The following is a 55,588-nucleotide window of genomic DNA, read 5'->3' as shown; positions in this document are numbered from 1 at the left end:
TTTTGGGTATCTCATCCCCCGGCTGCGCCTTACGGAACGCACCGCTGTGCGCGGCCGCAAAGCTGCCCGCATTCACGCCCGCCACCACGGCGGCCAACAAAGCCAGCGCTGCCAGCCGCTCCCGCAGCTTTGGGAACGAGATCATCCAATCCAGCACCACGGCGATGACCATGATAACGACGGTCACTTTAAGCAGCGTCCCCAAAACGCCCAGCACAAAAACAGCCGCCAGCGGGCCCCGGCCCGGCCGCCCCTCCCGTCGGGCCGCGCGCAGGCGCAGCCAGCAGTACAATATGGCAATGGGAATGGGCGCGGTGACGGTATCCGTATAATAGACGGGTGCATACAGCAAAAACGGCTCTGTGGCCGCACCCAGCAGCAGCGCCAGCGCGCCGGCCCGACGGCCCAGCAGACGCGCGGCGCATAGGTACAGAAAGAACAGTGCAAGCTGCAGCAGCACCGCGCCGAAGCGCATGCCCCAAACCAGCAGCTCATACTCCTCCGTCACACCACAGGCCCGCAGCAGACGGAACAACCCTGCCAACAGCAGCATGAGCGGCTGGTTGTTGGGGAAATTGTTGAAATAAATACCGCCCTGCGCACCGTCTGCCGCAAAGTCCAGCGCGGCGCGCAGCACGATGCCGAAATCCCAGTCTCCGGTGGCACCCACCACCAGCGCCCTGCCCACATGGGCCTGCGCCAAAAAGCACAGCGTGAAAAACGCCGCCAGCAGCGTCCGGCGCAGCCTTTTGCCCGGGGCGGGCAGCAGGCGCAGCAGCCACGCGGCGCACAGCACACCCACAGCCAGCGCCAGCCCCCCGGCCAGCAGGCTCCGCGGGCTTTGCGTGCCGAACACGTTCTGGTTGCAGAAAACCGCACACAGCACGATGACGGCGAACAGCAGCGCAAACGCGCCTGTAAACGCCCGTTTGAGTTTTTCACCCGCTTCGTCCATGGCTTCCTCCTGCTTTCCAGCGTCCCTGTGGGCACACGCTCTTTCTTCGAAAAAGGCCTTTCAGCCTTCCCCTTCCGCCCGCCATCCCTTGCAGACATCCACCCATGCATCGAAACGGGAATACTGTTCCAGCTCCGAGATGGTCAGTTCAATGGCACTGTTGCTGCTGCCGCAGGCGGGGAACACTGTTTCAAACCGCCGCAGAGAAGCATCCAGATATATTTTTACGCCCGGGTTGACAGCAAAGGGGCATACGCCGCCCACAGCGTGGCCCACCATCGCCTCCACTTCGCCGGGGGTGAGCATCTTTGCCTTGGTGTGAAACTGCGCCTTGAAGCGTGGATTGTCCACCTTGGCGTCGCCCGCCGCCACCACCAGCGCACAACCGCCGTCCACCAGGAACGACAGCGTTTTTGCGATGCGCTCGGGTGCGCAGCCCAGCGCCTGCGCGGCCAATTCCACCGTGGCGCTGGATACATCAAATTCCCGGATGCGCGCAGCGGCGCCGAAACTTTCAAAATATTCCCGTACCTTTTCAATTGCCACGTTCCCTCTCCCCTTCTGTGCGGCAGAGCAGATCTTTTCCGCCGCAGCTATAAAACTGAACCCATTGTAACAAATAACCGTCAGAAATGCAAAAATTTGTTTGGTCGTCCCGGCTGCGGGCAGCCTGAAAAAGGGGTGGTGACTGCGCCCGCAGGCGCGTGCCGGAGCGGTGCGAAGCCTCCCTTGCGGACAACCGCGCTGAAAGCGCGGCTCTTAGCGCGCAGATGCCCCTTTTTTATTTAAAATAACCCCGCGACGTCCCGCAGGGCCAGTGCCGAGGCGTGTAGAGCGAAGCGACCGCCGAAAACCGCCGTGCGCGGCGAACGGGGCCAAAGGCCCTGTCCGCAGGCAGCTTGGCGGGAAAGCGCAGCTTTTTCGACAAGCCAAAAGGCGGCGCAGCAAAACTGAAGTGCCCCATTTGTTAGGCAGTATGGTAAACTACTAACGAATGGGGTGTTATTTTATGCCAAAAGGGGTTCCTAAATACGATGGAGCATTTAAGAAACAGATAGTAGAGGAAATGCGAGAGAAAGGATTAAGCTACCGAGAAATTGCACGACAGTACGAAATCAGGGGAGCTCACTCTGTAGCGGAGATGTTGGAAGACAAGGGCGTCCGGCAGAGCATGAGCCGGAAAGGCAACTGCTTGGACAATGCCGTGATGGAGAACTTCTTCGGCTTGCTCAAAACAGAACTGCTTTACCTTCAAGATTTCGACTCCCTGGAACACTTCAAAGCCGAGCTCATTGACTATCTCTACTACTACAATAACCGCAGAATCAAGCTAAAGCTAAAGGGCCTGACACCTGCTCAACACAGATACCAGACCCTTCAGGTCGCTTAATTACATATTTTCTCTAACTTTTGGGGGGCACTTCAAAACCGCTGCGCCGCCTTTTGGCGTTTCTATTCTGCTTTGCCGCCTGGTTCCGTGGCTGCTGTACCGTGCGCTTCGGCAGCGCACGCGGCCGAAGCGTCCCGGGGAGCGTGGACTTTCCTTACTTCTGCTTTGCAGCCAAGTCCGCCAGCGCGTCCTTGCGGGACAGATTGATGCGTCCCTGCTGGTCGATCTCGGTGACCTTTACCAGAAGCTCGTCGCCCACAGCCACGACATCTTCCACCTTCTCCACGCGCTTGGTGTCCAGCTTGGAGATATGCACCAGGCCCTCTTTGCCCGGGGCGATCTCTACGAACGCGCCGAACGTCATCAGGCGGGTGACCTTGCCCTTATAGATGGCGCCGATCTCCGGGTCCTCCACAATGGTCTTGATGGTGTGCATGGCGCGCTCCGCGTCCGCGATGTCGATGGCGGAGATGAATACGCTGCCGTCTTCCTCGATGTCGATCTTCGCGTTGCAGTTGGCGCAGATCTCCTGAATGACCTTGCCGCCCTTGCCGATGACGTCGCGGATCTTATCCACATCGATCTTCATGGACAGCATCTTGGGCGCGTACTTGGAAAGCTCCGCGCGCGGCTCGGCGATGACCGGGGCCATGATCTCGTCCAGGATATACAGGCGCGCCTTGCGGCATTTCTCAAAGGCTTCCTCGATGATTTCGTAAGTCAGCCCGTCTACCTTCATATCCATCTGGATGGCCGTAATGCCGTCGCGTGTGCCGCCCACCTTGAAGTCCATATCGCCGTGGAAGTCCTCCACACCCTGAATGTCCAGCATGGTCATCCAGCGGTCGCCCTCGGTGATGAGGCCGCAGGAGATGCCCGCGACGGGTTTTTTGATGGGAACACCCGCGTCCATCAGCGCCAGCGTGGAGCCGCAGATGGACGCCTGGCTGGTGGAGCCGTTGGAGCTGAGCACCTCGGACACGCCGCGGATGGCGTACGGGAACTCCTCAACACTGGGCAGCACGGGCAGCAGGGCGCGCTCGGCAAGAGCGCCGTGGCCGATCTCGCGGCGGCCCGGGCTGCGGGGCGCACGCGCCTCGCCCACGGAATAGGGCGGGAAATTATAGTGGTGCATATACCGCTTCGTGGGCTCCAGGGAAATGTCGTCCATGATCTGCGCGTCCCGCAGGCCGGACAGCGTGACAGCCGTCAGCACCTGCGTCTGGCCGCGGGTGAACATGCCGGAGCCGTGTACGCGGGGCAGCAAGCCCACTTCGGCGGCCAACGGGCGGATCTCGTTGATGCCGCGACCGTCCACGCGCTTACCCTCGTCCAGCAGCCAGCGGCGCACCACGAACTTCTGCATCTTGTACATCAGTTCCTCAATGGTCGCAGCGCCCCACTGCTCGGCGTATTTCTCCTCCAGCTCGTTGCGGATGGGGAGCAGCCGCGCGTCGCGCACGGTCTTGTCGTCGGTGTCCATGGCCGCCTTGAAAGCGTCCAGATAATCCCGCTTCACTTCCTCCAGCAGGTCGTGGTCCAGCTCCATGGACTGGAACTCGATTTTGGGTTTGCCGATCTCAGCCACGATGCCGTTGATGAAGGTGATGATCTTCTGGATCTCGGCGTCGCCGGTCTTGATGGCTTTCAGCATGGTGGCTTCGTCCACCTCGTTGGCGCCGGCCTCGATCATGACGATCTTTTCGGCGCTGGCGGCAACGGTAAGCTGCAGGTCGCTTGCTTCACGCTGCTTTTCGGTGGGGTTCACCACCAGCTCGCCGTCCACAAGGCCCATGAACACGCCCGCGATGGGTCCTTTCCAGGGAATGTCGGAGATGGAAAGCGCAATGGACGTGCCGATCATGCCCGCGATCTCGGGGCTGCAGTCCTGGTCCACGCTCATAACGGTCATCACCACAGAGACGTCGTTCCGCATGTCCTTGGGGAACAGCGGACGGATGGGACGGTCCACAACACGGCTCGTCAGCACGGCCTTTTCGCCGGGACGGCCCTCGCGGCGCATGAAGCTGCCGGGGATGCGGCCCACGGAATACAGCTTTTCTTCAAAGTCCACCGAAAGGGGGAAGAAGTCGATGCCGTCGCGGGGCTTGTCGCTCATGGTGACGTTGCACAGCACGGCGGTCTCGCCGTAGCGCACCAGGCAGCTGCCGTTGGAAAGGCCGCACATCTTGCCCGTCTCCACAACGAACGGGCGGCCTGCCAGCTCGGTTTCAAACACTTTGTACTTGGGGAACGTTTCTTTTTTGGATGCAAATTCGAGTGCCATTGTATACCTCCTGTTTTTTCACAGGACGGGCGGTGTTTTAGCAATAAAGCCAGTGCTCTCCCGGCGGGAAAGCCCTCGATTCATTGCTAACAACACGCGGATGCCGCCCTGCGGTTTTCTTTTGAAGTCCCCCGCGGGGGACGCGGTAAAAACACGGAAAGGCAGACGGCAAACGCCGCCTGCCTTTTCGGATTTTCTTACTTGCGCAGGCCCAGCTTGGCGATCAGGGCGCGGTAGCGCTCGATGTCCTTCTTCTGCAGATAAGCCAGCAGGTTACGGCGCTGGCCGACCATCTTCAGCAGACCGCGGTAGCTGTGCTTGTCGTTTTTATTGGCCTTCAGGTGTTCATTCAGGTGGTTGATGCGCGCGGTGAGCAGCGCGACCTGAACCTCGGGGGAACCCGTGTCCGTCTCGTGTACGCGGGCGGAAGCGATGATGTCCTGTTTGTTTTCCATGGTTTCTTTCTCCTCTTTTTTATGATTTGCCGCAGACGCAGTGTCGGTAGACCATCGAGGGATGCGCCGGACACCGGGCCTGGGTAGGCTTGCAGCCCATAATAAGGCAGCCTAAACAGTATAACACAACGCACACGCAAAAACAAGGCGTTTTGCCAAGTTTTGTGCGGCTTATAACAACGGAGGCTCATTTCTCCCGCCACTCCCGCGCGGCCTGCGCGGCGCGGCCCACCATGGCCGAAAGCTCCTCCAGCGTACCGAATTTCTGCGTAGGCCACAAAAAACGGCAGAAGCGCACCGGCACTCTGTCGCCGTAGATATCGCCGGAAAAATCCGGGATAAACGTCTCGCAGGTAACGCCGTCGCCGTTCACCGTGGGGCGCGTGCCCAAGCCCGTAGCACTGGGCCGCCACACGCCGTCCAGCAGGACCCGCGTTACATATACGCCCTGCCGGGGAAGCAGCATCCAATCGGGATAGATCTGGTTGATGGTGGGAAAGCCCAACGCAGTCCCCAGCCGCTTGCCGTGACGTACGGGAAGGTCGATGCAGTAAGGCTCCCCCAGCATGGCGCCCGCAGTTTCCACATCGCCCGCCTCCAGGCAGGCGCGGATGCGGGACGATGAAACAGGCGCGCCCTCCCGCTGTACCATGGGCACGATCTCCACCGAAATTCCCGCGGCCGCGCACAGACGGCGCAGCATGTCCACATTGCCCGCCTTGCGGCTGCCGAACGTGAAGTTATCCCCGCAGAAAACAGCCTTCGCGCCGAAACGCACAGCCAGCACGTCGTGGACGAACGCCTCCGGCGAAAGCGTGCAGAATTCCTCAAAGGGCGGACGCACATAATGCTCCACGCCCATGGCGGCAATGCGCCTCGCCTTTTCCTCCGGCGTAAGGATGGCCCTGCCTTTTACAGCCCGGTCCAGCGGCGGTGCAAAAGTGAACACGGCGGACGTGCAGCCCCGCTCCCGCGCAGCTTCCACCGTGCGCGCCAGCACACGGCGGTGCCCCAGGTGCACGCCGTCAAAATAGCCAAGGGCCACACAGGCGCCCGTGCCGCCCTCTATCGTCGCAAGAGTATCGTAGCAGTGCAAACGCACACCTCCCGTTTTTCAATGCGGGCCGTTCCCTGCTCGGGATAAAAGGCCCCAAAAGCGAACGCCGCGCGCAGCGGCCCCGGCGGGGCGCGTCACGCGCGTTCGCAAAACAGTTTTTCCACAGTCAGGATGTGCTTTTCCACCCGGCACACCCCCAGAAATTCCCCCGCGCACAGCGCGCGGTAGCGCCCGTCCCGGGCCGGGAACCGGTAAGTAGGCGCACCATTCAGCAGGCGGCGGCGCGTCTCCTCGTTCACCTCTACGGCGGGCAGACAGGTGAAAACGCTTTCCACGCTCAGCAGCAGGCTCTCCAGCGTACCGGCCTCCCGGGCGCGCTGCAGCTCATCCAGCGTATACGCCATTTCCAGCGTATAGGGGCCCGACGCCGTGCGGCGCAGCGCCGCCATGGTGGCGGGCACGCCCAACGCCCGGCCAATATCCTCCAGCAGCACGCGCACATAGGTGCCCTTGCTGCAGTGGATGTTTAAAATATACTCGTTGGGTGCGGGGCTGCCCGCCAGCATAATGCTGTGCAGCGTGACGGGGCGCGGCGTGCGCTCCACAGTCTTCCCCGCGCGGGCCGCCTTGTACAGCGGTTGTCCGTTTACTTTCACGGCGGAGTACATGGGGGGCACCTGCTGCTGCGTACCCGTGAAGCGCGGCAGCACCGCGGCCACGGCGTCCAGGCCGATGTCCGCTGGAACAGCCGCCTGCTCCAGCGTTTCGCCGGTAACGTCGCCGGTGTCGGTGCGCCGGCCCAGCAGCATCGTGGCCGTGTACATTTTGTCGGCACGCTCCTGCATATCCACGGCTTTGGCCGCGCCGCCCACAAAAACGGGCAGCACGCCCGTGGCCATCGGGTCCAGCGTTCCGCCGTGCCCAATGCGCCGCGTACCGCAGATGCCGCGCAGCTTTGCCACTACGTCAAAGGAGGTAAAGCCCTCCGGTTTGTCGACAACTAGGATTCCTTGCATAACGCTTTTTCCACCTCGGTCAGCAGGGCGGCCTTGGCGTTGTCCAGACTGCCCAGCAGTTCGCATCCGGCGGCCTGCTTGTGGCCTCCGCCGCCCAGATGGGCGCAGATGGCGGAAGCGTCCACGCCTGTCACGGTGCGCACGCTCACCTTATAGCTGCCCGTGGGCTGCTGGCGGATGGTGATGCCGACCTCCACGCCCTCGATCATGCGGGGCAGGCTGGTGATACCCTCCAAATCGGTGCCGTCGGCGCCGGTCTCGGCGATCTGCTCTTTTGTAAGGTAGACCGTGGCGCACCGGCCGCCAAAGCTGTATTCCAGGCTTTCCAGCGCCAGGCGCTCAATGGCCAGACGGCTGCGGGATTTGCTCTCGAACAGGATGTTGTTGAGCTTAACGAGGCTTGCGCCCGCGGTGATGAGCTTTGCCGCGATCTCGTGGGTGCGGGCCGTGGTATTGGCAAACTTGAAGCAGCCGGTATCCGTGGACAGACCCGTATACAGGCAGTCCGCGATGGTGGGCGTGATCTCGGTGCCGATGGCCGTCAGCAGCTCGTAAATGATCTCGGCTGTGGCGGCGGCGTCGCCGTCCAGCAGCATGCAGTCGGCATACCCTGAGTTGGAGGGATGGTGGTCGATGCACATGTCGATGCGGCGTGTATATTCCGCGATGGAATCGCCGAACAGCTGGATGCCCGCCACGTCCACGGCTACCGTGTAGCCGGGCGTGAACTGGCCTGTGTACAGGCCGATGTCCATATAATCATACCGGGACGGGATGGGGTCCGCGCACAGCACGGCCACTGTTTTGCCCAGGCCCTTCAGCGCCCAGTACAGCGCGGCGGCGCTGCCGATGGTGTCGCCGTCCGGGTTTTTATGACAGATCAGCAGCACGTTTTCCGCTTTCAGCAGCCTGCTCAGCGCTGCCGCGATGTCTAAAATCTCGCTCATAAACTCTCCTCATTCATCGCTTTTGGGGATAGCCCCGCCGAGCGCGTCAGCGCTCTTCCCGCTCCAGCCCCGCGATCAATTCATTGATGTGCGCCGCATACTTCGCGCCGTCGTCCGCCACGAAGCGGAATTCCGGTGCCTTGCGGATGTGCATGCGCTTTGCGATCTCGCTGCGCACATGGCCCGCGGCGCGGTTCAGCGCGCCCACGGCTTCGGCCGTTGCGTTTTCCTCGCCCATCTTGCTCACGTGCACCTTGGCCGTGGACAGATCCGGCGCGACCTCCACGCGCATCACCGTCAGGAAGCCCTGCACGCGGGGGTCTTTCATCCCCCCGATGATGGCGATCAGCTCGCGCTTCATGTCCTCGGACAGGCGCGCCATATTTTTGCTCTGCGGCATAGTGTCTCCTTTCAAACGGAACGTTCCGTTCAGTCGCGGTATTCCTCCATGATGAAGGCCTCGAAGATATCGCCCTCCTTGATGTCGGAGAACTTGTCAAGGCCGATACCGCACTCGTAGCCCTGGGCAACTTCCTTCACGTCGTCCTTGAAGCGGCGCAGGCTGTCGATCTCGTCCTCGGTGATGACGATGCCGTCGCGCACCAGCCGGATCTTCGCGGCACGCGTTACCTTGCCCTCCAGCACGTAGCAGCCGGCAATGGTGCCCGCGGAAGATATCTTGAACACGCTGCGCACCTCGGCGCGGCCCAGCTCCACCTCGCGGAACTTGGGCGCCAGCATGCCCTTCATGGCGTCGGTGACATCGTTGATGGCGTCGTAGATGACGCGGTACATGCGCAGCTCCACCTCGGCCTGGGCGGCTTCCTCCTTGGCAACGGGGTCCGGACGGACATTGAAGCCGATGATGATGGCATTGCCCGCGTTGGCAAGCATGACGTCGGATTTGTTGATGGCGCCTACGCCCGCATGGATGACACGCACGCGCACCTCGTCGTTGGAGATCTTTTCAAGGCTCTGTTTTACGGCCTCGGCGCTGCCCTGCACGTCGGCCTTGACAATGATGGCAAGCTCCTTGCGTTCGCCCTCGGCGATCTGGCTGAACAGGTTATCCAGCGTGACCTTCTTGTATGCGCTGAACTGCTGTTCCTTCTGCTCGGCAGCACGGCGGTCGGCCAGCTCACGGGCCAGCTTCTCGTCTTCTACGGCGTCGAACAGATCGCCCGCCGCAGGCACCTCCGTCAGGCCCGTGATCTCCACCGGCATGGAGGGACCGGCCTCCTTGAGGATGGCGCCCTGGTCGTCGCGCATGACGCGCACACGGCCCACGGACGTACCCGCGATGACCACATCGCCCTGATGCAGCGTGCCCTTCTGGACGAGGATCGTGGCCACGGGGCCCTGCCCCTTGTCCAGACGCGCCTCGATAACGGCGCCCTTGGCGCGGCGGTGGGGGTTCGCTTTCAGTTCTTTGACCTCGGCCACCAGGTTGATGCTTTCCAGCAGGTCCTCGATGCCCTGGCCCGTCAGCGCGGACACAGGCACGCAGATGGTGTCGCCGCCCCATTCCTCAGGCACCAGCTCATACTGCGTGAGCTGTTCCATTACATGGTTGGGGTTGGCCGTGGGTTTATCCATCTTGTTGATGGCCACGATGATGGTAGTATTCGCCGCTTTGGCGTGATTGATCGATTCGACGGTCTGCGGCATGATGCCGTCGTCCGCGGCCACCACCAGCACGGCGATGTCCGTCAGGTTCGCGCCGCGGGCGCGCATGGAGGTGAAAGCCTCATGGCCCGGGGTGTCCAGGAACGTAATGGGCTTGCCGTTCATCGTCACCTGATACGCGCCGATATGCTGCGTGATGCCGCCGGCCTCGCCCGCGGTAACACGCGTTTTGCGGATGGCGTCCAGGATGGAGGTCTTGCCGTGGTCGACGTGGCCCATGACCACGACGACAGGCGGGCGCTCTTCCAGATCCTCGTCCTTATCCTCATCCACCTCGAACAGGCGTTCCTCGATGGTAACATGCACCTCGTGCTCCACCTTCGCGCCCAGCTCCTCGGCCACCAGGCTGGCGGTGTCGAAATCGACGACCTCGGAGATGGCTGCCATGATGCCCAGGCCCATCAGCTTTTTGATGACCTGCGCCACGTTCACCTTCAGGCGGCTGGCAAGCTCACCCACCGTGATCTCGTCGGGAATGGATACCTTCAGCTGCGCCTTACGAGCCTTTTCCAGCTGGATGCGCTGCAGGCGCTCGGCCTCTGTCTCGCGCTTTTTCTGGAACGGCTGCTGGCGGCGGTTGTTGCGGCCCGAGAACTTTTGTTTGTTGCCCGCGGGCGTGGGCTTGCGGCGGTTCTCCACATTTTTCGTGGAAGCCAGCTCGGTGTATTTTTCGTTGAACTTATCCAGATTCACGTCCGTGATGCGGGTATCCACCGTGACGGTGACGACCTCCCGCTTCTCAGGCGCGGGCTTGTTCTCCTTCTCGGGCTTGGCGGGGCGGATGCGCTCTTTGCGCTTGGCCGGGCCGGCCGCCACAACGGTGCCGTCGGCCTTTTTCAGGATATCCTTTTCCGCCACCTTGGGCGCGGGCGCGCTGGCAAGGTACGCGTCGAGGCTTGCCTCGGAATTTTTCTGCGTGTAATGCTCGAACACATGGTTCAGCTCGGCTTCTGTAAGGGGCGAGGTATGCTTTTTCGACTCGCCCAGCGTCTGATACAGAAAATCGATGAGCTCCTTATTCTGGACATTGAGGTCCTTTGCTACATCGCTGAGTTTGTATTTGATGACTACTGACATGGACGTTCCTCCTTCTGGTTGGCCGCTTGGGCAGCAAGGTTTTTGCGGCAGAGCTTTGCAAGCTCGGGGTCTGTTACGGCGAATACGCCGGTGGGTTTTTTGCTGATCTGTGCGAGGGCGAACTGGGTTTCGGGCAGGTCCGCCACCTCCACCCAATCCTCACAGAAGGCGCCGACGCGGCGGCGCGTGCCCTCCGAAAGGTCTCCGGCGCACAGCACCAGTTGTGCCTTCCCTTTGCCGACGCTGTCTTTTACGGCGTCGAAGCCCATCACCAGGGCCCCCGCCTTGCGGCAAAGAGAAAGTGCGAACAGGATATTACCCGGCATGCGTCTCTCCTTTTTGCGCCCCGGCCTTCTCGATCTCGGCGGCCATGGCGTCGTAAATTTCTTCCGGGATGCTCACCTCCAGCGCGCGGGCGATGCGCCCGGCTTTGCGCGCTTTGGCAAGACATGCCGCGCTGGGGCACACGTATGCGCCGCGCCCGGGCTTTTTGCCCGTCAGGTCCAGCGAAACCGTGCCGTCCCCCGCACGCACCACGCGCACCAGTTCCTTTTTCGGTTTGCTTTCGCCGCAGCCGTTGCAGCGGCGAAGGGGTATCTTTTTTGGCGTCATACATGTCTCCTTTTCCAAGTCCCGTCCGGCCGTTATTCCTCGGCGGCGGGCTCCGGCGTTTTCTTCATGGGCGGCTCCTCGCCATAATAACCGCTCTCGGGGCGGATGTCGATGTTATAGCCCGTCAGGCGCGCGCACAGGCGCGCGTTCTGGCCCTTGTTGCCGATGGCCAGCGAAAGCTGGTGATCCGGCACGGTGACGCGGCAGGATTTGGTATCGCCCTCCAGCAGCTCCACGCCCACGACGGTGGCGGGGCTGAGCGCCGCGCTGATGAACTGGGCAGGGTCCTCGCTCCAGCGGACGATGTCGATCTTTTCACCGCCCAGCTCCTCGACGATGTTGGCCACGCGCTGGCCGCGGGGGCCGATGCACGCGCCCACGGGGTCCACGTTTTCATCCTTGCTCCAGACGGCCATTTTCGTGCGGGCGCCGGCCTCGCGGCTGATGGCCTTGATCTCGACGGTGCCGTCGAAGATCTCAGGCACCTCCATCTCGAACATGCGCTTGACAAGGCCGGGATGCGTGCGGCTGATCATCATGCGCGGGCCGCGCTCGGTCTCCATAACATCCACAACATATACCTTGACATGCTGGCCCTCGCGCAGCTCCTCACCGGCGACCTGCTCGTTGCGGGGCAGCGTGGCCACGCCGCCCTTGCCCAGCTCCAGCGTCACAATGCCCTTGACCGGTTCGATGTTGGTGACGACGGCGGAGATGATCTCATGGGCCTTGCTCTGCATCTCGGCGTACATCTGGCTGCGCTCGGCCTCCTTGAGGCCTTGGCGGATGACGTGCTTAGCCGTCTGCGCGGCGATGCGCCCGAAGTCCTTTGTCTTGAGAGGGATGGCGTATTCATCGCCCGCCTTGCAGCTTTTCTTTTTCTGCTGGGCCTCCTCCAGAGAGATCTCGGTAGCGGGGTCCTCCACTTCCTCGACGACGGTCTTAAGCAGCGAAACGCTGAATTTGCCCTGGTCCGGCTCGATGACGACGGACACGTTTTCATCCTCGACCTCGTAGTCCTTCTTCACGGCGATCACGATGGCGTTTTTGATTTTTTCCAGCAGGTAATCGGCGGGCAGGCCGCGTTCCTTTTCCAGCATGGCCAATGCTTCAAAAAATTCTGCGTTCATTTTTTCCAATCATCCATTCTATATAATATTTACATTCATCCTATGCGTCAAAATGCGTCAAAACGCGTCAAAACAGGTCTTCATCGTCGCACAATTTGAAGTAGCTCGCTTCTTTTTCCTCGATAACCGTCTCGGAGCCGTCGTCCAGCAGCAGCGTGACGCGCGCGCCGTCCTTGCCCTGCAGGCTGCCCGCCACGTCCTTTTCCCCCGCGGCCGTTGCGCGGATGAGATGCGCGGCCACCCTGCGGCCCCGCATTGCCTCAAAGTGGACGTCCCTGGTGAGTTTGCGGCCCAGGCCCGGGCTGCCCACCTCCATAAAATAGCTTTGGTCGATGGGGTCCGCCGCGTCGATGACGGGGTTGATGGCGCGCGTGGCTTCCTCACAGGCGTTGAGGTCCAGCGGCTCATCTCTGTCGATATAGATCCGCAGGAACCAGTCCGGCCCTTCCTTTTCAAAGCGCACATCCCACAGGCGCATGCCGAGCTGCTCGAGCACCGGCGTGACCAGCGCCTCCACTGTCCCGACGGTGCCGCCGCCTTTGCCTTTTGCCATCAAAAACCTCCAAACAAACAGGAAAGAGCGGACCTCTGCGGCCCACTCTTTCATAAGTTTACTATCGTACATTAGTTATATTACCATAGAAAACCGGATTATGCAAGACCTGTTATCAAGCTGTAACCGATTTTGACCGCCGGCCAATTCTCTTTTGCGAAACAGTTTGCGCCAATTAGTATATTTGACTAATAAAATTACGAATCGTATATTTTGTGCTGCCATCAAAGCCGGTCACCGTATCCGCACACAGCATGGCGCGCAGCACGGCTTCTTCCGTGGCCTCTCCCATGGCCCGAAACACCGCGTCTATCCGGCCCTCGTGCAGCACCGTGCAGGGCAGCACCGCGCGGGCGCTTTCATGAGGCACGCGGTTCGTTGTGGAAAAGCCTAAAAACACCTCGCCGCTGCCGTGGCCGATGTAGCTGCCCAGCCGCGCCAGCCCCACGGACGCCCGTTTTACCACGCGCTCCAGCTGCCGGGCGCAGAGAGGCAGGTCTGTCGCCATCACAACAATACAGCTGCCCTTGTCCTGCTGCTGTTCCGGCGCGCTTTCCAAATGCGCCGCGATTTTGGCGCCGACGCTTTTCCCGCCGATGCACAGATCCTCCAGCCTGCCGTGGTTTGCAAGCGCCAGCACGCCCAGGGTATAACGCGCGCCGTCCAGCTCCACAATGCGGCTGGCGCTGCCGATGCCGCCTTTCAGGCCGTGGCACACCATGCCTTTGCCCGCGCCCACATCGCCTTCCTCAAAATCGGCCCGCGCGTTTTCAATGGCCGCAAACACATGTTCCTGCCGCACCGCGCGGCGGGCAATGTCGTTCAGCCCACCGTCGTTGCACTCTGCCACCACAGGGTTCACACTGCGCAGCGCCGTGCCACTTTGGGCACAGCGCCCCACCATATATTCCACCATTGCGTCGTACACCAGACCGACATTCAGTGTGTTCGTCAGTGCGATGGGTGTTTCCAGCGTGCCCAGCTCGCCGATCTGCACCAGTCCCGCGGTTTTGCCGAAGCCGTTGAGCACACAGGCCGCGGCGGGCAGCTTTTGGGCAAACATGTCGTCCGCACAGGGCATCACCACCGTCACACCCGTTTTTTGCGTCTGTGTATCGACGGTGCAGTGACCCACCGTCACACCCGGTACATCGGAAATCTTTCCCAGCGGCCCGCTGGGCAGGGTCCCCACTGAAATGCCGTAATCTGAAAGCTTTGCCTGTGTCGCCATGGTATCCGCTCCCTTTCCGCTCAAAAGCGGCCGCACGGGAACCCTCCCGCGCGGCCGCTTTTACCGTTCCTGTTCGGCACGGACGGCATCCCGCCGCGCATTATTATTTTGCCGTATTGATGAAATGCCGGTTGTCCCAAAGATATTTTACCCCGGAAATGAGCGTGACAGCCGCCACCACCCAGCACAGCACATAGCTGATGACCTGCGTGGCAAACACGCTGCGCTCCGGGTGCGCGGAAAACGCGGCCTCCGCCGCATAACCAAAGTAATAAAAACAAATGGTGAGCATTTGCAGCGCGGTTTTCACCTTGCCCCACATATTGGCCGCGATGACCTTGCCGCCCGGCGCGCCCGCTGCAACCATCCGCAGGCCGGAGACCGCGAATTCCCGGGCCAGAATGATCGCCAGCACCACGGGGTCGCACACACCGTCCACCAGCATGTACAGGAATGCCGTCGTCGTCAGCAGCTTATCGGCCAACGGGTCGGCAAATTTGCCGAAATCCGTCACCAAATTGTTTTTGCGCGCCAGGTGGCCGTCAAAGTAATCGGTAAGGCTCGCAGCGGCGAAAATAATGCCGGCCGCCAACATCCAGCGGTTGGCCGCGCACACCATAAACACGGGAATCAGCAGCACGCGCAGCATCGTCAGTTTATTGGGCAGGTTCATCGTTCAAAACTCCTTTTCGGCGCGCCGGAGAACGACGCGCGGACAATGGGTGTCCCCGCGGCGGCGTCAGCTTTCGGCCAAAGCCCCGTACAGGTCGTACACGTCGCTCTCCTCAATGGTCACCCGGTAAAACGCGCCGGGTTCCAGCGGTGTTTCGCTGCGCACACAGCATTCCGCGTCAATATCGGGGGCATCTGCGCGGGTGCGGCAGATATACAGGTCGTTTTCGTCGTCGTAGCCGTCGCAGATGACCTGCACGGTGCGGCCCACCTTTTCCTCCTGCCTGCGCGCCATCACGTTCGCCTGGATGTTCATGACGGCCTCGGCGCGCTGCTCGCGCAGCTCCTGCGGCAGCTGAGGCAGCCCGGCCGCCACCGTGCCCTCTTCCTCGCTGTACGCAAAACAGCCCAAGCGGTCGAACGCATAATCCTTGACAAATTCGCACAATTCTTCGAACTGGGCCTGCGTCTCGCCCGGATATCCCGTGATGAGCGTGGTACGCAGCGTGATGTCCGGCATGGCAGCGCGCAGACGCGTCAGCGCGTCCAGCACCGTCTCCCGGTCGCCCCGGCGGTTCATGGCGCGCAGCATCTCGGAATTGATGTGCTGGATGGGCACGTCCAGATAATGCAGCACCTTTTCGTTGCGCGTCATGGCCGCGATAAACGCGTCGGTGATGCGCTCAGGATAAGCGTACAGCAGGCGGATCCACTCGATGCCCTCCACGGCGTTCAGCGCATCCAGAAGCTCCGCGATCTCCACCCGGCCGCGGTCCGCGCCGAAGGCCGTGATGTCCTGCGCCACAACGATGAGCTCTTTTACGCCTTCACCCGCCAGAAAGCGCGCTTCGGCCACAATATCCGGGATGGTACGGCTGCGCAGCGGGCCGCGGATGAGCGGGATGGCGCAGTAATGGCAGCGGTTGTTGCAGCCCTCGGCGATTTTTAAGTAAGCGTAATGGCGCGGCGTGCTGATGACGCGCTTGCCGCCCAGCGGAAGGCTCTCTTTTGCACCGTAGCTCTCCACAGGCTGCGTGCCTGTCAGCCGCTCCAGAATGGAGCAGATGGCCGCGTTGGAGCCAAGGCCCACAACGGCGTCCACCTCCGGGATCTCTTTGACGATCTCATGCTGGTAACGCTGCGCCAGACAACCTGTTACGACCACCTTCAGCTCCGGCTTCTGTTCCTTATAGGAACAGGCCTCCAGAATGCTGTCGATGGCCTCCTGCTTGGCGCTTTCGATGAAGCCGCAGGTGTTCACGATGATGGCGTCGGCCTCGGAGAGGTCGGCGGTGGTGGTATGGCCGCGCTCCAGCAGAGCGTGACACATCACGTCGGCATCCACCTGGTTTTTGGGACAGCCGAGGGAAATCAGTGCAATTACCATAATCGTCTCCCGTGTTAAAAATCAAAAGTGTACAGCGGACAAAAGTGCGCGGGCGTTTCCGCCGGGGCGCGGCGGGTCATTCCCAGCTTCCGTCCTCGTCCGCCGTTTCACCGCACTGCTCCAGCGCCGCCCGGATGGCGCCGTAGCTGAACCCCCTGCGCGCCAGCGCGGCAATGACCTTATCACGTCCGCCCTCGCGCAGCCTGCGCCCATAGTTTTTCTCAATGAGCGCGCGGCAGGCCTGCGTCTCGTCGGGGGCAAGCTCGGCCAGCGCCGTGTCAACGGCATCCCGGTCAATGCCCTTCTCCGCCAGCCTGCGCCGGATCTCCCGTGGAGAGCGGTTCTGGTCCGCCAGATATTTTGCCCTGTGCCGGGCAAAATTTTCATCGTTTATCAAACCCAGCCGCTGCATTTCAGCCACGGCCGCAGCCGCCGAGCGGGCGTCGAATTTTCGGCACAGCTTGTCATACAGCTCGCCCGATGCATGGTCGCGCAAAGAAAGATACCCGAGGGCCTTGTCCTTGGCCTTGCGGGTATCGCTCTGCTCTTTCAGGGCCTCCAAGGACGCGGCATCCAGCGCCGCGCCTTCCCTCACATGGTTTTTCACCATGGTTTCTCCGTCGATGGAAAACAGGAAATCCCCGTTTTCATCGAACAATGAAAAGCGCCCCTGTTTTGTTTTTGCAATGCGGCTGATCGTCACTCGTCGTCTTCCACCATAATATCGATGCTGGCGCGCTTGGCGGGCGCAGCCGGAGCGGGCGCCTCCGCCTTGGCGGCGGGCTTCGCCACATCGGGCGCGTCGTCAATGGACGCCTTTTTTTTCGCGGCGGCGCCCTTTTTTCCCGCGTTCAATTTATCCGCGTTTTCGCGCACCTGCTTTTCAATCTCCGCGAACAGCTCGGGGTGTTCCTCCAAATAAATTTTGGTGTTGTCGCGGCCCTGGCCCAGGCGCGTTTCGCCATAGCCGAACCACGCGCCGCTCTTCTGGACAATGCCCAGCTGCACGGCCAGATCCAGCAATTCGCCCGATTTGGAGATGCCCTCGCCGAACATGATATCGAAATACGCCTCGCGGAAAGGCGGAGCCACCTTGTTTTTAACCACCTTCGCCCGCGTGCGGCTGCCGATCACAGCACCGGAGGAATCCTTAAGCTGCTCGGTACGGCGCACGTCGATACGCACAGAGGAATAATATTTCAGCGCGTTGCCGCCGGCAGTCACCTCTGGATTGCCGTACACGATGCCCACCTTCAAACGCAGCTGGTTGATGAAGATGACGACGGTGCCCGTCTTGCCGATGATGCCCGTCAGCTTGCGCATGGCCTGGCTCATCAGGCGGGCCTGCAGGCCCACATGGGCGTCGCCCATTTCGCCCTCGATCTCGGCACGGGGCACCATGGCCGCCACGGAGTCCACGACCACACAGTCGATGGCGCCCGAGCGCACCAGCGCCTCGCAGATTTCCAGCGCCTGCTCGCCCGTGTCCGGCTGGCTGACGAGAAGGCTGTCGATATCAACACCCAGCGCCTTAGCGTATACAGGGTCCAGCGCGTGTTCCACGTCGATGAACGCAACCTCGCCGCCACCCTTCTGGGCCTCGGCGATGCAGTGCAGCGCCAGCGTCGTTTTGCCCGACGCTTCCGGTCCGTAGATTTCGACGATACGCCCGCGGGGCAGGCCGCCGATGCCCAGCGCCATGTCCAGCGAGATGCTGCCCGTGGAAATGGCGTCCACCTGCATGGTGACGTTCTGCCCCAGCTTCATCACGGCGCCTTTCCCGAACTGTTTTTCAATTTGTGCCAGCGCCGTTTCCAGCGCGCTTTTTTTATCACCCGCAGCCTTTTTGTCCGCCGCAGACTGTTTTTTCTCCGCCATAACGTCCCTCCATCCTGCGGGGCGGCCCAGCCTGCCCCGCTTTTCAAGTATAACGCGCAAACCGTCCTATAAAGGGGACATTTCGCGCATTGCTTCTTCATAATATGTGGAAATAGTATACCATGTTTCTAAGCTCATATTTCGCCGTTCGCCCATATTCACCAAAATCCACAGTATCTATGCCGCTAAACGCACGCTCACCTGCGGCCCGCATTTGTTAAACAGTCATAGGATACCGCGACGCCGCGCAGCGGCCTCAGCAAAACCGCACTCGCTGCGGTTTTGCACGGTTCAATGTTCCCGGGCCCATGCGCGCCAGCGCATCAGCGCATGCAATGCGCGTGGCCGCGGCAGCGGCGGGGTTGGGGTTATTATACCCCAAAAGCCGCTAAAATGCAATCGGACGGCGGGCCAGCACACAGCGTGGGTTGCCGCTCAAATCACTGCGGACAGACACATCCTCATATCCCGCAGAAAGGCACAGAGCACACACAGCGTCCGCCTGACGCCAGCCGATCTCCAGAATGAGACGGCCGCCCGGTTTGAGCGCGCCGAAATAAGCAGGCGCGATATGCTTGTAGAAGGCCAAGCCCCCGTCCGGGGCCTCCAGCGCCATGCGCGGCTCATGGAAAAGCTCCGGTTGCAGCCCGGCCATCTCCTCCGGCGCGATATACGGCGGGTTGGACACGATGACATCAAAGCTGCCCGGCGCGCATTCCTCCTGCCAGCGCAGAACATCCGCCTGCACCACACACAGCGGACAGCCGCAGGCCGCATTGTTGGCGCGCAGATAGGCCAGTGCGTCCGGTGAGAGCTCCACGGCCGTGACGCGCGCACCCGGCACATGCGTTGCCACCCCCAGCGCAATGGCTCCGGTGCCGCTGCACAGGTCCGCCACAGCAGCGCCCGGCCCAGCTTCACGCGCCGCTTCAATGGCCGCCTCTGCCACGGTCTCGGTGTCGGCCCGGGGGATCAGCACGCCCGGCCCCACCTTCAGCGTCAGGTCCAGAAAGTCCCATTCGCCGCACAGATATTGCAGCGGGAACCGCGCACACCGTTTTTCACACAGTGCGTCCAGCTTCTTCTGTTCAAAAGCCGTCAGCGGCGCGCCGCCGGACAGCCGTGCGTCCCGCCCGGTGGCAAGCATGTAAAGCTGCGCGGCCTCGAACGCCGCGTCCGGGATGCCTGCGGCCTCCAGCCTGTCCCGCACTGCCGCCAGGGGCGTTACCATTTTCCGTCTTCGGGATTTTCCGGCAGGACCGGAAGCACCGCGGCGATGGCGCATTCGATCATGCCGTCGTCCGGCTCGCTGGTCGTGATGCGCTGCAGCCAGAGCCCCGGTGCGGACACCGCGCGGGTGAGCGGGTTGTCGTACCGGCCGCAGAGCTTGATGATCTCATAGCTGACGCTCATCACGACAGGCAGAAGCAGCAGCTTAAGCGCAATGCGCAGCAGTGTGTTTTCGGTGGTGATCAGCGCGCCGGCCAAAATGCTGATGAGAATGACGATCAGCAGAAAGCTGGTGCCGCAGCGCGGATGGAAACGGGTACAGGGGCGCACGTTTTCGACGGTCAACTCCCGGCCTGACTCATAACAGGCAATGGTCTTATGCTCCGCGCCATGGTAGCGGAACATGCGGGCAATCTCCTTCATGCGGCTGACCAGAGCCATGTAGCCCACCAGCATGACGAGCTTGAACACGCCCTCAATCAACGCGCGCCAGCCCCCCAGCGGCACGAACCGCGCCAGCAGCCCGGCCAGCGCAGTGGGCACCACCATAAACAGAACAAGCGCCAGAACGCCGCCCAGCACGGCCGCCACGGCCATGATGAAATTGGTTCCTTTGTCGCCGAATTTTTCGGCCACCCATTTGTCGAACTTTGTTTCCTCCAGGTCCGCGTCCTCTCCCATGGAGACTTCGGCGCTCTTCATAAGGCACTTGTAGCCCGAGACCAGGCTGTCGATAAAGTTGAATATTCCCCGCACGAAGGGCCATTTCTGCCAGGGATGCGTCCGGATGGGCGACACCTCGGTAAAAATCTCTCCGTCCGGCTGGCGCACAGCCACGCACATTTTCTGCGGGCCGCGCATCATCACGCCCTCCATAAGGGCCTGTCCGCCCACGCTCGTTTTAAAGCAGCAGGCTTTTTCATTTTTGTTGTTCAATCGGATTTCCTTTCTGCGGACGATGCATCAATAAATTATCCGCTCCCGGCCCAAAGGCCGGACAGCGTTTCACGGCGCGCGGGCAGGCCCGCGACGCCGGGAAAGCGTTTCAAACCCCCGCCGTGCCGCCGCGGGGCGGCGCGCCGGACGGAGCCGGCCGCTTGTACAGAGGCAGGCGCACGGTCACCGTCGTGCCGCGTCCCACCTCGCTTTGGATGTCCACGCTGCCGTCCAGTGCGGTGACGATCTCATCCACCACAGCCAGCCCGATACCGCTTCCGCGCACCGCGCCTTTTCCCTTAAAAAACTTCACCTTGACGTTTTCCAGATCGTCCGGCGCAATGCCCCGCCCTTCATCCGAGATATTGACGAAAGCGCTGTTGCCGTCGGACAGCACGTCCATACGTACAGTGCCGTGGGGCGGAGAATATTTGACGGCGTTGTCCAGAACGTTGATGAACACCTGGCGCAGCCGGGCGGGGTCCGCCATCACCGGCATCGGCTCTTCGGGTTCGTCATACGCAAGATGCAGGCCCTCCAGCTCCACGCGGCGCTCCACCATGATGGCCGCGTCGCTCACCTCGGCCACCAGGTCCAAAAGCTGCAGGTCCAGCTTCAGGCCGTTCTGCATACGGGAAAAATCCAGCAGCTCCTCCACCATGCTGTACAGACGGTCCGCCTCGCTGGAAATGACCTGCACGCCCCGGCGGAAATTTGGGTCGGCCGGGTCACGGATGGCGGCGATGGTCTCCACCCAGCCCTTGATGGAAGTGAGCGGAGTGCGCAGCTCGTGGGAGACCGAGGAGATGAACTCGTTTTTCATGCGCTCGGTCTTGTCCAGCTCGCCCGCCATATGGTTGATGGTGTCGGACAGCTTGCCGATCTCATCATTATATTTGTTTTCGATACGCGTGTCCAGATTTCCCTCGGCGATCTTCGCGGCGGTAGCCTCGATCTCTCCGATGGGGCGCACGATACTGCGGATGAAGAACATGCCCGTCCACACGCTGAACAGCACCACTGCCGTGACCAGCGCCAGGCTGAAAGCCACCAGCGCCGCGATGCTCTGGTCCACCAGCGTGAGGCTGGTGACAAAGCGCACGGCCACGATCTCTCCCGCGGCCCGGGGCAGCAGTGTGGTGACGGCCATCACCTTTTCGCCCATGGCCGTGCGGTACACCGCGTGGCCCTCGCCCTTTTCGCTGGCCAGCGCCTCCAGATAATCCTCTCCGGCCACGCTGTCGTCCGGCGCAAATCCTGTGCTTGTCACCAGAGGCTTTCCAGCAGCGTTCACAAGCATCAGCTCGAACTTGTCCTTCTCCGTAAATTGCTCCACCATACGGCGCAAAAGCACGCCCTGGCTCTCGCCCGTCTGGGCCGCGCTTGCGTTGAGCTGGGTGATGATGGTGCTGGTGCGCGTCGTCATAGCCCGCCGCGCGCCGTCGTAGTAATTGGTGATGGAATAATACAGGAACACAGCCTCCGCCACGAGGCACATCAGAATGGTGACAAGCAGGCTGCCGCGCACCCAGCGCTTGGTGATGCTGTTCACACGGCCGCCCCCTCTGCCCAAAGAAAATACAAAACCAGTGCTATGCGTTCCAGCGGTAGCCGTAGCCCCACACCGTCAGGATATGCTTGGGCGCGCTGGGCTCGTCCTCGATCTTCATGCGCAGACGCCGAATGTTCACGTCCACGATCTTCACGTCGCCGAAATAGTTTTCGCCCCAGACGCCCTCCAGAATCTTCTCGCGCACCAGCGCCACGCCCGGGTTGGCAAAAAACAGCTCCATGATCTGGAACTCCACCTGCGTAAGGTCGATGGGCGTGCCGTTCTTGTACAGCACGCGGCTTTTCTGGTCCAGCACGAATACGCCGGACACCATGCGGCCATCCGGCTCCGGCGCGGCCGAGGAGGCGCCCTGCCGCCCCACGCGGCGCACCAGCGCTTCCACGCGCGCCAGCAGCTCGCTGACACTGAAAGGCTTTGTCATATAATCGTCCGCGCCGATGGAGAGGCCTTTGATCTTATCCGTCTCCAGCGTTTTTGCACTGAGCATGATGATGCCGATGGACGCGCTGTCCCTCCGGATGGTCTCACACAGGGAAAAACCGTTCATTCCGGGCAGCATGATGTCCAGCACGGCCACGTCGAAGCCCGCCGACGGGCTGAACACCGCCAGAGCCTGCTCGGCGCTGGCAGCCTCCGTCACCTCGTAGCCGGCGAGGCGCAGGTTGAGCGCAACCACCTCGCGGATGGCGTCTTCGTCTTCCACAACCAGGATCTTTCTCATGTACATTCCTCCCGAAGGATGTCTTGAAGCCCGGTCATCCCAGCACAGCCACGCCGCGGCGGATCAGGTTCGCCTGTACCGCAGTGCAGCTTTCGCCGAAATACACGAGCACTTTTTTCTCTGCCAGCTGCGCCGCCTGTGTATAGGTGCCGTTGGCAGCGGCGCGGTCTGCCACGCGCACCGCGCACAGCAGGCTGTTGTCCTCTTTGGACCGTATCTGCCAATCGCTCTCGGACTGGGCGGATACGGTCATATTATCCTGCCATTCTGTGGGCAGGCGCACAAAATAGTTGTGATCCGCGTCGTAGACGCCGAACTGCTGCAGCGGCTGCTCGCACAGGTAGTTCATCCACTCCACGGGATAAAAACGCCGGGCCGACTGCAGCGTAGCGATGCTGGCGCCCACCTCGGGGATCAGCACCTCGCCCGTGCCCGAAAGGTCCTGGGCCCCCAACGCGGACAGGGTGCGGGAGCGCTGGCTGCGGGCAAATACGTCGCCGCCTTCCTCTTTGTCCGGATAGGGAAACAGCACGCCGTCTTCCCAACACAGAAGCTGGCTGGCCGCCCCCGAGGACACTGAACCGTCCACAATAAGGCCGCGGGCCGCGCCGCAGCGGGTCGCGTAAAGAGCGGTGCATTTTTCCAGCCGCTCGTCCAGCTCTACGCCCTGTGCCGCCGTCATGGCACGCCCGTCCGGCACAAAAAGCTGCAGGGACAGCCCGCCCGGCTCCGATGTGACGGCGGCCACCGCCAGCTCCGTACGTCCGCTGCCCGTCAGGTCGCCCAGCAGGTAGGCGTCATAGGGCTGCTTGCAGGCGGAGTAGATCGTCACGTCCCGGTAGTCGTAGACCTCCAGATACTTGTCCACCAAATTGGCGTTTGCATAGCCCACCACCAGCTGCGTGGAGCCGCCGAACACCTCGGCCAGCTCCACCTCGGCCACCTCGGTAGACAGGCCCATCACCTCGTAGGCGATGCTCCAGCCGCCGCTGCCGTCCTGCTCCAGCACCGAAAGATGCACGTTCTGGCCCTTGCTTTCGGCAGTGTACAGCACTGCGGCCTCCTCGGCGCCGTCGCCGTCCAGGTCCGCAAAGATTACCGGGTCCGGCTCGGCGCCGCCCCGGGGATATTTCAGCTGAAGGGTCTCGCCCAGATAGGCATTCAGAGCCGTCTGCACGGCGCTCTGCCGTTCGGACGGACGCGGCGCGCGCAGAAGCTCTTCCACATTTTTGCCGCCCAGGACAATGCCGTCGCAGCTGCACAGCAGCACACAGCACAACAGCGCTGCACACAGGCGCATCTGGTTTCGCAACACAAGACCCTCCCTCCGCGGCAGATCTCCGTTTTTCAGTACAGCATGACGCCGCGCAGCGGCCTCAGCAAAACCGCACCTGCTGCGGTTTTGCATGGTTCAATGTTCTCAAAACCCTGTGCGCCAGCACAGGGGCGTGTGCAGCGCACACGCGCAGCCGCGGCAGCGGCGGCTTTAAGGTTATTATATCACAAAAATATGAAGAAACGGTTACAAACAGTATAGCACGCGGCGGGCGATTAAACAAGGTAAATGCCCACGCTCATGGCCAGGATACCCGCCACCAGTCCCCCCACGGTATAGCTGCGCCTGCCGTAGGAAAAGCCCTCGGGTATGAGCTCGCTGATGGATACATAGATCATAATGCCCGCGATGGTCGCGATAAGCCCGTTGAGGAACAGCGGCGAGATGAAGCTCCGCAGCAAAAAGAACGCCAGCAGCGCACCGGCGGGCTCGGCCAGGCCGGACAGCAGAGCGTAAAGCGCGCCGCGCACCCGGCTGTTTGTGGCGTAGTATACGGGCACCGAGATAGCGATGCCCTCTGGAATATTGTGCAGTGCAATGGCCAGCGTAAGCGTTGCGCCCAGCGTTGGGCTGGCGTAGCTTGTAAACAGCGTGAGGATGCCCTCGGGCAGATTGTGCAGCACGATGGCGGCCGTTGTCACCATAGCGCTGCGCAGCGCGCCGGGATTGATGGCCGGCGTCCCACGCGCCGCATGCCCGTCCGGGCGGGCCGCAAGCTCCTTTTCATCGGGGATGCACCGCTCCAGCAGCAGAGCGATCAGCATTCCCATCACGCACAAGCTGGCAGAGGCCAGCGCCGCCGGGAACCGGCCCATGGTATCGGAATAGGCCTCGACGGTATGCGGCAGCATGTCGGAGAGCGACACCGTAAGCATCACGCCCCCGGCAAACCCCATGGAAAACGCCATCATCCGCGCCCGCGGGCGTTTGAACAGCAGAACCACAAGCCCGCCCAGCCCCGTGGAAAGGCCTGCAAGCGTCGTGAGTGTGAGCGCGAACAGCATAAACATCAGCCCCTTTCCCCATCTATATGCGGGAGCCGTGCCGTTTCAGCACCCGGCGGGAGAGGGGTTTTCCGGCATGGCGGGGCAGTTACAGCAGCGCCGTGACACCCTTCACCAGCACGCCCTCCACCATGGCTGCCATCTCCCGCGGGGAGATGGGCATCTCTTTCTCCAGCCAGCACTGCAGCATGCCGATGCAGCCGGATACGATGAAGGAATATACATAATCATAGGTGTCCCGCCCGTTGCTGCGGAACTGCGCGCCCCATTCGTCCAGCACGCGTAGGCGCACAATATCCTTGACCTTTTCCAGAAAGGCCATGTCGCCGTTGTGGCACAGCAGCACCAGGCACATGTCCGCATTGTCGGCCAGCAGCTCAAACATGCTGCACATGGCCGGGCTGGGCGTGGCCGCTGCCAGCACCGACTGCGCCGTCAGGCCGTCCAGCACGCGCTCGAACTCCACCAGCAGCTCGTCCTCGATGCTGTGCAGAAGCTGGTACACGTCTGTATAATGCAGATAAAACGTACCGCGGTTGATATCGCATTCCTCGCACAGTTCCTTCACCGTGATATCCTGAATGCTTTTTTCCCGCATCAGACGCACCAGCCCCTGCCGCAGCTGCCCGCGCGTTTTCCGCACGCGGCGGTCTGTGGTGTTCTCTGCCATGGCCTTCCCCTCCGTGTCATAGAAAGTTTACAAAAAAATCGACAGATGCTGTGCAATGTGTCTATTTTTCCACATAAATTTGCACAATGATGATTGCGGTTTTTTGTGATTCTTATTATAATGAAATCATCGAAAATAATCAACACCGCGTTTATTAACGGACAGCCTGTCCCTTAACAAGCGCTGAAGGAGCGTATCCGTTTTGGAGCATTTTGTTACCTTCGACAATGTCTGCAAATATTACCAAATGGGTGAAAACCGCATCGCCGCAGCCGACCATGTCACCTTCCACATCGAAAAAGGCGAATTCTGCATTATCGTCGGCCCTTCGGGCGCGGGAAAAACCACCGTGCTGAACATGCTGGGCGGTATGGACACCTGCGACGAAGGACATATCTGGCTGGACGGCAAGGAGGTGAGCGCCTACAATCAGCGGCAGCTCACCGAATACCGCCGGTACGACGTTGGCTTTGTATTCCAGTTCTACAATCTGGTGCAGAACCTGACGGCGCTGGAAAACGTGGAGCTCGCCAGCGAGATCTGCAAAGAGCCGCTGCCTGCGGCCGAAACGCTGCGCCAGGTGGGGCTGGAGCACCGCATGGGCAACTTCCCGGCGCAGCTTTCGGGCGGCGAGCAGCAGCGCGTTTCCATTGCCCGCGCGCTGGCCAAAAACCCAAAAATTCTTCTGTGTGACGAACCCACGGGCGCGCTGGACTACAAAACCGGCAAACAGGTGCTGGCCCTGCTGCAGGACACCTGCCGCAGCACGGGGCGCACCGTCATCGTCATCACGCACAACTCCGCGCTCACCGCCATGGCCGACCGCGTCATCCGCATCAAAAGCGGGCAGGCCATCTCCAATGTGGTGAACGAACACCCCACCCCGGTGGAAGAGATCGAGTGGTGACGCGGCTGTGAAAAAAACATACCGGAAAGTTGTGCTGCGCACCATGAAGGGCACCTTCAGCCGCTTCATCGCCATCGCCGCCATCGTGGCGCTGGGCGTTGGGCTCCTGTCGGGGCTGATGGCCATGCCCATCGATATGCGCACCACCATCGACGAATACTTTGACCGGCAGAACATGCACGACCTGCGCATCGTCAGCCCGCTGGGCCTGACGGACGATGACGTGGCAGCCATCGCCGCCGTGGACGGCGTAGACGAGGTGATGCCCGCCTATATGACGGACATGTTCGTGGACGCAGGCGAAAAAAAGAACATCGTCACACGCATTCACAGCCTGCCCACGGGCCAAATCGAGGAAAAAGAGCCGGAAAATTATCTGAACCGCCTGGACGTGGTGGAGGGCCGCCTGCCCATTCAGCGCAACGAATGTGTGCTGGTGGAAGGAAACGTCATCGACGGAACCGGACCGCTGAGCGTGGGCAATACGCTGACCATCGCCGCCACCAACGGCGACGTGAGCGGCACGCTGGCAGATACCGAGTTCAAGATCGTGGGCATCGTGCGCACCAGCTATTATTTCTCGGTGGATCGGGAAAGCGCCACCATCGGCGACGGCACCGTCGCCCTGAAAATATACGTGGGCGAAGAGAGCTTTTCCCAGGAGGCTTACAGCGAGATCTTCGCCACTGTGGCCGGCGCGCAGGCGCTGGACAGCGCCTCGGACGAATACCAGGCCGCTGTGGACGCCGTGGCGGACCGGGTGGAGGCGGTCAGCGGCGCGCGCTGCACCGCCCGTTACAACGAAGTCAAAACAGATACCGAGCAAAAGCTGGCCGACGCCCGGCAGGAGCTGGAAGACGCCAAGGCAGAGGCTGCGGAAAAGCTGGGCGATGCAGAAGAGCAGCTGGACGAAGGGCGCGCGGAGCTGGAGGACGCCCAAGCGCAGCTGGACAGCGCGAAAAAACAGATCGCCAGCGGCGAAAAAGAGCTGCAGGCCAATAAGGAAAGTCTGCCCGGCACTCTGACACAGAAGCAGCAGGAGCTTGCGGCAGGCCAGGCCGCGCTGATCGACGCCAAAGCGCAGATCGAGGAAAACGAGGCCCTGCTGAACGACAAAAAGCAAGAGCTGGCCGACGCGAAGGCCCAGCTTGCCGCGGCCAAACAGCTTGTGGAAACACTGGAGCCCACTGTTGCCGAGGGAGAAGCACGCCTGCCGGAACTGGCGGCCGCGCTGCCCGCACTGCGGGAGGCCGCAGCCGCAGCCCAGGAAACGTATGACGCCGCAGCGGCGGCGGCGGACCTCTCCGGCAAGCAGGCCGCCTATGAGGCGGCGCAGTCCCGGGCAAACACAGCCCAATCCGAACGCGACGCGGCGCAGGCACAGGTGGACGCGGGCATGAGCGCCGCAGGCTGCGCCACGGAGGACGAGTGGCTGGCCACGGAGCCGGTTGCCGCCAAGGCCGCCATTGATGCACGGGACGCGGCGCAGGTGGAGCTGGATACCGCAAACACGGCACTGAACGCGACACAGGCCGAATATTCGGCGGCACAGACTGCTGTGGCCCCCGCGAAGGCGGCGCTGGACGCCGCCAACGCGCAGCTGGCGTCGGCGCAGGCTGCCTACGACACGTCCAGCGCGGCGCTCGCCGCAGCGCGCACGCAGTTGGACACCGCAAAAGCACAGATCACCGAGGCAGAACCGCAGATCGCAGAGGGAGAAAAGCAATTGGCCGACGGTCAGCAGCAGCTGTCGGCCGCCAAAAAACAGGTCCTGGAGGCGGAAAAGCAGATTGCCTCCGGCGAAACGGCACTGAACCTGGCCCCCGGCCTGGCCCAGCTCCAGCTGGAGCTGGCACAGTCAAAGCTGGATTCCGCCAAGGCGCAGTATGAGGACGGCCTGGCCCAGCTGGAGGACGGCAAAGCCGAGCTGGAAGACGGCGAGGCGGAATACGAAAAACAGAAAAAAGATGTAGAGCAGCAGCTGGCCGACGCCGAGGCTGAGATCGCGGACGGGGAGCAGAAGCTGGCGGAGCTGGAAGTTCCGGAATGGATGATTCTGGACCGCACCTCCCACGTGAGCGCGTCCTCTTACCTTTCCAATGTGGATAAGCTGGAGGCCATCACCACGGTGTTCCCCATTTTCTTTTTCCTGGTGGCCGCGCTGGTGGCCCTTACCACCATGACGCGCATGGTGGAGGAAGAACGCCTGCAGATCGGCACACTGAAGGCATTGGGCTACAAGCGGGGACAGATCATGTTCAAATATCTGTTCTATGCCTGGGTGGCCACACTGGTGGGCGGCGCCGCCGGCCTTGCCTTCGGCTTTACGGTCATTCCCATCGTCATCTGGAACGCCTACGGCACCATGTATACCATCCCCGGGTTCCGCTGTCTGTTCCACGCTTCGCTGGCCGTGCTGGGCGTGGGCGCGGCGCTCCTGTGCACCAGCGCCGCCACACTGAACGCCTGCGGCCAGACGCTGAAAGAGTGGGCCGCACAGCTCCTTTTGCCCAAAGCGCCCAAGGCAGGCAAGCGCATCTTCCTGGAGCGCATCACACCGGTATGGAAGCGCATGAAGTTCACCCACAAGGTGACGGCGCGCAACCTGTTCCGATACAAAAAGCGCTTTTTCATGACGGTCATCGGCGTGGCTGGCTGTACGGCGCTGCTGGTGACGGGCTTCGGCCTGAAGGACTCCATCAGCGACATCGTATCCAAACAGTTCGGCAAGGTGTTCACCTATGATTTCCTCGTGACACTGAGCAAAGAGAGCGCCTTGAAGGATGCCGGATTCCAGGCGCTGATGGATGCTCCCGAACAGGTCACGAGCTACCTGCCCGTACAGCAGGAGCGCATTTCGCTGGATGTGGACGGCCAGAGCTATGACGTATACCTCTTTGTACCCGAGGATGAAGCACGGCTGGACAATTTTATCGACCTGCATGAACGCAAAAGCGGCGCAGCCGTACCGCTGACAGACGACGGCGTGGTCATCACGGAAAAGTTCAGCGACGAAGCGGGCCTTTCGCCCGGGGACACGCTCACGCTGGAAAACGGCGAAGGCCGGGAGGGCACATTCACCGTCACGGGCGTAGCGGAAAATTATGTGGAAAATTATGTGTATATGACGCCCTCCGTTTATGAGGACGCCTACGGCAGCGCGCTGGAATACAACTCTGTGCTGGGCATCCTGCCCGACGATGCGCAGGATGTGGACGAAGCCTTCTCCACATCCCTGCTGGAGGTGGACGGGGTAGCGGGCCTCACGCAGATGAGCAGCATGCGCTCGAGTCTGGACGACACCATCGCGAGCATCAACTATGTCGTGTACGTGATCATCCTGTGTGCCGGCATGCTGGCTTTTGTGGTACTGTACAACCTGATGAACATCAATATCACCGAGCGCACAAAGGAAATCGCCACCATCAAGGTGCTGGGCTTCTTTGAGCGCGAGGTGGAGGCCTACGTCTACCGCGAATCCAACGTTCTCACAGTGATCGGCATGCTGCTGGGCCTTGTGGGCGGTATCTTCCTGCACATGTTTATCATGCGCACGGTGGAGGTGGATATGGTCATGTTCGGGCGGGACATCAAGCCCCTCAGCTTTGTGCTCTCTGCCGTGCTCACCGTTGTCTTTTCCCTGCTGGTGAACCTTGGCATGAAGCGCAAGCTGCGGAACATCAGCATGGTGGAAAGCATGAAAGCGCCGGAATGACGCTGTACGCACCAAAACATAGAACGCCCCGGGCGGCCTTTCGGCCGCCCGGGGCGTTTGCGTCTGTTCACATGCGGGATGTACGTTTACTCCACTGTGAAGTTCACACTGAAGAAATCACCCGTGCCGGACTCGGATTCGCTGCCCGTGTAGTATTCCTCCAGATAAACCAGGCCGAAGTCCTTCACATCTGCGGGGGCCTCGAACACCAGGTCATAGGTCACTTCTTCGCCGTCGGCCAGTTCATATTCCAGCGGCATCATCGTGTCGTTGAACGCATCCAGCGAGAAGGTGTAATCATCATCGTCGCCGCCGATGTCGCCCCACTGCAGCTGAAAGTCGGAATCATACATGGGGATCGTTTCGCCAAAGGTGTTCTTCACCTTTACGCTGCAAACGATCAGACGGTTTCCCTCCGCGGCAGTATAACCGTCATATTCCGCCGGGCTCGTGGCCTCCAGCACCGTATAATCGAAGAACATGTTGGACAGCGTATCGCCGATGCCGCCCTCCGTATCCTTCAAGCCGCCGTCTCCGCCGGAAAGCAGGTTCGGGCCGCAGGCTGTGAACGCCAGTGCAAACAGTACCATGGAAAGCGCCAGCGCGATGCGTTTCGTCATTTTTTCATGAAAATCCCTCCGTGTTTCTGCCTCCGGAGCTTTCCCCGCAGGCACGCCGTTTCCCGGCGTTTCAATCGATATCCCAAAACGGCTCAATCTGTTTGTTCGCCCTGCGGTCCTGGGACGAACCGCGGTCTCCCAAACAGATTTTTGCGCAGTAATAATAAATTACACTATTTTGCAGGGATTTTCAAGCCGATTCGACACGGCTCGTCAAATTTTACAACTTTTAAAAAAGGCCTCGCTCAGGAATCAATATCCCATCTCCCGCAGCAGCCGGGCCAGAACGGAAAATCGCTCGCCCAGCAGCTCGCCGTCCTCGCCCAGCACATTGTAAAACAGGCGGATATCTTCTTCCAGCATGGGATTTTCCGTGCATACTTCAATGTCCATCGCGTCGCCCTGCAGGCCCACACGGTCGATCCGCGGATGCTCCGGGTCATAATATCGTGGATGGCGGTACGCTTCATCGCGAAAATACAGGTTGGTGCGGCACAGCAGGATGGCAAGGTCCAGAACGCGGTGCATGGGCAGCTCCTCCGACTGGCGCGACCATTTCTCCCCGGTATGCCGCCAGACTTTGGCCGAGATATCCACCTTGCCCCGGTCGTTCCATTGGGCCAGGCCCAGGGAAAGGCCCTTCGCATCGGAATGGTATGCGCCGCGCCCGTCGATACTGTCGTAATTTTCCGCAACAATGACAGGCTTGTGCTTTAATGTGGTGGGGATCTTCATGTGCGGTTCCTCCAAACTTCCTCGTGGTCCGGCAGCTTCTCCTGCCACAGCCGGCACAGCAGGGTAAGCTCCTCGGAATAATCGGTCTTTGTTTCATCGTCTTTGTCATAGGGCAGCTTTTCCAGCACGTCCACACAAAACGCCGCTCCGCCATAAACACGCCACGCCTCCTGCAGCGCCTTTTCCCGGCAGCTGCCCAGCTCCAACTGGAATCGCAGGCTGTTGAGCGTGCCTTTCAGGTCGTGCGTCCAGCCCACATAATTTTTGCCCGTGGGAACGCACCGGAAAACGAAAACGCCCATCTCGGGACGCATGGCCTTATATTGTTCTTTTAATTCCCGCTTGCGGGCTTCTGACGGCATTTTTATTCCTTCTCTCAACCACTTATTTACTAAATTACTAATTTAGTAAATATCAGTTTACGCCTCTGCCGCTTCTTTGTCAAGGAAAAGCCTGTTGTCTTCCCTCCAAAGCAAACCGTTTGCTTTGTAAATAAATTTTGAATATCAAAATATCTTCTTGACTTTCGGCTTTACCAGACGTATAATCGATTTTGTTTGAATTTCAAACTATTCACCTGAAGGAGGCCCGCAATGACACAGCATGAAGCGCAGCTGAACGGTTTTTTGGTCAATGTATTCAATGATATCCTCCGTCTGGAGGAGGCCAGCATCCGCAAAGGGCCATGCAAAAACCTCTCTGTTTCCGAGATGCATGTGCTGGAAGCCGTGGAAAAGTCGTCTGTCGACGCATCCGGCGCAGCGGGCATGGCGGAGGTTGCCGCACATCTTTCCATCACCTCCGGCACGCTGAGTGTGGCTGTCAAAACGCTGGAGCAGAAAGGATATCTCGTCCGCTCCCGCGGCAGCCGGGACAAGCGCCGCGTGACGGTGGCGCTGACACCTGCCGCGCGGTCCGCGCTGGAAAGCCACGCGGCATTCCACGAAACACTGGTCGCCCGCGCAGCCGCCCGCCTGAGCGAGGCCGAAATAGCGGCGCTCTCCACCGCGCTCGCCTCCCTGCACGCTTTTTTTGCAGAATTGTGACAGCCGCCGCACCGGCCCGGCGAGCCATTTTCCGGGCAGGTGCTCCATCCCGTGCGGCCCCGGAGGGGGGACGCACGCCCCATAGAAGAACAGGAGAAGATACTATGATCCGCATCCTCACCGATTCCACCGCAGATTTTTCCATGGCGGACGCCGCCGCGTTGGGCGTGGCCGTGGTACCGCTCACCGTCAGCTTCGGCGACGCCCACTATCAGGATGGGATAGACCTGCCCCTGGAGCGTTTTTACGACATGCTGGCAGCGGCCGATAAACTGCCCACCACCAGCCAGCCCAGCCCGGAGCTGTTTCTTTCCCACTTTCTTGCCGCCAAGGCGGCGGGCGACACCGTGATCTGTGTGCTGCTGTCTGCAGCGCTCTCCGGCACCTGCCAAAGCGCTGAGATCGCCAAAGAAGAAGCAGAATATGACAACATCTATATCGTCGACAGCCGCAGCGCCACATTGGGGCTTCAGCTTCTGGTGCGGCGTGCCGTTCAGCGTGTTGCCGAGGGCTTTTCCGCCATGGACATCGTAGCCGATCTGGAGACCGCCCGTACCCATCTGCGCCTGTATGCGGTAGTGGACACGCTGAAATACCTGCACAAGGGCGGCCGCCTTTCCGGCGCGGTTGCCATCGCCGGCGGCCTGCTGGGCATCAAGCCCGTGCTTTCTCTGGACGCCCGCGGCAAGCTGGGCATGGTGGACAAAGCCCGCGGCATGCCCGGCGCATATGTCGCCATTTTTAAAGGAATCGACCGGTGCGGCGGCATTGATGAAGCATGGCCCGTCGTAGTCGGCTATTCCGGCAGCCCCAAGGGCGTCGGCCCCTTTGCCTGCTATGTAACGCAGAACCTGCATCTGCAAAAGCCGATGGTGCAGGCCATCGGTACTGTGATCGGCACCCATGCGGGGCCGGGCGCCTGCGGCATCGCCTTTTTTGCCAATGAACCGTTCCCCGGTGAAACAGAGTAGTGCAGGCTCCGCCCACTTGACAGCTCTACCGCAAAGCTGGTACTATGAAACCGTATCTCAGCGGGGAAGGTTCCCCGAACAGAGGAGGGCTTTCATTGCCAAAAAACAAACGCATTCTCGGAGCAGCCCTGCTGCTGGTCCTCGGGCTTATTTTTGTGTTTTTCGCAGTTAGCCCATGGGAGATCCTGCCCTTTTTAAAAGGCGGCTCCTTCCGCGTGCAGGCCGGCATCATCGGCGGCTTTCTGCTTCTGGGCGGCATCACGAACCTTTTGCATCCGAAAAATAAATGACCTGCGTAAAAGCACGGCGCCCCGTACCGGATGACCCGGTACGGGGCGTCTTTCTCTTTGTATGCAAAGTATGCCGCCGCAGGCCGGCATCACAGATCCTGCACATTCATTTTTTCCAGCTGCTTTTTCCGGCGCCTGCCACTGCGGCAGATAAAGAACACCATCAGCAGCAAAAAAGCCGGGATGCCCGAAACCAGGAATACCGCCAGCACGCCGCCCAACACCTGGTTCCAGGGTGTATCCGGCGCAGCTGTATAGCTCAGCGCCATCACCACCGCATACAGGCCGGCGAGGATAGGCAGGGCCAGTCCCGGCCATATGCTCTCCCTCCTGGCCAGAAAAACCTCCAGCACGCAGCCCAGCACTGTGAACACCAGCAGAACGCCCAGACCGACCAGCGTCGTTATGATTGCCATTACGCATCCTCCCCTTTCGTTTTTTTGTAGCTCTGGATCAGCAGTTTGGCGGTATCAAAATCCAGCTTGTCCGCCACGGCCAACCTCTTGACGAGCGCCACATACGGGTCTGCCGCTGTATCTTCGCTCAAATGTATTTTTTGGATGAGCCTGTCCAGCCTCAGGCGCACCGTGGGATAAGTGACCCCGTACAGCCCGGCCACTTCCTTCAGGCTGCCGGAGGCCAGCAGGAATTTTTTGATGAACGCCACGTCCTCATCCTCCAGCCCGGCCATCCACTCCGGAACCGTTTCAATTGCCATAGCGCGCCTCCTTTCACTATATTAAATATATATTTTAATTTTATTAAAGTCAATATTAAATTTATATTTTCACAAACTCCATGAATCAGAAAAGCCCCCGCTGCGTCCTGCAGCGGGGGCTTGGAAAAACCAAACTTATTTCAGTTCGATCTTGGCGCCGGCATCTTCCAGCTTCTTCTTCATTTCCTCGGCAGCGTCCTTCGCAACAGCTTCCTTCAGCGTCTTCGGAGCGTTGTCGACCAGGTCCTTCGCTTCCTTCAGGCCCAGACCGGTAACTTCCTTAACGGTCTTGATGACGGCCATCTTGTTGGCGCCGACTTCAGCCAGCACAACGTCAAACTCCGTCTTCTCCTCGGCGGCGGGAGCAGCGGCAGCGGCGGCAGCCGGAGCAGCGGCAACAGCGGAAACGCCGAATTCTTCGCAATAGGTGTCGATGAGCTCTTTCAGCTCCAGGATGGACAGGCCTTTGATCTCGTCGATAATGGCAGTGATTTTCTCAGAAGCCATGATAATACCTCCAATTTTATTTTAGTGTTGTTTTGTGTTTGGGTGCGGCCGAAATTATGCCGCTGGTTCTTCCTGCTTATCCACATAAGCCTGCATGGCCACAGCCAGACCGCTGAGGGTGCTGGTAAGGGCACCTGCGAACATGGACAGCATGCCTTCACGGTCGGGCAGCTTGGCGATGGCGCTGACGGCGTCAACATCCATGACCTGGCCTTCCATGTAGCCGGCCTTCAGGGCGAAGCCCTTCTTGGAGCCTTCCGCAAACTTGTTCAGAATACGGGCGGCAGCAATGGGATCTTCTTTCGAGATCGCGAGGGCGGTGGAACCTGTCAGGGCGTCCGTCATCCCGGCGAGGTCGGAGTCCTTAATAGCCAGGCGCAGCATGGTGTTTTTCACAACGGCATACTCAACGCCTGCCGCGCGCAGTTCGGCGCGCAGTTTGGTGTCGTCCGCAACGCTGATACCCTTATATTCGACGACAACGCCGGCAACAGAATTCATCAGCTTTTCACGCAGGGCGGCAACATAAGCCTGTTTCTCGCTCAAAATTTTCTCACTTGGCAAATCATTTCACCTCGTTTCAATTGTGTGTAAGCACATAAAAAAGCCTCTTTCCCTTGCGAGAAAGAGGCAAAAAAATACAATTAAATGTTTTTTCGCGTTTCTCGGCAGGCGGGCGAAACCCTTTATGCAAAAGCACCTGCTGTCTTTAAAACAGCTTTATTATTTTAACACAGAGTTTTGCGCGCGTCAAGGGGCAAATTCACTCTGTGCTTCTCCCGGCGTTCCCGTCGATTTCCCGCAGCTTGCGCAGCGAAACCCGAAAAGCCGGAAACGCTGCGGTTTTATTCGCATAAAACCGTTCCGCGCTTTTCCGCGTAGATGCGCCGGAAGATACGCGCCGGCCGTGTTGCCAAAGCCGCGCGTTCGCGCGCATTTTGCTGCCGATGTTGAAAATCAGCAGGAGCGCGCTTTTTCAGTTTGCAGCTCAGCCGCCGAACTTTGCGCTGTTCAGCTTGATGCCGGGGCCCATCGTGGACGCCACGGTAGCGCTCTTGATATACTGGCCTTTCGCCGCGGCGGGCTTCGCCTTGACGATGGCTTCCATCACAACGGACAGGTTCTGGCCCAGCTTCTCGGCGCCGAAAGACGCCTTGCCGATGGGCACATGGATGATGTTGGCTTTGTCCAAGCGGTACTCGATCTTACCGGCCTTCGCCTCGGTAACGGCGCGGCCCACATCGGGCGTGACCGTACCGGCCTTGGGGTTCGGCATCAGGCCGCGGGGGCCGAGCACCTTACCCAGACGGCCTACCAGGCCCATCATGTCGGGCGTGGTGACCAGCACGTCAAAATCGATAAAGCCTTCGTTCTGGATCTTTGCGACCAGATCGGCGTCGCCGACCATCATCGCACCCGCCTCTTCAGCGGCCTTGGCGGCGTCGCCCTTGGCGATGGCGATAACGCGCACGTCCTTGCCGGTGCCGTTGGGCAGCACGACGGCGCCGCGCACCTGCTGGTCCGCGTGACGGCTGTCAACACCCAAACGCACATGCAGCTCGACCGTTTCGTCGAACTTCGCCTTGGCGGTCTGGCAGCACAGCGCCAGAGCCTCTTCGGTGTCGTACAGTTTTGTACGGTCGACAAGCTTTTTGCTGTCGACATAATGTTTACCGTGATTCATAATATCCTCCTGTGGTAATACGGAATGATCCTCCCACTAATGGTAAGGTTGTTATGCGGACAGTTAGTCGGTGACCGTAACGCCCATGCTGCGGCAGGTGCCGGCGATCATGCTGATGGCCGTCTCCAGGTTCGCCGCGTTCAGGTCGGGCATTTTGGTGCTGGCGATCTCCTCCAGCTGCTTCTTCGTGATGGACGCGACCTTCGTCTTGTTGGGCACGCCGGAACCGCTCTCGATACCGACAGCCTTCTTGATAAGGACAGCCGCCGGGGGCGTCTTGGTGATGAAGCTGAAGGAACGGTCCGCATAGACCGTAATGACGACAGGAATCAGGTAACCGATATCCTTCTGCGTGCGCTCGTTGAATTCCTTCGTGAACGCCATGATGTTCACGCCGTGCTGGCCAAGCGCAGGGCCAACAGGGGGAGCCGGGGTAGCTTTGCCGGCCGGAATCTGGAGTTTGATATACCCCGTTACTTTCTGAGCCATTTTGTGCACCTCCAAAAATTGTGGTAAGTTGCGGGCTTTGGCCGGATTGCCAAGGCCCTCCCACGAACGCGCGATACCCTTCGCGCGCTCTATAAGAAACAGCGCCTTGCAGCGCGTGCTCTTACCGGAAAAACGTTTCAGGGCTTACAGGGGTTTCACCTGTGTAAAGTCCAGCTCCGCCGGCGTTTCGCGGCCGAACATGGAAACCTTTACGTTTACCTTTTTCGCGTCGGTATCGATGCCCTCCACGATACCGATGAAGCCTTCCAGCGGGCCGTTCATGATCTGAACGTTGTCGCCCACGGCGTAATCGAGGCTCACTTCGCGTACGTCCACGCCCAGCTTATCCACTTCCTCGTCGGTGAGGGGGATGGGCTTGGACGACGGGCCGACAAAGCCCGTGACGCCGCGCGTATTGCGCACGATATACCAGCTGTCGTCCGTCATCACCATTTTGACGAGCACATAACCCGGGAAGAGCTTGCGCTCCACCTCGCGCTCCTTGCCGTCCTTGATGTCGGGCACCAGCTCCACGGGGACCTTTACCTCATGGATAAGCTCCTGCAGGCGCCGGTTCTCCACGATGGTTTCAAGGTTTTGCGCAACCTTGTTTTCGTAGCCGGAGTAGGTGTGCACCACATACCAGCGCGCCTCGGTGTCTCTATCCTCTGCCATTTGTCAAAACCCCGCTTTCTGCTTTAAAAGTGCGGACGGTCACACGCCCTTCAGCAACTGGTTCAGCCCGAAGCCGAACACAGCGTCCAGGACCATGATGAGTACCGCGGCCACGACCACCACGACAGCCACCACGACGGTGTTGTTGATGATCTGCTTTTTCGAGGGCCATACGACCTTCTTCATCTCGCTCACGGTATCGCGGAAAAACTTGCCGATGCGTCCGAAGAAGCGCTTCACGCCAGCGAAAAAGCCTTTGGACTTTTTCTCGGTTTTGTCAGCCATGTTGCATGTCCGCCTTTCTTACTTCGTCTCGCGGTGAACGGTATGCTTTTTGCAGAAGCGGCAATACTTCTTCATCTCGAGCCTGTCGGGACTGTTCTTCTTGTTCTTCTTGGTGTTGTAGTTGCGCTGTTTGCACTCCGTGCAGGCAAGGGTGATCTTCACTCTCATTTTTCGGCACCTCCATCAAATAGCCTCCCTCTTGCCGCAGGCGGCGCATCGAAAAATGCGCACAAAAAAATAGACCTGCAAAAGAGGTACAACCATCATAGCACAGCACACAGTCCCGCGTCAAGGGATTTTTTCGCCTGCGGGGCCGTTTTCCGGGCTTTTTCCGCCGCGCGTCAAAATTTGCCGCGCCGTCTTTTAAAATCAACCATTGTATGGTATTATAAAGGCTACGATTGCAGCATACAAGTGATACCATGCGGGCAGCACGGCAAAACAGCCGTGCTGCCGCGCAGCGGTCCGTCCCGAAAGCCTTTCTCCGGGCGGTCTGAAAGCAGGGCGTTTTGTGCACGCGGGTTTTCAGGCGCCTGCCCCAGGGCTTTATTCCACGGCGGCCCGAGGAAAGGTGTGGAGTGTTTTGAAGAAATTGAAAGTCGCCGTACTGTTCGGCGGCGCGTCCAGCGAGCACGAGGTATCGCGCATGAGCGCGACCAGCGTGCTGAACAATCTGGACACGGAAAAATACGATGTGCTGCCCGTGGGCATCACGAAAGACGGGCGCTGGTATTTGTACTCCGGCCCTGTGGAGGACCTTTGCAGCGGCGCCTGGGAGCGCCACTCCGGCAATGTGCCCGCAGCCATCTGCCCGGGCAGCGGGCTGGCGGGGCTTGTGGCGTTTGAAAACGGCGTCTGCCGCAGCCTGCCCGTGGACGTGGTGTTTCCCGTTCTGCACGGCAAAAACGGCGAGGACGGCACGATACAGGGCCTGCTGGAGCTGGCCGGCCTGCCCTATGTGGGCTGCGGCGTGCTGGGCAGCGCGGTGTGCATGGATAAGATCATTGCCAACCGTGTGATGGATGCAACGGGCATTCCCCGCTGTGAATGGGACTGCATGGAGCGCTGGCAGCGGCCGGAGCTGGCGGCCATTGCCCGGCGCGCGGCGGAAAAACTGGGCTGGCCCATTTTCGTCAAGCCCGCCAACGCGGGCTCCAGCGTGGGCATCTCCAAGGCGCGGGACATGGCGGAGCTGGAGGCGGCCGTGGACCTCGCCCTGCAGCACGATTCCCGCGTGGTGTTCGAGCGGTTCGTACAGGGGCAGGAAGTAGAATGCGCGGTGCGCGGCAACGACGAAGTCTCCGGCACCCATCCCGGCGAAATTTTGGCCAGCGCCGAATTTTACACCTACGATGACAAATACATCTCCGGCACCAGCCGGGTGGCCATCCCGGCGCAGCTTGCGCCGGAAAAGCTGGACGAGGTGCGGGACCTGGCCGTGCGCGCCTACCGGGCGCTGTGCTGCAAAGGTTTGGCCCGCGTGGACTTTTTTGTGGAGCACGGCACACAGCGCGTGCTGCTCAACGAGATCAACACCTTGCCGGGCTTTACCAGCATCAGCATGTATCCCAAGCTGATGCTGGCGGCGGGCGAGACGTATCCCGGCCTGCTGGACAGCCTGATCACGCTGGCGCTGGAAAGGGCGGGCGGCGTCCATGACTGAGCGAAACGCGCCGGGGCGCGGCGCTCCCATCGGCGTGTTCGATTCCGGCCTGGGCGGGCTGACGGCCGTGCGCGAGCTGCGGCGCATCCTGCCCGGCGAGGACATCGTCTATTTCGGCGATACGGGCCGGGTGCCCTACGGCACCCGCGGCGTAGATGTCATTGTACGGTACGCAAAGCAGGACATCGCATTCCTTCTGGAACAAAACGTGAAATATGTGATGGCCGCCTGCGGCACCGTGAGCAGCACGCTGTCCGAGGCTTACACACGCACGCTGCCCGTGCCTTATACGGGCGTGGTGCAGAGCGCGGCGGCCGCCGCCGTACGCGCCACCAGAACAGGGCTCATCGGTGTCATCGGTACGCCCGCCACCGTTAAGAGCGGCAGCTACAACGCGGCCATCGCCGCGCTGATGCCCGGCGCGCGCATCGTAGCCACCGCATGCCCGCTGTTCGTGCCGCTGGTGGAAAACGGGTATTTCGGCGCAGACAACGCCGTGACGCGCCTTGTGGCACGGGATTACCTGAAGGACATAAGGGCCGCGGGCGTGGATACGCTGATCCTGGGCTGCACGCACTACCCGCTCATCGCGCCCATCATCGCGGATCTGATGGGCCCCGAAGTGGCGCTCATCGACCCCGGGCGGGAAACCGCGCTGGCCGCACGGGACGCGCTGGCCTCCGCCGGGCTGCTGCGGGAGGGCCGCGCGGGCACGGCACGCTATTATGTAAGCGACACCACCGAGAGCTTCGCCCAGCTTTCGGACTGGTTTTTGGGCGAATACGCGGGCGGGCCCGTGACGCGCATCAGCGTGGACGGTTATCCCGTGGAGCAAGGCGCCTCAACGTAAAAAGTAAAAGGATGACCCTGTATGAAGGAAGATTATCTCATCACCATCCACGGCACCATGGAGCAGGACGGCGAAAGCGACAGTGTGAAGCTGATGACGCGGGGCAGCTTTGTCAAGCGCAACGGCAGCTTCTTCATCAGCTACAAAGAAACCGAGGCCACAGGCTATGCAGGCTGTGTGACCACCGTAAAGGTGGAAGATTCACACAAGGTGAGCATGCTGCGCTTCGGCCCGGCGCCCAGCCAGCTCGTCATAGAAAAGGGCCGGCGGCATGTGTGCCATTACGAGACGGGCCACGGTTCGCTGAGCCTGGGCGTGGCCGCGGACGAGATCCACAGCCGCCTTTCCGACGAGGGCGGCACCGTCCGCTTCAGCTATCTGCTGGACATGGACACCGCCGCCGTGAGCCGCAACATTGTAAAGATCACCGTCAAGCCCGCCAACTGACGGGGCGCGCCGGTATAACAGGAATTCAAAGGGACAGGAGTTTTGAAAAAATGCAGGATTTTAAACATTTCGACCCGAAACAGGCCGCTATGGACGAGGCCCGCGGGCTGCTGGAGACCGCTGCCCGCGCCGCTATGGCGGACGGCAGCCTGCCGGAAAAGGAGCTGCCCGCCTTTGTGGTGGAGGTGCCGAACGACGTGAAGAACGGAGACCTGGCTTCCAACTTCGCCATGGCGGGCGCGCGCGTATTCGGTATGCCCCCGCGTAAAATCGCCGAGGCCGTGGCCGCTGCGATGCCCGCTTTGGAGGAAACGCATTTCAGCCGCGTGGAGATCGCGGGCCCCGGCTTCATCAACCTGTTCCTTGCCCCGGGCTGGTTTGCCGACGTAGTTTTAGCCGCCAACGCAGCCGGCGCGGACTACGGCCGCACAAGCTACGGCAAAGGTGAAAAGGTGAATGTGGAGTTCGTTTCGGCCAACCCTACGGGTCCGATGCATCTGGGCAACGCCCGCGGCGGCGCTTTGGGCGACTGCCTCGCCGCCGCCATGGACTGGGCGGGCTATGACGTCACACGGGAGTTTCTCATCAACGACGCGGGCAACCAGATCCTCAAGTTCGGCAAGAGCCTTGCCGTCCGCTACCTTCAGATCTTCAGGGGCGAGGACGCCGTACCTTTCCCCGAGGACTGCTATCAGGGTGCGGATATCCGTGTGCTGGCACAGAAATTTGCAGACGTGCACGGGAACGTCTATATGGAAAAGCCTTTTGAGGAACTGCAGAAGGATATCGCGGCTTTTGCGCTGCCGTTGAACGTGCAGGGGCTTAAGGACGACATGGCCAAATACCGCGTGAATTACGACGTCTGGTTCAGCGAGACCACGCTGCACGAATCCGGCGCCATCCGGGAAATGCTGGACAAATTGGCCGAACGCGGCGCCACCTACGAAAAAGACGGCGCCATCTGGTACCGTTCCATGCAGTACGCCGAGAAATACGGCGGCAACAAGGTGACGCGCAAGGGCCTGGACGGCGAAGTGACGGACGAGGATAAGGACGAAGTCCTGGTGCGCGCCAACGGCGTGCCCACCTATTTTGCGGCGGATATCGCTTACCACTACAACAAATTCGCGGTGCGCGGCTTCTCCCGCGCCATCGACGTATGGGGCGCAGACCATCACGGCCACGTGGCCCGAATGAAAGGCGCCATGGACGCCATCGGCCTAGACGGCGAAAAGCTGGACATCGTGCTGATGCAGTTCGTGCGTTTGATGCAGGACGGCCAGCCGGTGCGCATGAGCAAGCGCACCGGAAAAGCCATCGGGCTGGCGGAGCTTCTGGACGAGGTCCCCATCGACTCCGCCCGCTTCCAGTTCAACCTGCGGGAGCCGGGCAGCGTAATGGACTTTGATATGGACCTGGCCGTGGCGCAGGACAGCGAAAATCCGGTGTATTATGTGCAGTACGCCCATGCCCGCATCTGCAGCATCCTGAAAAAGCTGGCCGAAGACGGCATCGTGTTCGAGGGCGCGGACAAGGCGGATCTGACGCTGCTGACAGAGCCCGCGGAAAAGGAACTGATCCGCCATATCGCAGACTTTCCCGGCGAAATCATTTCCGCGGCCAAAAGCTATGACCCGGCGCGCATCACGCGCTACGTCACCGAGCTGGCCAACCGCTACCACAAATTCTACAATTCCTGCCGCGTAAAGGACGCCGAGCACTGCGTTTGCCAGGCGCGCATTGCACTGTGCACCGCTACGAAAAACGTCATCTCCAACGCGCTTACCCTGCTGAAGATCACCGTGCCCGAAAGCATGTGACACAAAAACGCCGGGCCGGTTTGAAAACCGCGCCCGGCGTTTTTCGTTTTCATGCAAAAAACACGGCCTGAGGGCCGGGAAGGAGGCGGCTATGGCTGCCGCTGTGCTGACGCTGCTTTCCCTCATCTATTTGGGCGGGCTGGCCGCGCTGCTCTGCGTGGCATATTCCCGCCGCCATTTCAACCGCTATACGGCGGTAAAGGCCGCTGTAAGCTGCGGGTTCCTTGTCATAGCCGCCACGGCGTACCTGCTGGGCGGACACACGGTAGATGCGTATTTCCGGGGGCTTCTGCCCTGCTTTGTGCTGTGCCTGGCCGGAGACGTGCTGCTGGGGCTGGCCAATAACCACGCGGGCTTTTTCGGCCGCTGGTTCCTGCTGGGAGTGGGCGCTTTCACACTGGCCCACGCAGGGTTCTGCGTGCTGTTCACGCTGGCCATGCCGGGCGGACCGCGCTTCACACTGTGGGACGCCGCCGCTCCGCTGGCCGCGTTGGCCGTGACGGCTGCCTGCGCGCGGCACAAACGCTTCAAGCTGCGGCGCATGCACATGGAGCTGCCCGCTCTGGCGTACTCGCTCTGCGTAGGGCTGATGTGCGCCCGCGGCACAGCGTTCGGCTTTGCCTGCGGCGGACGGCGCGGCGCGCTGGCTGCCGTGGGGGCCGCGCTGTTCCTCATTTCGGACGCGGTGCTGCTGTTCGTTTATTTTTATGTCAGGCCGCGCAAAGCGCTGCGTGCGGTAAATCTGGCTGCCTATTATCTGGGCATGCTGTGCCTGGCGCTCTCGGTATGAGTGCTGCGGAAAATCATCAAAGGAGCTTTTACAATGCCGAACCGACCCATCTGCGCGGAGGACGCGCTGCTCTCCGAAACACCGATGCCGCCCGAACAGATCCTGCGCTATCTTGACCGCATCGGCCTGCGTGACGCCGTCCCTCCTCCTCCCACGCTGGAAACGCTGCGCCGCCTGCAGTCCGCACATCTGCTGCATGTGCCCTATGAAAACCTGGACCTCCTGCGCGGCGCGATCACCGCTCTGGAACACGGAGCATTGTTTGAAAAAATCGTGGAAAAGCGCCGCGGCGGCCTCTGCTTCGAGCTGAACGGCCTGTTCTGCTGGCTGCTGTGTTCGCTGGGATACCAGGTCACCAGCTATGCGGGCCGTTTCATCTATCCTTCGGAGGCCGGCATCCAGATGCGCCGCCACCGTGTGCTCGTCGTAACGCTGGAGGGGAAGCGGTATCTCACCGAAACAGGCATGAACAGCGAAGGCCCCCGCGCGCCGCTTGTGCTGGCCGAGAGCGAAGCGCAATGGGACGGCGTGACGGAATACCGCTTTTCCCGCGACGCCTTTTGGGGCTGGGTCCTGTGGAAACGGTCGCCGGGCGGAGCCTGGCGCCGGCTGTATGGCTTTACCGAGGAACCGCAGCTCGACATCGACTTTATTATGCCCAGCCTTTTTTGCGACGTGCATCCGATGTCGCCTTTCAACAAAACGGTGCGGGCCTCTATTTTTTTACCGGATGCTCATTTGTCACTGCGCGACAGCAAGCTGACATGGTATCGTAAGGGCGCAGTGGCCCGTTCCCGCTCCGTTGCGCCAGGCGCAGAAACCGCGCAGGTGCTGTGGGACGTTTTTGGGCTGCGCGCGCCGGAGGACGCGGCGCTTTGACCCTTCCGGGCCAAAAAAGAAGCAGACGGCACAGAGCCGTCTGCTTCTTTTTCTTTTCTTCTGTTTATAGCTTCAGTCCGGCATAGCTCTCCCGCAGCGTCTCGCAGGAAGCGCTGAACCGTGCCTGCTCCTCCTCGGAGAGGTTCAGCTCCAGCACACGCTGGATGCCGCTGCGGTTCACAATGCAGGGTACGCCCACAAATACGTCTTTCTGGCCGTATTCGCCCCGCAGCATGGCGGATACCGTCAGTACGCTGCTTTCGTTGCCGAACACCGCCCGCGTGATGCGTGTAAGCGCCATGCCGATGCCGTAATAGGTGGCGCGCTTGGCTTCGATGATCTTGTAGGCGGCCGTGCGCACTTCTTCAGCGATCTTATCCAGTTCCTCGCTGCAATAGCGCCCGCCGGACTGGCGGCACAGCTCCAGCACAGGCTTTGTGGCCAGCATGGCCTGGCTCCAGGGAACAAATTCCGAATCGCCGTGTTCACCCATCACATAGGCGTGCATGTTGCGCGGGTCCACATGAAAATAATCGCCCAACAGATAGCGCAGACGCGCGGTGTCCAGCGCCGTTCCTGTGCCCAGCACGCGCCTTGGATTGAAGCCCGACAGCGCGCAGGTAATGCGTGTCATGATGTCCACCGGGTTTGTAGCTACAAGGAACAGCCCGTTGAAGCCGCTCTCCGTCACCGGGTCAATGATGCTTTTGAAGACGGCGGCATTGCGCTGCAAAAGGTCCAGCCGCGTTTCGCCGGGCTTTTGCGCCACACCTGCGCAGATGCACACAATGTCCGCATCGCCGCAATCGTCGTAGCTCCCCGCAAAGATCTTCATATTACTGCCGGAAAAGGCCAGCCCGTGGTTCATATCCATGGCCTCCCCCTCTGCGCGCTTTTTGTCCACGTCGATGAGCACCAGCTCGTCGCATACGTTCTGGTTCAGCATAGCGTAGGCATAGCTCATGCCCACCATGCCGCAGCCTACCAGAGCAACCTTGCGTTTGTCTGTCTTCATTTCGCTCTCCCCTTTTCCATGTTCTGTATTAGTATGCGGCGGACTGCGCCCGCTTACTCCGCCAACGCCTGCAGCTGCACGGCCTTTTGCCGCAGCGGGGCCGCATCCGCCGCCAAAAACAGCTCCCTTGCATGCAGCGCCTCCACGCCGGCGGCAAAGCTGTGTGCCAGCGACGCGGCTTTTGCGGCATCCACCGGTCTCGCACGGCCCAGGAACATTCGTGCGTTGCCGCCGTATACCTGCTCCAGCGCCTCGGATGGAAGGCCCAATCCGCGCATGGGCGTGGGTGCGATGCGGAACAGATATCTGCCGTCCGGCAGCAGCGTATAGGGTTCATTCTCCGGCGTTTCCAGAAACGTGCGGATCACGTCCACCCGCGCGGCGCTCTCGCTGCTGTCCAGCGGCCGGGGCGGCTGCGCGATGGAGGCACGGGAGCCGATATCGCTGCCATAGAGGATGCGCGTGCCGAATTCTTCAAAAAATGCCCGTGCAGCAGGAATATCTCCGGCAAGGTTCGTGTACAGCTCGATACCGGGCGTCAGGTCTACCCGCACCTCCGGGTAACGCCGCAGCAGCGCCGAAAGCCGCGGCAGCTGCGCCGAAAAGAAAAACAGGTGCGCCAGCTGGAGCCTCAGGCCCGGGTGGCATGCCAGCACCGCAAACACCTGACGGTACTGCTCCTCATTGTTGATGGTTTCCGGGCCGTAGAACCAGCCCTCGCTTTTCGCATAGGGATTGATGCGGGAGGCGTCCCAAAACTCCTCCGGGTCGTTCACATGCCACAGAATGGGCACGCGCTGTTCCTCTGCCCAGCGCCAGAACGGTTCCCATGCCGGAGTATCGAAATCCGGAATGGGAAAATTGCGCCGGATATCGGGCTTGCCCTCCAGCAGCTTGATGCCGTCGCAGCCTGCGGCCAGCAGCGCCCCGGCCTGCGCGACCAGATCTTCGCCCAGCGCCGCCGCATCTCCCTCGTGGAGAAACCAGGCGCTGCGTTCCAACCCTCCCATCACATAGACAGTTCCCTCCGGATGCACTGCTTTGTAATAAAGCGCATCCGGCACGGTGGAGCATACGCCCATCTGCGGAATACACGCCAGCGTACAGGCCCCGACGCCGTGGCGCTCCCGCACCGCATCAAAGGCCGGACCATGGGTATCAGAATAGTGCATATGCGCATCGAACAGCTGCAATGGTATCCCTCCCGGTAAGTCAAATATCTCCGCCGCGAAGCGGCCCCAACAAAACCGCGCCTGCTGCGGTTTTGCATGGTTTAATGCTCTCAAGCCCATGCGCGAAAGCGCATCAGCGCATGAAATGCGCGCAGCCGCGTAAGCGGCGGGCTTGAGGTTATTATACCACACTTCCCGCTCTGCTGCACCGCCTGCACCAAAAGCACAGGCGCCGGCCCCGGCTGAAAACCCGCGCGCCGGTTCCAGAACGGTCTTGACTTTCCCAGAGTTTATGCTATATTAGTGTTTAGTAATACTAGGTATAAAACCAGAACGGAGGGGAGCGGATGGAATCGCGCTTTGAACGACAGTTGAAAAAGGGCGCGCTGGAAATGCTGGTACTGGGGCTGGTGTGTGCGGGACCTACTTACGGCTACGAGCTGCTGGGCAGCATGGCCCGGCGCAGCAACGGGCTTTTTGCGCTGAAGGAAGGCACGTTGTATCCCATTTTGTACCGGCTGGAAGACGATGGGCTTATCGAAGCGCAATGGCGTACCAGCGGGGGCCGCACCGCACCGAAAAAATACTACACGGCCACGCCGGAGGGTCATGCGGCTTATGCCGTACAACGCAAAGCATGGCGCGCCTTCGCGGACTGCGTGGACGGATTTGACAGGGAGGAGCAGTTATGACGAAACAGGAGAAAAAGATCAAGCGCTATGTCAATGCCATCGAACGGGAGCTGCGCCTGCCTCTGAAAGCAAAAGCGCGCATCAACGGCGACATCGGCACCGATATCCACGCCCGGCTGGAAAAAGGACAAAGCATCGATGAGATCATCGCGGAGATGGGCACGCCGCAGGAGGTTGCCGCGGGCTTTAACGAGGAAATGCAGGATCAGCTTCTTCCCAAAGGCAGCCCCTGGCGCTGGGTGTTCCTTATTGCGGCGATACTGGCGGGCGGAGCAGCACTGCTTTCCATTCTTCCCTTTCTGCTTTTTTATTTTCAAAGCTCCGGCATGGGCGTTATCGGCGGTGCAGACGGGCCGACGGCCATTTTTATAACAGGCGCTGCAAATCTTCTCGCCCCGGTGCTCACACCGCTGTGGCTCGCCGTTCCCTTCATTCTGGGATGCTGCGCCGCCTGCGTGCTGCTGCGCTGGGGGCAAAACGGGCCGCGTGCAAAGCATACGCTTGCTTTGATGTTTTCCGCCGCCGCTTTGCTGTGCTGGCTCCTGTTGGGCATATTGTCATTGTGGCAGGCTGCCTCCGCGGCGGGCGCCGCTGTATTGTCCTGGAAAACGCTGCTGTTCCAGCTGTTCAACCTGATGCTGCTTCCGAGTTTCTGGCTTCCCGTGGTAACGCTGTGCATTGCAGCGCGCCGCCGGAAGACCGCGTCCCCGAGGCAATAACGTCAAACGAAGATATGGAAAACCCGTCCCCGGCCGGGGACGGGTTTCTATATTTTTCGGCTCTGCGCCGTCCGCAAGCCTATTTGCGTCTGTCCTGAAAGGAATCGCTCCCCACAATGAGGCAGCAATAAACAACGAACGTAACGGCCAGTGCGCCAATCAGCAAAAACCATCCCATCCGCGAGCCTCCCTTTTGTATTTACTTCATTGTTATCACTTTATTATAGCACTCGTGTATGACAAAAAACTGTATATCCCACCGTTCCTGCGGAACGGGTTCCGTGGACACGGCTGCACGCTGAAGTGTCTTTCCAGTGCAAAATATCGTTGAAAAACAAAAACGGCACCCCAACCGGGATACCGTTCCTGTGGTGCGCTGCAAGGGATTTTGCAGCCGCTTGCGCGTCTGCCGGCCTTGCGGCGTAGCCGCTGCGGCCCCTCGCCCTAAAAACGTGCCACCGGCACGTTTTCTTCACGGGCTCGTCCCTTTCGGGTTCGAATCCCTTGCAGCACATAAGAACGACTTTTTCCCAAAAAACAAAAACGGCATCCCAACCGGGATACCGTTCCTGTGGTGCGCTGCAAGGGATTCGAACCCCTGACCTTTTGGTTCGTAGCCAAACACTCTATCCAACTGAGCTAGCAGCGCATACCACTCCGCTTTTGGAGTGCATCATATATGTTATCATAGTCGAACACGGTTGTCAACCGTTTTTTTCGTCCAGAATCATATTTTTTGCCTTTTCCAGCAATTCCTTGTCGGCGGCATAAGTCAGCCGGCGCTGTGCTTCCTCCAGCGGCAGCAGGCAAACTGCCCGCACCTCCTCCGGCTGGGCCCGCAGCGTGCCGCCGGTGATCTCGGCCACAAAGAACACAACATCCTTTATCACGCCCTTTGCGGGCGAATAGGTCGTCACCTCGCGGTAGCCCGGACGCACGCGCACCTGCGCGCCCGTTTCTTCGCGCACCTCGCGCATGGCGGTCTCTTCCTCGCTCTCACCGGCTTCCACATGGCCTTTCGGAAAAGCCCAGTGGCCGCCATAGCGGTGGCAGATGACAAGCACGCGGGGCGCGCCTTCTTCGCGGGTATAGCAGATCGCCCCGCAGGATTTCTCATGTTTCATGTTCTTTTTCCTCAGTTCAAAATAAATTTACGTTTCGTGCGCCGCCGGGAATTGTGTTTTGGCGCGGGCTTTGGTATACTTGTAAGAGGATTTTACTGCGCGCAGCCTTGCGCTGCGCGGTATTTTTGTTTTATTGGAGGTTTTTCACTTTGACTCTCATGGATCTGTTGCTTCTGCTCCTTGTTATCGCCGCTGCAGTGGCCGTTTATTTCTTTTTTGTCAAAAGCCGGGACGAAGGCACAGAAACGCCGCGGAAAGCCAAAAACCTGGACGGCGCGAAAAAAAACGCAAAAGCCCTGAGCGCGGCCCGCCGTTTCGCGGCGCTGCACCAGTATCAGGTCATCGCCCCCGCGCAGATTGCCAAGGACGGCAAATTTGCCGACCTTGATTTCATCATCGTCGGCTGGTTCGGCCTTTTGTGCGTAAAATGTGTGGGGCTGGGCGGCCAGATCTACGGCAACCCCGGCGACCCGATGTGGCTGCAGGTGGACGCGGAAAAGCGCATCTCGTTTGAAAACCCCATGCGCGCCGCAGAGGCCGATACCCGCCTGGTGCGTGACACGCTGTTTACTGCGAACCTGCGCGGCATCCAGGTGGAGACCGTGTGCGTTTTCACCAATAAAAAAGCGACCCTTGCGCTGCCGCGCGGCACGGGCCACTACACGCTGAAGGACTTCAAGGCGCTGCTGGGCAAGAGCAAGTACGAGCAGGACAAGGGCGTCGATATTCCCCAGACCGTGGACGCCGTCAAGAAGTGGGTCGTAGAGGGCTGAGGCCCGCCGTCTTGTCCTATTATAGCAAACCGTGGCAGATTTGAAAAGCCGGGCAAAACTATTTACAGTTTGTTCACAGCGGTTTAACAAACCTTACGCAATTCTTTTCTATAATACAATCACAGGGACACGGAAGCCGCAATCCGGGTTCCTGCACATGATTCCTCCTCACACCAAGAGAGATACCCCTAAAAGCCCCCGTGCTCACCACACGGGGGCTTTCCCTTTGCAAAAAGCTGCGCGGTGCGGGACGCTTCCGTTCCCGCGCGCCGCGCAGTTTTTTTCTTTCAGGTTTCAGCGCCGCAGCCCGCCTGCGCCACCTCGGCCGCGATATAGCCCGGCACCTGCTCAGGCGTGATGCCCAGCGCGGCGGCCAGCTCACCATGAAGCAGCTCCTCGGCACGCTTCATATATTCGGCCTCGGTACGTGCGGGCTTTTTGCCCTGCGCCGTACGCTCCCTGTTTTTGCCGTAGATCGTCTTGATAAGCTGCACCAAATCGTCGCAGTCGTGCGTGCGCATGAGCGAACGGTAGTGCTCGGCCAGCATCTGCTGATCCTTCCCGCCGCATGGGTTCTCCTCAATCTCCGGGATCCGGCCGATGAGCGCCTCTGCCTGGGCATGCGTCAGAATGGGCCGCATAAACACCTTGGCGTCCACAGGAATATATACCGTGCCTGTTTCGTACACAGGGTCCAGCTTATAATACAGCTTTTTTTCGCCGGCGCCCGGCAGCCCCGCCGGAGCCTCCACAGCCTCCACACGGCATACGCCCATATTCCCGTACACGATCAAATCGCCTTTTTGAAACATCGTATTCCCTCCTGTAAAACCACTCCACCCGTTTCGTCCCGAACAGGCGGACGCGCCGCGCCGTGCTCCCTCCCCTGCGCTTCGCTCCGCCAAAAATCAAAACAGCGTGCGGTTTTGACAGCCGGACTTACGTTCCTCAAAACCACACGCTGCAATTTTTCAGTATCCCGTTTTGCCGCCGCTGCGGCATTTCCTGTTTATAGTATACCACATTTTGCCCCCAATTGTAAGCGGAAGTTTTTTCTCTCCGCCGCGCGCCCTCCGAAACCGGGCGGACAGCCTGTCCAAAATTTTATCCGGGCCGGACTTTTCCCCACCCCCTATGCATATAAATTGCATGAGGTGATGTCAAAATGTACAAGCGGCGCAGAAGGCGGCATATTGTAATGCCCGTGCTGGCGGGCCTGCTGACGCTGGCCACGCTGGGCAGCACGGCCTTCGCCGCGCCGTCCTTTTCCCTCCCGCAGGCTGCCGCGTATTTCAGCAGCATTCTGTGCGCGCCGAATGCAGCGCTGGCCGCAACCCGGCGAGTGCTGGACGACGCCATGGACGAGGACGCAGTGCCCGCAGCGCAGCCTATCGATGAGGACGATCCCGAGGCAGGCTTCTGGACGGTGGGCCCGACCGAGGAGGAAATGCTGCCTCAGAGCGAAGCGCAAAGCGTATCTTCCGGCGCTTCCTCCGTACCGGACGGCCCCATTCCCGATGGCATGGCCCCGCTGCTGGAAGCGCATTACGAGCAGGGCGCGGGTGCGGGCTATGTTTCCAGCGGTGCAGCCACCGTGCGCAACAGCACCGACCTGCCTGACAGCGAGGTAGCCGCGGAAATGATGCAGACGCTTCCGTTCCAGGTGGAGCTGAACAGCGCGGAGCCTCAGGTACTCATTATGCACACGCACACCACAGAAACCTACGAACTGGAGGAAAAAAACTGGTGCGATCCGGCGTTTTCCGCCCGCAGCACGGATCTTTCTGTCAATATGGCCGCAGTAGGAGCCGAAATGGCCGCCCAGCTCAACGCGGCGGGCGTAAACACCCTGCACGACACCACCCTGCACGATTACCCAAGCTACAACGGCAGCTACGCCAAAAGCAACGCCACCGTACGCAGCTATCTGGAGCGGTATCCCAGCATCAAGGTGGTGCTGGACGTCCACCGCGACGCCATCCAGCGGGACGACGGCACCCGTGTCAAGCCCGTGGCGGACATCGGCGGCATGAAGGCTGCCCAGGTCATGATCATCTGCGGCGCAGACGTGGACGGCAATCTGCCCAATTTTAAACAGAACCTCCGCTTTGCCAGCCGCTGGCAGGATAAGATGGAAAGCATGTTCCCCGGCCTCACACGGCCTGTGCTGTTCGACTACCGCTATTACAATCAGGATCTTACGACCGGCAGCCTGCTCATTGAGATGGGCGGCCATGCCAATACTTTGGAAGAGGCCAAATACTCCGGACGCCTGGTGGGGCAGGCCCTGGCTGCTTTGTTTGCGGAGGGCTGAATGCGCCCGATATAAGCCCTCCGGCCACGCAAAAAGCCCCGCGCATACGCACGGGGCTTTTTTGGGTACAGTCTTATTCCGCCACTTCTTCAAAGGCCTCTTCACCGGCGCCGCAAACGGGGCACGGCACGGGAGGAACGTCGCCCTCAAATGTCTGGCCGCAAATCGTGCATCTCCATTTTTTCATAATCCAAACCTCCTTTTATTCATTTCGTTTTGTTCTATTGATATTATATACCAATTAAGAATATAATGCAATAGTTTTTAAAAAAGAATCATTCACCGCGCACGGCTTTGGCAAAATCCCGGCCGAACTGTACGGCTGCGGCCAGGTCCTCCTGCGTGGGGCAGAACCGCACACGCATGCCCTCCAGCGGCAGGCTCAGCCGAAGCTGCTGCATGCGCGCAGTCAGATTGGGAACCGCCTCGCCGCTCCAGCCGTAGCTGCCGAACGCACCCGCCGGCTTGCCCTTGTGGATGATTGGGTTCAGGCCAAGAAACATTTCGTACACCGGGGGCAGCGCGTCGCCGACCAGCGTGGGGCTGCCCAGCAAAAAGCCGTCCGACGCGGCTACCGCGGCCTTTGCAGCGGCGGTGTCGTCGGAGACGAGGTCGTACATTTCCACACGCACGCCGCCCTCCTTCAAGCCGTCGTGGATGTGCTCGGCCAGGCGGCGCGTATAGCCGTAAGCGGAAACGTAGGCAACTGCCACCACTTTTTCCGGCCTCTGTTCAGGCCGGCACCAGGTGCGGTACATATCAAAATACTTCTGCACGCCGCTGCGCAGCACGGGGCCGTGACCGTTGCCCACAAACTCCACGGGCAGGCTGCCGATCTTATCCAGTGCGCTGCGCATGAACGGGTCTTTGAACGGCCCGATGATGTGGTCGAAATAATATTTGTACGCGGGAGTGAAATCGCCGTCGATGAGGTCGTTGAATACGCGCGGGTCGGCATAATGGCAGCCAAAGCTGTCGCAGGTAAACAGGGCTTTCAGCTCCGGGATGTACGTATACATGCTGTCGGGCCAATGAAGCATGGGCACACTGAGGAATTTCATCGTCAGACCGCCCAGGTCAATCTTGTCCTTCTCCGTGACGGCGCGGGACGGAAACGGGCCGTTGACGATCTCTTTCAAAAACGTCAGCGCCGTTCCGCTGCCCAGCACCGTGGCGCCGGGCGCAAGCTCCAGCAGCCGCTTCATGCTGCCCGTGTGGTCCGGCTCGGTATGGTTGACGACGATATAATCCAGAGAAGCCGGGTCGCACACCTCGCGGATATTGGCAAGGAACTCCTCAAAGAACGGCTCCTTGCTCGTCTCGAACAGCACCGTTTTTTCAGTGCCCTTCACGATATAGGAATTGTAGGAAGTACCGTGGTCTGAATGCATGATGATATCGAACACGCGCAGGCCGGGATCCTGCACGCCCACGTACCAGATGTTTTCTTTCGCCTGTAAAGCGCCCATAAAATCCAATCTCCTTTTATCGGTTTTGCATCATACATTTTATCTTATTTTGTTGAAAGCCGCAAGGACCGGGCCAGGCGCGCACTTCTAGTATATGCAAAAAATCTCCGGCAAACCGCGGTACCGGAGACCTTTTATCTGTTCCGTGCCGGCAGCCGTTTCACGCATGCGCCCGGCGGTAGACCAGAAAATCAAAATGCAGTTCTGTTGTAAGCGTATCCAGCGAGGCCAGCCTTTCAGCGCCGGAGCGGGGCGTTTTCCAATAATAAGGCGTCATCGCAAACAGGTCCAGGATCGTGCTGCCCGTCACGGTGAGCATGCTGTGTACGGGTATCCTCTGCTCCAGCGCAAAGCCGGGATAAGCGACATCCTGCACCGTATTTTCGTAAGGGCGCTCGTAGAGCACCTCCTTAAGGCCGTACAGGTGGCGCGGGCCGGGCACCGCAAACACGAATGCTCCGCCGGGCTTCACCACACGGGCAAATTCCTGTGCGGCGGCCGGGCTGAAAATATCGACCAGGCAATCCGCCGCCGCATCGGCCACAGGGATGGCGAAGCTGCTGGCCACCGCCCACTGCACGGCATGTGCCTTGTCCCGCCTGGCCGCTGCCTTTACCGCGAATTTGGAAATATCGAACGCGGCCGCCGACGGCGTTTTGCCTGATGCGCGCAGCGCCTGTACAAGACGGGCGGTATAATACCCTTCCCCACAGCCCGCGTCTACCAATGAGGGAGCCGGCAGCTCCATAAGCAGGCTGCAGACAAGCGCATTCAGCCCGTCGGAAAAGCAGGCATACCCGCCCGTATCCAGAAACCGGCGGCGGGCCGCCACCATCTCCCTGCTGTCGCCGGGGATTTTGGCGTGCATCTGGGCAGCCGGCAGAAGATGGGCGTAGCCCTCAGCCGCGAGGTCAAAACTGTGGCGTTTGGGACAGACCAGGACGCGGGCGCCGCGTGTCAGCGGCGCCCCGCACACCGGGCAGCGGAAAAGCTCCATGGTATCGCTCCCTTTCGCATGTTTTTCCGGGCGGCGCCGCGGTGCGGCAGGCGCAAAAAAGGCGCGGCGCGGGCGTGTGCCCGGCGCGCCGCGCCCTGCCGTATATCCGCGGTGCTTATTCTTCGTGCGCCTTCATATACTCTTCAAAGCTGGCATATTTTTGTGCAGGGGCCCTACGTGCGATAAGCTGGATGCTGTCGTCCACCTCGGAAAAGCGCGGCTCCTCTTTTGCAGACTTTGCGCTCTTTTCAGCGCGGGGCGCGTGCTCGGCTTTTTCGCCGCGTCCGTTCTTGCCGCGCGGCGCGCCGTTTGCCGGTTTCTCCTTTTGGGGCTGCTGGGGCTGCGCCTGCGGAGCACTCTCTTTTTTCTGCGGCGCCTGGCTGGCTGCAGCCGGGCCCTGCCCGCCGCTCTTATGGCGG

The 55,588-nt window shown here is 60.4% G+C and carries 59 protein-coding genes, 1 tRNA gene, 2 pseudogenes and 1 other annotated feature (1 of these 63 cut by a window edge); of the genes and pseudogenes, 16 read left to right on the top strand and 46 right to left on the bottom strand.

Features of this window, described 5'->3' with window-relative positions; genetic code table 11:
• Positions 1-955, bottom strand: partial view of a glycosyltransferase-like membrane protein gene (locus IIY41_RS09360; RefSeq protein WP_058723240.1) — the 5' portion only. Its footprint begins 572 nt before the window's first position; the window shows 955 of its 1,527 coding nt (coding positions 1-955); the start codon lies at positions 953-955; its stop codon lies beyond the left edge, outside the window.
• A gap of 60 nt (positions 956-1,015) precedes the next feature.
• Entirely contained in the window at positions 1,016-1,501 is a 486-nt protein-coding gene (locus tag IIY41_RS09355) for a YbaK/EbsC family protein (RefSeq protein WP_009323886.1), read from the bottom strand.
• A gap of 613 nt (positions 1,502-2,114) precedes the next feature.
• On the opposite strand from IIY41_RS09355, the pseudogene IIY41_RS09350 reads away from it, so the two are divergent.
• Positions 2,115-2,345: pseudogene (locus IIY41_RS09350) on the top strand (transposase); the annotation flags it as partial.
• Positions 2,346-2,499: 154 nt separating this feature from the next.
• Here IIY41_RS09350 and IIY41_RS09345 read toward each other — a convergent pair.
• The 23 genes from IIY41_RS09345 to IIY41_RS09235 all read right to left on the bottom strand — a co-directional run bounded on the left by IIY41_RS09345 (position 2,500) and on the right by IIY41_RS09235 (position 25,803).
• Positions 2,500-4,632: a polyribonucleotide nucleotidyltransferase gene (locus IIY41_RS09345; RefSeq protein WP_009323883.1), complete on the bottom strand. Its 2,133-nt coding sequence runs from the start codon at positions 4,630-4,632 to the stop codon at positions 2,500-2,502.
• Positions 4,633-4,829: 197 nt separating this feature from the next.
• Positions 4,830-5,087, bottom strand: coding sequence for a 30S ribosomal protein S15 (gene rpsO / locus IIY41_RS09340; RefSeq protein ID WP_009323882.1), 258 nt, complete (start codon positions 5,085-5,087; stop codon positions 4,830-4,832).
• A 187-nt stretch (positions 5,088-5,274) separates the two neighbouring features.
• Entirely contained in the window at positions 5,275-6,189 is a 915-nt protein-coding gene (gene ribF, locus IIY41_RS09335; RefSeq protein ID WP_117473856.1) for a riboflavin biosynthesis protein RibF, read from the bottom strand.
• Between the two features lie 89 nt (positions 6,190-6,278).
• Positions 6,279-7,160 carry a tRNA pseudouridine(55) synthase TruB gene (gene truB / locus IIY41_RS09330; protein WP_009323880.1) on the bottom strand — a complete coding sequence of 294 codons (882 nt, stop codon included), beginning with the start codon at positions 7,158-7,160 and terminating at the stop codon, positions 6,279-6,281.
• The gene (locus tag IIY41_RS09325; RefSeq protein WP_009323879.1) at positions 7,145-8,107 is read right to left on the bottom strand and encodes a DHH family phosphoesterase; all 963 of its coding nucleotides are present in this window, start codon (positions 8,105-8,107) and stop codon (positions 7,145-7,147) included. The genes truB and IIY41_RS09325 overlap by 16 nt, the downstream gene beginning before the upstream one ends.
• 46 nt (positions 8,108-8,153) lie before the next feature.
• Positions 8,154-8,507 (bottom strand): 30S ribosome-binding factor RbfA, encoded by a 354-nt coding sequence (gene rbfA / locus IIY41_RS09320; RefSeq protein WP_009323878.1) that lies wholly within the window; start codon positions 8,505-8,507, stop codon positions 8,154-8,156.
• Between the two features lie 29 nt (positions 8,508-8,536).
• Positions 8,537-10,870 carry a translation initiation factor IF-2 gene (infB, locus tag IIY41_RS09315; protein WP_009323877.1) on the bottom strand — a complete coding sequence of 778 codons (2,334 nt, stop codon included), beginning with the start codon at positions 10,868-10,870 and terminating at the stop codon, positions 8,537-8,539.
• A complete protein-coding gene (locus tag IIY41_RS09310; protein WP_050005499.1) occupies positions 10,861-11,196 on the bottom strand; it encodes a L7Ae/L30e/S12e/Gadd45 family ribosomal protein in 336 nt (111 codons plus the stop codon). The genes infB and IIY41_RS09310 overlap by 10 nt, the downstream gene beginning before the upstream one ends.
• Positions 11,186-11,482, bottom strand: coding sequence for an RNase P modulator RnpM (gene rnpM / locus IIY41_RS09305; protein WP_009323875.1), 297 nt, complete (start codon positions 11,480-11,482; stop codon positions 11,186-11,188). The genes IIY41_RS09310 and rnpM overlap by 11 nt, the downstream gene beginning before the upstream one ends.
• A gap of 32 nt (positions 11,483-11,514) precedes the next feature.
• Positions 11,515-12,612 (bottom strand): transcription termination factor NusA, encoded by a 1,098-nt coding sequence (nusA, locus tag IIY41_RS09300; RefSeq protein WP_009323874.1) that lies wholly within the window; start codon positions 12,610-12,612, stop codon positions 11,515-11,517.
• Between the two features lie 67 nt (positions 12,613-12,679).
• Positions 12,680-13,165, bottom strand: a complete 486-nt coding sequence (gene rimP / locus IIY41_RS09295; protein ID WP_055080256.1) for a ribosome maturation factor RimP — start codon at positions 13,163-13,165, stop codon at positions 12,680-12,682.
• Between the two features lie 175 nt (positions 13,166-13,340).
• Positions 13,341-14,396, bottom strand: a complete 1,056-nt coding sequence (locus IIY41_RS09290; RefSeq protein WP_050005501.1) for a DmpA family aminopeptidase — start codon at positions 14,394-14,396, stop codon at positions 13,341-13,343.
• A 103-nt stretch (positions 14,397-14,499) separates the two neighbouring features.
• Positions 14,500-15,069, bottom strand: a complete 570-nt coding sequence (gene pgsA, locus IIY41_RS09285) for a CDP-diacylglycerol--glycerol-3-phosphate 3-phosphatidyltransferase (protein ID WP_055080257.1) — start codon at positions 15,067-15,069, stop codon at positions 14,500-14,502.
• A 66-nt stretch (positions 15,070-15,135) separates the two neighbouring features.
• Positions 15,136-16,455: a 30S ribosomal protein S12 methylthiotransferase RimO gene (gene rimO / locus IIY41_RS09280; RefSeq protein WP_009323870.1), complete on the bottom strand. Its 1,320-nt coding sequence runs from the start codon at positions 16,453-16,455 to the stop codon at positions 15,136-15,138.
• Positions 16,456-16,531: 76 nt separating this feature from the next.
• The gene (locus IIY41_RS09275) at positions 16,532-17,158 is read right to left on the bottom strand and encodes a regulatory protein RecX (RefSeq protein WP_009323869.1); all 627 of its coding nucleotides are present in this window, start codon (positions 17,156-17,158) and stop codon (positions 16,532-16,534) included.
• Positions 17,155-18,333 (bottom strand): recombinase RecA, encoded by a 1,179-nt coding sequence (recA, locus tag IIY41_RS09270; protein ID WP_009323868.1) that lies wholly within the window; start codon positions 18,331-18,333, stop codon positions 17,155-17,157. The genes IIY41_RS09275 and recA overlap by 4 nt, the downstream gene beginning before the upstream one ends.
• Positions 18,334-18,721: 388 nt before the next feature.
• Positions 18,722-19,564 (bottom strand): peptide chain release factor N(5)-glutamine methyltransferase, encoded by an 843-nt coding sequence (gene prmC / locus IIY41_RS09265; protein WP_055080258.1) that lies wholly within the window; start codon positions 19,562-19,564, stop codon positions 18,722-18,724.
• Positions 19,558-20,499, bottom strand: coding sequence for a DUF1385 domain-containing protein (locus IIY41_RS09260; RefSeq protein WP_050005505.1), 942 nt, complete (start codon positions 20,497-20,499; stop codon positions 19,558-19,560). Before IIY41_RS09260 ends, prmC begins: the two co-directional genes overlap by 7 nt.
• A 109-nt stretch (positions 20,500-20,608) precedes the next feature.
• A complete protein-coding gene (locus IIY41_RS09255; protein WP_009323865.1) occupies positions 20,609-22,051 on the bottom strand; it encodes a sensor histidine kinase in 1,443 nt (480 codons plus the stop codon).
• A 40-nt stretch (positions 22,052-22,091) separates the two neighbouring features.
• Positions 22,092-22,793: a response regulator transcription factor gene (locus tag IIY41_RS09250; protein WP_009323864.1), complete on the bottom strand. Its 702-nt coding sequence runs from the start codon at positions 22,791-22,793 to the stop codon at positions 22,092-22,094.
• Positions 22,794-22,827: 34 nt separating this feature from the next.
• Positions 22,828-24,108, bottom strand: a complete 1,281-nt coding sequence (locus IIY41_RS09245; protein WP_287400468.1) for a hypothetical protein — start codon at positions 24,106-24,108, stop codon at positions 22,828-22,830.
• 236 nt (positions 24,109-24,344) lie between these two features.
• Positions 24,345-25,139 (bottom strand): zinc transporter ZupT, encoded by a 795-nt coding sequence (zupT, locus tag IIY41_RS09240; protein ID WP_205488486.1) that lies wholly within the window; start codon positions 25,137-25,139, stop codon positions 24,345-24,347.
• An 82-nt stretch (positions 25,140-25,221) separates the two neighbouring features.
• Positions 25,222-25,803, bottom strand: a complete 582-nt coding sequence (locus IIY41_RS09235; RefSeq protein ID WP_009323861.1) for a TetR/AcrR family transcriptional regulator — start codon at positions 25,801-25,803, stop codon at positions 25,222-25,224.
• 202 nt (positions 25,804-26,005) lie between these two features.
• Between IIY41_RS09235 and IIY41_RS09230 the strand changes: the two genes are divergently transcribed.
• Both IIY41_RS09230 and IIY41_RS09225 read left to right on the top strand, forming a co-directional pair.
• Positions 26,006-26,710, top strand: a complete 705-nt coding sequence (locus IIY41_RS09230; RefSeq protein WP_009323860.1) for an ABC transporter ATP-binding protein — start codon at positions 26,006-26,008, stop codon at positions 26,708-26,710.
• Between the two features lie 7 nt (positions 26,711-26,717).
• Positions 26,718-30,425 carry an FtsX-like permease family protein gene (locus tag IIY41_RS09225; protein WP_287400464.1) on the top strand — a complete coding sequence of 1,236 codons (3,708 nt, stop codon included), beginning with the start codon at positions 26,718-26,720 and terminating at the stop codon, positions 30,423-30,425.
• A gap of 86 nt (positions 30,426-30,511) precedes the next feature.
• On the opposite strand, the gene IIY41_RS09220 is transcribed toward IIY41_RS09225, so the two are convergent.
• The 3 genes from IIY41_RS09220 to IIY41_RS09210 all read right to left on the bottom strand — a co-directional run bounded on the left by IIY41_RS09220 (position 30,512) and on the right by IIY41_RS09210 (position 32,142).
• Positions 30,512-31,045 carry a DUF4352 domain-containing protein gene (locus IIY41_RS09220; RefSeq protein WP_287400462.1) on the bottom strand — a complete coding sequence of 178 codons (534 nt, stop codon included), beginning with the start codon at positions 31,043-31,045 and terminating at the stop codon, positions 30,512-30,514.
• Positions 31,046-31,297: 252 nt separating this feature from the next.
• Entirely contained in the window at positions 31,298-31,780 is a 483-nt protein-coding gene (locus IIY41_RS09215; RefSeq protein ID WP_009323857.1) for a DUF6530 family protein, read from the bottom strand.
• The gene (locus IIY41_RS09210; protein WP_009323856.1) at positions 31,777-32,142 is read right to left on the bottom strand and encodes a GIY-YIG nuclease family protein; all 366 of its coding nucleotides are present in this window, start codon (positions 32,140-32,142) and stop codon (positions 31,777-31,779) included. The genes IIY41_RS09215 and IIY41_RS09210 overlap by 4 nt, the downstream gene beginning before the upstream one ends.
• Before the next feature lie 231 nt (positions 32,143-32,373).
• Here IIY41_RS09210 and IIY41_RS09205 point away from each other — a divergent pair, with 231 nt between their 5' ends.
• The 3 genes from IIY41_RS09205 (at position 32,374) to IIY41_RS09195 (ending at position 34,087) form a co-directional block, all read left to right on the top strand.
• Positions 32,374-32,826, top strand: a complete 453-nt coding sequence (locus IIY41_RS09205; RefSeq protein ID WP_117459940.1) for a MarR family winged helix-turn-helix transcriptional regulator — start codon at positions 32,374-32,376, stop codon at positions 32,824-32,826.
• A gap of 104 nt (positions 32,827-32,930) precedes the next feature.
• Positions 32,931-33,797, top strand: coding sequence for a DegV family protein (locus IIY41_RS09200; protein ID WP_009323854.1), 867 nt, complete (start codon positions 32,931-32,933; stop codon positions 33,795-33,797).
• Positions 33,798-33,892: 95 nt separating this feature from the next.
• Positions 33,893-34,087 carry a hypothetical protein gene (locus IIY41_RS09195; protein ID WP_009323853.1) on the top strand — a complete coding sequence of 65 codons (195 nt, stop codon included), beginning with the start codon at positions 33,893-33,895 and terminating at the stop codon, positions 34,085-34,087.
• An 89-nt stretch (positions 34,088-34,176) separates the two neighbouring features.
• Here the strand turns inward: IIY41_RS09195 and IIY41_RS09190 are convergent, their stop codons facing one another.
• From IIY41_RS09190 to rpmG, 9 genes are all read right to left on the bottom strand, one after another.
• Positions 34,177-34,503, bottom strand: coding sequence for a hypothetical protein (locus tag IIY41_RS09190; RefSeq protein ID WP_050005510.1), 327 nt, complete (start codon positions 34,501-34,503; stop codon positions 34,177-34,179).
• Positions 34,503-34,805 (bottom strand): DUF2089 family protein, encoded by a 303-nt coding sequence (locus IIY41_RS09185; protein WP_009323850.1) that lies wholly within the window; start codon positions 34,803-34,805, stop codon positions 34,503-34,505. Before IIY41_RS09185 ends, IIY41_RS09190 begins: the two co-directional genes overlap by 1 nt.
• Positions 34,806-34,940: 135 nt before the next feature.
• Positions 34,941-35,312: a 50S ribosomal protein L7/L12 gene (rplL, locus tag IIY41_RS09180; RefSeq protein WP_009323849.1), complete on the bottom strand. Its 372-nt coding sequence runs from the start codon at positions 35,310-35,312 to the stop codon at positions 34,941-34,943.
• Between the two features lie 54 nt (positions 35,313-35,366).
• Entirely contained in the window at positions 35,367-35,876 is a 510-nt protein-coding gene (gene rplJ / locus IIY41_RS09175; protein ID WP_050005511.1) for a 50S ribosomal protein L10, read from the bottom strand.
• Between the two features lie 27 nt (positions 35,877-35,903).
• Positions 35,904-36,043, bottom strand: a sequence feature (ribosomal protein L10 leader region).
• Between the two features lie 257 nt (positions 36,044-36,300).
• Positions 36,301-36,996 (bottom strand): 50S ribosomal protein L1, encoded by a 696-nt coding sequence (gene rplA, locus IIY41_RS09170; RefSeq protein WP_009323847.1) that lies wholly within the window; start codon positions 36,994-36,996, stop codon positions 36,301-36,303.
• Between the two features lie 63 nt (positions 36,997-37,059).
• Positions 37,060-37,485, bottom strand: coding sequence for a 50S ribosomal protein L11 (gene rplK / locus IIY41_RS09165; protein WP_009323846.1), 426 nt, complete (start codon positions 37,483-37,485; stop codon positions 37,060-37,062).
• A gap of 144 nt (positions 37,486-37,629) precedes the next feature.
• Positions 37,630-38,160 carry a transcription termination/antitermination protein NusG gene (gene nusG, locus IIY41_RS09160; protein ID WP_009323845.1) on the bottom strand — a complete coding sequence of 177 codons (531 nt, stop codon included), beginning with the start codon at positions 38,158-38,160 and terminating at the stop codon, positions 37,630-37,632.
• Between the two features lie 39 nt (positions 38,161-38,199).
• Positions 38,200-38,445 (bottom strand): preprotein translocase subunit SecE, encoded by a 246-nt coding sequence (gene secE / locus IIY41_RS09155; protein WP_009323844.1) that lies wholly within the window; start codon positions 38,443-38,445, stop codon positions 38,200-38,202.
• A gap of 18 nt (positions 38,446-38,463) precedes the next feature.
• Complete coding sequence (rpmG, locus tag IIY41_RS09150; protein ID WP_009323843.1) at positions 38,464-38,613, bottom strand: 50S ribosomal protein L33; 150 nt, start codon at positions 38,611-38,613, stop codon at positions 38,464-38,466.
• A 415-nt stretch (positions 38,614-39,028) separates the two neighbouring features.
• Here rpmG and IIY41_RS09145 point away from each other — a divergent pair, with 415 nt between their 5' ends.
• From IIY41_RS09145 to IIY41_RS09120, 6 genes are all read left to right on the top strand, one after another.
• A complete protein-coding gene (locus IIY41_RS09145; RefSeq protein ID WP_050005512.1) occupies positions 39,029-40,108 on the top strand; it encodes a D-alanine--D-alanine ligase family protein in 1,080 nt (359 codons plus the stop codon).
• Positions 40,101-40,958, top strand: a complete 858-nt coding sequence (murI, locus tag IIY41_RS09140) for a glutamate racemase (RefSeq protein ID WP_050005513.1) — start codon at positions 40,101-40,103, stop codon at positions 40,956-40,958. Before IIY41_RS09145 ends, murI begins: the two co-directional genes overlap by 8 nt.
• A 21-nt stretch (positions 40,959-40,979) precedes the next feature.
• On the top strand, positions 40,980-41,405 hold the full coding sequence (locus tag IIY41_RS09135) for a YwiB family protein (RefSeq protein WP_009323840.1): 426 nt from the start codon (positions 40,980-40,982) through the stop codon (positions 41,403-41,405).
• Positions 41,406-41,455: 50 nt separating this feature from the next.
• The gene (argS, locus tag IIY41_RS09130) at positions 41,456-43,225 is read left to right on the top strand and encodes an arginine--tRNA ligase (protein WP_055080262.1); all 1,770 of its coding nucleotides are present in this window, start codon (positions 41,456-41,458) and stop codon (positions 43,223-43,225) included.
• A 91-nt stretch (positions 43,226-43,316) separates the two neighbouring features.
• The gene (locus IIY41_RS09125) at positions 43,317-44,015 is read left to right on the top strand and encodes a lysoplasmalogenase family protein (RefSeq protein ID WP_287400450.1); all 699 of its coding nucleotides are present in this window, start codon (positions 43,317-43,319) and stop codon (positions 44,013-44,015) included.
• A 33-nt stretch (positions 44,016-44,048) separates the two neighbouring features.
• A complete protein-coding gene (locus tag IIY41_RS09120; protein WP_082431918.1) occupies positions 44,049-44,894 on the top strand; it encodes an arylamine N-acetyltransferase family protein in 846 nt (281 codons plus the stop codon).
• 64 nt (positions 44,895-44,958) lie between these two features.
• Here IIY41_RS09120 and IIY41_RS09115 read toward each other — a convergent pair whose 3' ends face one another.
• Positions 44,959-45,909 carry an L-lactate dehydrogenase gene (locus IIY41_RS09115; RefSeq protein WP_009323836.1) on the bottom strand — a complete coding sequence of 317 codons (951 nt, stop codon included), beginning with the start codon at positions 45,907-45,909 and terminating at the stop codon, positions 44,959-44,961.
• A 53-nt stretch (positions 45,910-45,962) separates the two neighbouring features.
• Positions 45,963-47,102, bottom strand: coding sequence for an amidohydrolase family protein (locus IIY41_RS09110; protein WP_055080264.1), 1,140 nt, complete (start codon positions 47,100-47,102; stop codon positions 45,963-45,965).
• A 326-nt stretch (positions 47,103-47,428) separates the two neighbouring features.
• Here IIY41_RS09110 and IIY41_RS09105 point away from each other — a divergent pair, with 326 nt between their 5' ends.
• On the top strand, positions 47,429-47,773 hold the full coding sequence (locus IIY41_RS09105) for a PadR family transcriptional regulator (RefSeq protein WP_009323834.1): 345 nt from the start codon (positions 47,429-47,431) through the stop codon (positions 47,771-47,773).
• On the top strand, positions 47,770-48,492 hold the full coding sequence (locus IIY41_RS09100) for an HAAS signaling domain-containing protein (protein WP_058723226.1): 723 nt from the start codon (positions 47,770-47,772) through the stop codon (positions 48,490-48,492). Before IIY41_RS09105 ends, IIY41_RS09100 begins: the two co-directional genes overlap by 4 nt.
• A 572-nt stretch (positions 48,493-49,064) precedes the next feature.
• Here IIY41_RS09100 and IIY41_RS09095 read toward each other — a convergent pair.
• Positions 49,065-49,141, bottom strand: a tRNA-Arg gene (locus tag IIY41_RS09095).
• Positions 49,142-49,196: 55 nt separating this feature from the next.
• Entirely contained in the window at positions 49,197-49,616 is a 420-nt protein-coding gene (locus tag IIY41_RS09090; RefSeq protein WP_287400445.1) for a bis(5'-nucleosyl)-tetraphosphatase, read from the bottom strand.
• A gap of 158 nt (positions 49,617-49,774) precedes the next feature.
• Between IIY41_RS09090 and IIY41_RS09085 the strand changes: the two genes are divergently transcribed.
• A complete protein-coding gene (locus IIY41_RS09085) occupies positions 49,775-50,389 on the top strand; it encodes a nuclease-related domain-containing protein (protein ID WP_287400580.1) in 615 nt (204 codons plus the stop codon).
• Positions 50,390-50,676: 287 nt separating this feature from the next.
• Here IIY41_RS09085 and IIY41_RS09080 read toward each other — a convergent pair whose 3' ends face one another.
• Positions 50,677-51,201, bottom strand: a complete 525-nt coding sequence (locus IIY41_RS09080; RefSeq protein WP_009323829.1) for a CarD family transcriptional regulator — start codon at positions 51,199-51,201, stop codon at positions 50,677-50,679.
• A gap of 386 nt (positions 51,202-51,587) precedes the next feature.
• On the opposite strand from IIY41_RS09080, the gene spoIIP reads away from it, so the two are divergent.
• Complete coding sequence (spoIIP, locus tag IIY41_RS09075) at positions 51,588-52,703, top strand: stage II sporulation protein P (protein ID WP_055080267.1); 1,116 nt, start codon at positions 51,588-51,590, stop codon at positions 52,701-52,703.
• A gap of 73 nt (positions 52,704-52,776) precedes the next feature.
• Here spoIIP and IIY41_RS09070 read toward each other — a convergent pair whose 3' ends face one another.
• The 4 genes and pseudogenes from IIY41_RS09070 to IIY41_RS09055 all read right to left on the bottom strand — a co-directional run.
• Positions 52,777-52,890, bottom strand: coding sequence for a rubredoxin-like domain-containing protein (locus tag IIY41_RS09070; RefSeq protein ID WP_009323825.1), 114 nt, complete (start codon positions 52,888-52,890; stop codon positions 52,777-52,779).
• A gap of 88 nt (positions 52,891-52,978) precedes the next feature.
• Positions 52,979-54,172: an FprA family A-type flavoprotein gene (locus IIY41_RS09065; protein WP_287400442.1), complete on the bottom strand. Its 1,194-nt coding sequence runs from the start codon at positions 54,170-54,172 to the stop codon at positions 52,979-52,981.
• A 160-nt stretch (positions 54,173-54,332) separates the two neighbouring features.
• Positions 54,333-55,169 carry a putative RNA methyltransferase gene (locus IIY41_RS09060; protein WP_155202023.1) on the bottom strand — a complete coding sequence of 279 codons (837 nt, stop codon included), beginning with the start codon at positions 55,167-55,169 and terminating at the stop codon, positions 54,333-54,335.
• Between the two features lie 115 nt (positions 55,170-55,284).
• A pseudogene (locus tag IIY41_RS09055) lies at positions 55,285-55,588 on the bottom strand (hypothetical protein); the annotation flags it as partial.

It is taken from the genome of Ruthenibacterium sp. (assembly GCF_017421385.1).
Lineage (GTDB): Bacteria > Bacillota > Clostridia > Oscillospirales > Ruminococcaceae > Ruthenibacterium > Ruthenibacterium lactatiformans.
The sequence above is the reverse complement of the archived record's forward strand: the minus strand, read 5'-3'. Positions and strand labels throughout refer to the sequence as shown.

What these genes read in the sequence shown, in the direction of transcription:
- recA (WP_009323868.1), bottom strand. Translation starts at nt 18,333, where the DNA reads ATGGCGGAGAAAAAACAGTCTGCGGCGGACAAAAAGGCTGCGGGTGAT.
- argS (WP_055080262.1), top strand. Translation starts at nt 41,456, where the DNA reads ATGCAGGATTTTAAACATTTCGACCCGAAACAGGCCGCTATGGACGAG.
- IIY41_RS09215 (WP_009323857.1), bottom strand. Translation starts at nt 31,780, where the DNA reads ATGAAGATCCCCACCACATTAAAGCACAAGCCTGTCATTGTTGCGGAA.
- rpmG (WP_009323843.1), bottom strand. Translation starts at nt 38,613, where the DNA reads ATGAGAGTGAAGATCACCCTTGCCTGCACGGAGTGCAAACAGCGCAAC.
- IIY41_RS09290 (WP_050005501.1), bottom strand. Translation starts at nt 14,396, where the DNA reads ATGGCGACACAGGCAAAGCTTTCAGATTACGGCATTTCAGTGGGGACC.
- IIY41_RS09345 (WP_009323883.1), bottom strand. Translation starts at nt 4,632, where the DNA reads ATGGCACTCGAATTTGCATCCAAAAAAGAAACGTTCCCCAAGTACAAA.
- zupT (WP_205488486.1), bottom strand. Translation starts at nt 25,139, where the DNA reads ATGTTTATGCTGTTCGCGCTCACACTCACGACGCTTGCAGGCCTTTCC.
- IIY41_RS09235 (WP_009323861.1), bottom strand. Translation starts at nt 25,803, where the DNA reads ATGGCAGAGAACACCACAGACCGCCGCGTGCGGAAAACGCGCGGGCAG.
- IIY41_RS09070 (WP_009323825.1), bottom strand. Translation starts at nt 52,890, where the DNA reads ATGAAAAAATGGAGATGCACGATTTGCGGCCAGACATTTGAGGGCGAC.
- truB (WP_009323880.1), bottom strand. Translation starts at nt 7,160, where the DNA reads ATGCAAGGAATCCTAGTTGTCGACAAACCGGAGGGCTTTACCTCCTTT.
- pgsA (WP_055080257.1), bottom strand. Translation starts at nt 15,069, where the DNA reads ATGAACCTGCCCAATAAACTGACGATGCTGCGCGTGCTGCTGATTCCC.
- rplL (WP_009323849.1), bottom strand. Translation starts at nt 35,312, where the DNA reads ATGGCTTCTGAGAAAATCACTGCCATTATCGACGAGATCAAAGGCCTG.
- IIY41_RS09310 (WP_050005499.1), bottom strand. Translation starts at nt 11,196, where the DNA reads ATGCCGGGTAATATCCTGTTCGCACTTTCTCTTTGCCGCAAGGCGGGG.
- IIY41_RS09325 (WP_009323879.1), bottom strand. Translation starts at nt 8,107, where the DNA reads ATGAGCGAGATTTTAGACATCGCGGCAGCGCTGAGCAGGCTGCTGAAA.
- IIY41_RS09060 (WP_155202023.1), bottom strand. Translation starts at nt 55,169, where the DNA reads ATGGAGCTTTTCCGCTGCCCGGTGTGCGGGGCGCCGCTGACACGCGGC.
- IIY41_RS09080 (WP_009323829.1), bottom strand. Translation starts at nt 51,201, where the DNA reads ATGTTTCAAAAAGGCGATTTGATCGTGTACGGGAATATGGGCGTATGC.
- IIY41_RS09220 (WP_287400462.1), bottom strand. Translation starts at nt 31,045, where the DNA reads ATGACGAAACGCATCGCGCTGGCGCTTTCCATGGTACTGTTTGCACTG.
- nusA (WP_009323874.1), bottom strand. Translation starts at nt 12,612, where the DNA reads ATGAACGCAGAATTTTTTGAAGCATTGGCCATGCTGGAAAAGGAACGC.
- infB (WP_009323877.1), bottom strand. Translation starts at nt 10,870, where the DNA reads ATGTCAGTAGTCATCAAATACAAACTCAGCGATGTAGCAAAGGACCTC.
- IIY41_RS09135 (WP_009323840.1), top strand. Translation starts at nt 40,980, where the DNA reads ATGAAGGAAGATTATCTCATCACCATCCACGGCACCATGGAGCAGGAC.
- IIY41_RS09200 (WP_009323854.1), top strand. Translation starts at nt 32,931, where the DNA reads ATGATCCGCATCCTCACCGATTCCACCGCAGATTTTTCCATGGCGGAC.
- rbfA (WP_009323878.1), bottom strand. Translation starts at nt 8,507, where the DNA reads ATGCCGCAGAGCAAAAATATGGCGCGCCTGTCCGAGGACATGAAGCGC.
- IIY41_RS09120 (WP_082431918.1), top strand. Translation starts at nt 44,049, where the DNA reads ATGCCGAACCGACCCATCTGCGCGGAGGACGCGCTGCTCTCCGAAACA.
- IIY41_RS09205 (WP_117459940.1), top strand. Translation starts at nt 32,374, where the DNA reads ATGACACAGCATGAAGCGCAGCTGAACGGTTTTTTGGTCAATGTATTC.
- IIY41_RS09125 (WP_287400450.1), top strand. Translation starts at nt 43,317, where the DNA reads ATGGCTGCCGCTGTGCTGACGCTGCTTTCCCTCATCTATTTGGGCGGG.
- spoIIP (WP_055080267.1), top strand. Translation starts at nt 51,588, where the DNA reads ATGCCCGTGCTGGCGGGCCTGCTGACGCTGGCCACGCTGGGCAGCACG.
- IIY41_RS09100 (WP_058723226.1), top strand. Translation starts at nt 47,770, where the DNA reads ATGACGAAACAGGAGAAAAAGATCAAGCGCTATGTCAATGCCATCGAA.
- nusG (WP_009323845.1), bottom strand. Translation starts at nt 38,160, where the DNA reads ATGGCAGAGGATAGAGACACCGAGGCGCGCTGGTATGTGGTGCACACC.
- prmC (WP_055080258.1), bottom strand. Translation starts at nt 19,564, where the DNA reads ATGGTAACGCCCCTGGCGGCAGTGCGGGACAGGCTGGAGGCCGCAGGC.
- IIY41_RS09105 (WP_009323834.1), top strand. Translation starts at nt 47,429, where the DNA reads ATGGAATCGCGCTTTGAACGACAGTTGAAAAAGGGCGCGCTGGAAATG.
- IIY41_RS09250 (WP_009323864.1), bottom strand. Translation starts at nt 22,793, where the DNA reads ATGAGAAAGATCCTGGTTGTGGAAGACGAAGACGCCATCCGCGAGGTG.
- IIY41_RS09085 (WP_287400580.1), top strand. Translation starts at nt 49,775, where the DNA reads ATGGATCTGTTGCTTCTGCTCCTTGTTATCGCCGCTGCAGTGGCCGTT.
- IIY41_RS09190 (WP_050005510.1), bottom strand. Translation starts at nt 34,503, where the DNA reads ATGGCAATCATAACGACGCTGGTCGGTCTGGGCGTTCTGCTGGTGTTC.
- murI (WP_050005513.1), top strand. Translation starts at nt 40,101, where the DNA reads ATGACTGAGCGAAACGCGCCGGGGCGCGGCGCTCCCATCGGCGTGTTC.
- secE (WP_009323844.1), bottom strand. Translation starts at nt 38,445, where the DNA reads ATGGCTGACAAAACCGAGAAAAAGTCCAAAGGCTTTTTCGCTGGCGTG.
- IIY41_RS09210 (WP_009323856.1), bottom strand. Translation starts at nt 32,142, where the DNA reads ATGCCGTCAGAAGCCCGCAAGCGGGAATTAAAAGAACAATATAAGGCC.
- rnpM (WP_009323875.1), bottom strand. Translation starts at nt 11,482, where the DNA reads ATGACGCCAAAAAAGATACCCCTTCGCCGCTGCAACGGCTGCGGCGAA.
- rimO (WP_009323870.1), bottom strand. Translation starts at nt 16,455, where the DNA reads ATGGTAATTGCACTGATTTCCCTCGGCTGTCCCAAAAACCAGGTGGAT.
- IIY41_RS09065 (WP_287400442.1), bottom strand. Translation starts at nt 54,172, where the DNA reads ATGGGCGCTTTACAGGCGAAAGAAAACATCTGGTACGTGGGCGTGCAG.
- rimP (WP_055080256.1), bottom strand. Translation starts at nt 13,165, where the DNA reads ATGGCAAAAGGCAAAGGCGGCGGCACCGTCGGGACAGTGGAGGCGCTG.
- rplA (WP_009323847.1), bottom strand. Translation starts at nt 36,996, where the DNA reads ATGAATCACGGTAAACATTATGTCGACAGCAAAAAGCTTGTCGACCGT.
- rplK (WP_009323846.1), bottom strand. Translation starts at nt 37,485, where the DNA reads ATGGCTCAGAAAGTAACGGGGTATATCAAACTCCAGATTCCGGCCGGC.
- IIY41_RS09115 (WP_009323836.1), bottom strand. Translation starts at nt 45,909, where the DNA reads ATGAAGACAGACAAACGCAAGGTTGCTCTGGTAGGCTGCGGCATGGTG.
- IIY41_RS09185 (WP_009323850.1), bottom strand. Translation starts at nt 34,805, where the DNA reads ATGGCAATTGAAACGGTTCCGGAGTGGATGGCCGGGCTGGAGGATGAG.
- rpsO (WP_009323882.1), bottom strand. Translation starts at nt 5,087, where the DNA reads ATGGAAAACAAACAGGACATCATCGCTTCCGCCCGCGTACACGAGACG.
- IIY41_RS09090 (WP_287400445.1), bottom strand. Translation starts at nt 49,616, where the DNA reads ATGAAACATGAGAAATCCTGCGGGGCGATCTGCTATACCCGCGAAGAA.